This window comes from Acidobacteriota bacterium (assembly GCA_029861955.1).
GTDB lineage: Bacteria > Acidobacteriota > Polarisedimenticolia > Polarisedimenticolales > Polarisedimenticolaceae > JAOTYK01.
In genome coordinates, this window is the sequence record JAOTYK010000001.1 from 173,015 (window position 1) to 230,685 (window position 57,671).

Genomic DNA, 57,671 nt, shown 5'->3' on the forward strand with positions numbered 1-57,671 from the left:
ACCTGTCCAACCGTGGTGAGATCATCGCCGCGGACACGGACGGCTTCCGCGACGGGGCCAACGACGGGCCGTTCGTCGACGAAGAGCACACGAGCAAACTGGACGAAGATGTCATCTGGCGCTTCGACCTGATCGAGGAGCTGGACATGTTTCCCCACAACCTGGCGGCGGGTAGCCCGTTGCTCGTGGGAGACTGGCTGTTCTTTATCACCGGGCAAGGTGTCGACGAGGGGCACATCAATGTGCCGTCGCCGGAAGGCCCCAGCTTCGTTGCCTTCGACAAGAACAGCGGCGAACTGCTCTGGGAGAATGCGCTGCCGGGCACCAACGTCCTTCACGGAACGTGGTCCAACCCGTCCTACGGAAAGATCCAGGGACGCGAGCAGGTCATCTTCCCCGGTGGCGACGGCTGGCTCTATTCGTTCAACCCCAAGGATGGCGAGCTGCTCTGGAAGTTCGACCTGAATCCCAAGGACTCGAAATGGGAACTGGGTGGACGGGGTACGCGGAACAACGTGATCTCGACCGCCGTTATCCATGACGACAAGGTCTTCATCGGCGTCGGACAGGATCCCGAGCACGGTGAGGGGCCGGGTAACCTGTGGGCCATCGATGCGACCGGGTCCGGCGACGTGACATCGACCGCCGTCGTCTGGCGTCGGCACGGCGACGACTTCCACCGCACGATGTCCACTGCGGCGATTCAAGACGGCCTGATGTACATCGCCGACCTCAGCGGGTTCGTCTACTGCCTCGACGTCAAGACCGGGAAAGAGATCTGGACGTACGACGCGTTCGCAGCAATCTGGGGCTCGACGTTCCTGGCGGACGGCAAGGTCTACATCGGCGACGAGGACGGCGATATCGCGGTTCTGAAGGCCGGTCGCAAGATGGAGCTTTTGCACGAGACCAACATGGGGACTGCGGTCTACACGACTCCGGTGGCGAAGGACGGTGTGATCTACGTCGCCAGTCGGACGAAACTGTTCGCGATCGAGGGGGGGATCCCCGCCAAGACCCCGCCGGCAGCCCCGGCGGCCCTCGCCGTCGATGCGCCGCCGGCAAAGAAGTCGGAAGCGAAATGACGAAGGCGTTCACATCGCCGGAGGAAGCCACGGCCGGTCTCGACGCCCACGTGAAAGAGATCGTTCGTTGGCATTTCGATCCGGCGACGGGTTGTCCGTTCTGGCTGAAGAAGGCCAGGGAGTTCGATTTCGATCCATTAAAGGATGTGAACGGGTACGACGATCTAAAGCTGTTCGGTCACTTTCAGGACGAGTGGCTGCGTGGTGGCCCGGTGCGACGCTGGGTTCCGAAGGGTCTGGCAGACAAACCGGCCTACGTCTTCGAGACCGGCGGATCGACGGGTGTTCCCAAGTCCCGGGTCAATATCGAGGACTTCCAACGAGACTACGAGATCTTCGGGGATCGTCTCTCCGACCAGACATTCCCCCGGGGTTCGGACTGGTTGATGCTGGGTCCGACCGGGCCGCGACGTCTTCGCCTGGCGATCGAACATCTTGCGCAGTATCGGGGTGGAATTTCGTTCTTCGTCGACCTCGATCCGCGCTGGGTCAACAAGTTGATCCGTGCCCAGAAATTTCAGGAGATGGAGACCTACAAGAATCACATCGTCGATCAGGCGCTGACGATTCTCAGGGCCCACCCCAACATCAAGTGCCTGTTCACCACGCCGAAACTTCTTGAGGCGTTGTGCGAGAAGATCTCGCTGGCGAACTACGGGATCACCGGCATCTTTTGTGGTGGAACCGAGATGAATGCCCAGTTCAATCGTTTTGCCCGGGAAGAGCTTGTCCCCGGCATCGATTTTATCCCGACGTACGGCAACACGTTGATGGGTCTCGCGGCACCTCGTCCATTTCGGGAGGGGGACGACTACTCGATCACCTACTACCCGCCGTTGCCGAGGGCGACATTCGAGATCGTCGATCCTGATGACACGAGCCGGCGGTTGGAATACAACCAGCGCGGTCGTGTCCTTCTGACGACGCTGACGAAGGAGTTCTTCATGCCTCGGTTCCCCGAGCGGGACGAGGGGTATCGGGCCGAACCGTGCGAGGAGTATCCCTGGGATGGTGTGCGCGATCTCGGCTTGTTGAGCTCTCTGCAGCAGAGCGTGACCGTGGGAGTGTATTGATGCTCCACGTCCCGGTATTGCGAGCCGGTCAGCCGTATCGGAGTCTCGATACGATCGACCTGAAGGACTCGCGTTCGGGCGAGGCCGTGGCTCGTGTCAGTCAGGCCAACCGTGGGTTGATCCATCACGATCTGCTGCAGGCCGCCGACTGGAGACGGGCACTACAGGAGATTCCATCGGCGGAGCTGGTCGCGATCTGCGGACGGGCGGCCGAACTATTCCTCGACGGAACCGTGATGGTCGACCCGATCGATGGCGTCGGGCAGAGCCCCGCGCAGTTCGTCGAGATCCAATCGGCAACCACAGGCCTGCCGCGGTCGCTCTGTCGGGCCAACATGGAGAAGATCCATTTCGTGTTGGCCAACATGGATTGCATCCTCGCGGGTCTGACACGAGGACTGGACCTGGAACTGCTCGATCGCGGTCACGTCGTCCAGGACGGCCGCACGGTCAGCTTCCTCGGCCAGGCCAACACCATGGGGGCGATCTTGCCCAGCAACTCTCCCGGTGTTCACTCGCTCTGGATCCCATCGTTTGCGTTGAAGGTTCCGCTGGTCTTGAAACCCGGTCGCCAGGAGCCCTGGACACCGATGCGAATCACGCAGGCGTTGCTGGCTGCCGGTGCGCCACCCGAGGCGATCAGCTTCTATCCAACGGGGCACGGTGCCGTAACCGACATCCTGATGCGAACCGATCGCTCGATGTTATTCGGCGACGAGTCCACACTTCGACCCTGGCAGGGCGATCCGCGGATCCAATTGCACGGGCCCGGCTGGAGCAAGATCATCTTCGGGGAAGATCAGGCCCAGCACTGGAAGAATCATCTCGACTGGATGGTGGGTTCCATTGCGGCCAATGGGGGACGTTCGTGCGTCAACGCTTCGGGCGTCTGGACACCCGCACATGGAGACTCGCTGGCCGATGCGCTTGCGCAACGACTTGCCGCGATTCCCGCAAGGGCGCTGGACGATCCGCAAGCCGAGCTTGCGGCGTTCACGGACCCCGGCATCGCGAGACGAATCTCGGACTTCATCGATCAACGGCTTGCGATCCCGGGCGCAGAGGACGTCACGGCGCGTTATCGCCGTGGCGGCCGGGTCGCCGAGGTCGGTGGGTCAACCTTTGTACTTCCCACGGTGATTCGATGTAGCGATCCCGACCATCCGTTGGCATCCGCCGAACTCCTGTTTCCGTTCGTCAGCGTCGTGGAGGTGCCGCAAGCCGAGATGGTCACGAAAATCGGCTCGACGTTGGTGGCGTCCGTCGTCTCGGACGACGTGGCGTTTCGTGAAGAGATGCTGGTCGCGCGGAATATCGATCGACTGAACCTGGCCGCGGTTCCGACCAATGTTGTCTCCTGGGATCAGCCCCATGAGGGAAACCTGTTCGAGTTGCTGTACAAGCAGCGGTCGTTCGTGAGTGGATCCTCCGATTCGACGGCAGCTTGACCGTGCTCGCATCCATCGGCCAGGCTGCCGACGGGCGTTGGGATGCCCTCATCGACGGGATCGCCGTCTCGTTCGGCGAAGGTGGCCTGGATCAGCTCGGGACACTCTGCACACGATACGGCGGGAAGCGGTCACTCCTGGTCACGGACCCCGGCGTTCGTGGCGCGGGACACATCCGTGCGGCGACCCGGGCCCTGACCGAAACAGGAGTCGCGGTCGATGTCTTCGATCGGCTTGCAACCAACCCGACTACCGAGCATGTACGCGACGGCGTCGAGGCCGCTAAACGGCACGAGGCCGATTGCCTGATCGCCGTCGGCGGTGGAAGTGCGATGGACTGCGCGAAGGGCATCAACTTCATCATCTCGAACGGTGGCGAGATGCGGGACTACTGGGGCTCGGGCATGGCGACGCAACCGATGCTGCCGTCCATCGGCGTGCCCACGACAGCGGGGACGGGGAGCGATGCGCAATCCTATGCCCTGATCTCTGAGGCCGAGACCGGGATCAAGATGGCCTGTGGTGACCCGAAAGCGGCGTTTCGCTGCGTGATCCTCGACCCGCTCCTGACCGGGTCGGCACCACGCGACGTCATCGCGACTGCCGGCATGGACGCCCTCTCGCACGCGATCGAGAGCTACGTCTGCACGCGACGAAACGAGCGCTCACAGCAATACGCGTTCGATGCCTTCTCGCTTATCGATCCTGCGCTTCTTCGCGTTCTGGAGGATCCCGACGATCGCGTGGCTCGCAGTGCGATGCTCCTGGGAGCGTTCCTGGCCGGAGCGGCGATCGAGCGCTCGATGCTGGGTGCTGCGCATAGCTGCGCCAACCCGCTGACGGCGACCCATGGGATCGTGCACGGCGCGGCCGTCTCTCTGATGATGCCCGCAGTGATGCGATTCAATTCCGCCACCGTCGGTCATCTCTACGATCGTCTTCAGCGATGCGAGCCTTCCGGTGGGGCGTCCCTCGTCGCCCGCGTCGAGGAGCGGCGCCGGTTGGCAGGCCTGCCCGAGACACTCGGCGCATGTGGCGTTAAAGACCCTGACCTCGATTCTTTGGCGCAACAGGCGGCGGCCCAGTGGACCGCCGCGTTCAATCCGGTTCCGGTGGCCGAACCTGAGATGAGGCTGTTTTATGAACAGGTTGCCTGAGACCTTGCTTCGATTGCTGCTCGCATCGCTCCTCTTCGTGAGCGTGGTCGGTGCCTCGGACAGCTCGGCCCCGGCCGATGCCTGGCCCATGTTCCGCGGAAGCAGTCAGTCCACGGGCGTCTCGGCAGGCGAACTACCGGAGAAGATGACACCGCTCTGGGCGTTCACCATCGAGGAGGGGATCGAGTCAACGGCCGCAATCGTCGATGGGATCGTCTACGTCGGTGGGCTGGACGGCGTGCTCTATGCGGTCGGTCTCGATGACGGCAAATTGCGATGGAAATTTCAGGCCGGGTTCGAGATCAAGTCTTCGCCAACGGTCGTCGGCGGCCGGGTCATGTTTGGAGACGGTGACGGTATCTTCCACGCTCTCGATGCCGCAACGGGCAAGGAGCTGTGGAGCTTCGCGACCGAAGCCGAGATCATCTCGTCCGCGAACGTTCACGGCAAGAGTGTCGTCTTCGGGTCTCACGATCAATCCGTCTACAGCCTGGAAGCGGAAACCGGGAAGCTACGCTTCAAGGTCGAGACCGACGGATTTATCTATGGCGCGCCGGCCATCGTCGACGGTCGCATCATCATCGCCGGTTGCGACGGGTTCCTGCGGTTGATCGATGCCGACACCGGCGAGGAGCAGCGGGTCATCGAAGTCGGCGCCTACGTCGGAGCGAGTCCCGCCGTGGCGGACGGTATCGCGTACTTCGGCACCTTCGAGAACCAGGTGCTCGCGGTCGATCTGACTGCCGATGGTCCAGCGTGGCGCTACGAGAACCCCGACCGGCAGTTTCCGTACCTCTCGTCGGCGGTTGTCAGCGAGAAACTGGTCGTGATCGGCGGACGGGACAAGAGCCTCCACGCGATCGATCGAAGCTCCGGCAAGGAGACGTGGAGCCTGGCATCGCGGTCGAAGATCGATTCCTCGCCGGTCCTGGTGGGGAGCGCTGTCTACGTCGGGCTGATGACCGGTGAGCTTGTGGCTCTCAATCTGGCGGACGGCAGTAAGCGCTGGAGTTTCGACAGCGGCTCGCCGTTCGTTGCCTCTCCGGCGATCGCCCAGGGGCGCCTGGTCATCGGAACTGCCGACGGTCAACTCTACGCATTCGGGAAGAAGGAATAGACCCCACCCATGGCAAACCAGGAACCCGCCACATCCGTCGGGAAAGAAGCGAAGACCACCGAAGTCGGAAGTGTCTTCGTTTCGAACTACCCGCCGTATTCATTCTGGTCCGCGGAGGCCGACACGACGATCCAGGATGTCCTCGATCGTGCCCCCGCTCCCGATGCACAGTTGGGGCTGTACATCCATATCCCGTTCTGTCGGAAGCGCTGCAAGTTCTGCTACTTCCGCGTCTTCACCGACAAGAACGCCTCGGAGATCGAGCGATACCTATCGGCCGTTGAACGCGAGGCGGCCATGCTGGCCGATCAGCCGGCGGTTCAGGGGCGCCGCCCGAAGCTGGTCTACTTCGGCGGTGGCACTCCATCCTTCATCAGCAGCAAGCATCTCCGTCAACTCACCGAAGGGCTGAGGCGTCGATTCGACTGGTCGGAGGTCGAAGAGTTCGCCTTCGAATGCGAGCCCGGGACGCTGACCCAGCAGAAACTGGAGACCATCCGGGACGTCGGGGTGACCCGTCTTAGCCTCGGCGTGGAGAATTTCGACGATCGGATCCTTGAGGAGAATGGCCGGGCTCACGTGACGAAGGAGATCTATAAGGTCTTGCCGTGGATCCGGGCCCTCGATTTCCCACAGCTGAATATCGACCTGATCGCAGGGATGGTGGGCGAGACCTGGGAGACGTGGCGTGTCTCCGTCGCCAAGGCGATCGAGATGTCTCCGGACAGCGTCACGGTCTATCAGATGGAGTTGCCTTACAACACCGTCTACTCGAAGACCATCCTTGACGGCGCACCGACACCGATCGCCAACTGGGAGACCAAGCGCGAGTGGCACGACTACGCGTTCGAGCAGTTGGCCGCGGCCGGCTACCAGATCTCCAGCGCCTACACCATGGTCAAGAGCGATCGTTCCGCCGGTTTCCTCTACCGCGACGCGCTGTGGCACGGAGACGACCTGATAAGCCTGGGTGTCTCGTCGTTTGGACATCTGTCGGGGGTTCACTATCAGAATCAGGCCGCCTGGACGCCTTATCTCGATGCCGTCGAGGGGGGGGCGTTACCGATCTCGAGAACCTACGTCACCAATGATGACGAACGCTTCACGCGTGAGTGGATCCTGCAGATGAAGTTGGGCCACCTGGAGACCGCCTACTTCAAGAAGAAGTTCGGCCAGGATCCTCTCGAGCGATTCGCGACACCCCTCCGGGATCTGGAGCAGAAGGGCCTGCTCAAGATCGCAGACGGGGTCGTGACCCTCAGTCGCGAGGGCTTGCTGAAAGTCGACTTGCTTCTTCCAAATTTCTACGACGAGCGTTTTCAGAATGCGCGGTACACCTGATATGCAGAGAGATGTCATCGTCATCGGTGCGGGCCCGGCCGGCAGCACCGCGGCGACGTTAACGGCCAAGCACGGTCACGATGTCATGCTGCTCGAGCGCGATACGTTCCCGCGCTTTCGCATCGGCGAGTCGCTGATGCCCGCCACGTACTGGACCCTCGATCGCCTTGGTATACAGGACAAACTGCACTGCGATATGTTTCAGGAGAAACACAGCGTTCAGTTCTTTAACGGCGCGGGTCGTGGCGCGGCGCCGTTTTACTTCGCAGAATTCGATGATCACCCCAGCTCGCAGACGTGGCAGGTCGAGCGCGCCAAGTTCGACAAGCTACTTCTTGATCACGCAGCCGACTGTGGCGTCGATGTGCATCAGAAAGCCAACGTCAAGGAGATCTTGTTCGATGGCGACACGGTGATCGGTGTTGACGTGGAGTTCGGTGACGGGCGGCGAGAGAAGATTCATTCGAAAGTCGTCGTCGATGCCTCCGGCCAGAGCTCCATGTTGGCGCGGAAGTTCGGTCTCCGTCGATACGATTCCAAGTTGCGTCATGCCGCGGTATTCACTCGCTTCAAGGGCGCTCAACGCGGAGAAGGGCGCGATGAGGGTGCAACGGTCATCCTGCAGACCACCGACAACTACTCGTGGTTCTGGTACATCCCGTTGCCCGACAACATTGTCAGCGTTGGTGTCGTCGGCCCGATTGACCGCCTGGTGAGTAACCGAAAGGGGAGTCCGCAGGAGATCTTCGATGCGGAGCGGGACGCGTGTCCGGGACTGCAGGAGCGAATCGCGAGTGCAACCCAGATGGATGACGTCAAGGTGTTGCGTGACTTCTCCTATGTCTCGAGCCGGATTGCAGGCGACGGCTGGGTTCTGGCGGGGGATGCTTTCGGGTTCCTGGATCCGATCTACTCCACCGGTGTGTTCCTGGCCTTCAAGGGCGCTGAGATGGCGGCAGACTCGATCCACGAATCACTCGAGAGCGGCGATCTGAGTGGGAACTCCCTCGGACGGCACGGCGCTACGTTTCTCGACGGCATGGAGAAGATGCGGAAACTGGTCTATGCCTACTACGACAAGGACTTCCACATCCCGTCGTTCCTCAAGCAGCACCCCGAGTGTCGAGAACCGTTGGTCGACCTTCTGGTCGGCAACGTGTTTCGTCGCCCCACGGATCATCTGTTTGAAGCTCTTGGACGATTCTGTACACTACCCGAGCAGCGCACACTCGACGGGACCCCCTCGTCTACCTGAGGAATTGTCACGATGCGAGCGTTACTGTTCCTTGTCCTGTTCCTACTATTTGTTCTGCGTCACGACCTGTGGTGGTGGGATCGCCCGGATCTCGTTCTGGGCCTACCGATCGGACTCCTGTATCACGCGCTTTTCTGTCTGGCCGTTTCCGTCGTCATGGCGCTTCTGGTGCGTCATGCGTGGCCCGATGTCGACCTCGCGGAACTCGCAGAAGATGAAGCCGGGGAGTCGCCGTGACCGTCGCCGTACTCCTGGGGTACCTGGCCGCGGTTCTCTCGCTCGGGTTGTTGAGTCGACGGCTGTCCCGCGGTACGGGCGAGGACTTCTTCCTGGCCACACGCACCATCGGCCCGTTCATGTTGCTGATGTCCCTGTTCGGCACTCACATGACGGCGTTCTCGTTGTTGGGAGCATCCGGCGAGGCCTACCGGAGCGGCATCGGCGTCTTCTCGTTGATGGCCAGCTCGTCCGCTATCGTCGTCCCCGTCGTGTTCTATTTCGTCGGTGTTCGGTTGTGGTCCGTGGGCAAACGCGGACGATTCACGACACAGGTCGAGTACTTCCGGCGACGCTGGGACTCTCCGGGACTTGGACTCCTGTTGTTCTGCGTTCTTACCGCGCTCCTGATTCCGTACCTGTTGATCGGCGTTCTTGGCGGTGGGCTGGCCATGGAGCAGATCACGGGAGGCAGTATCCCCAAATGGTTGGGGAGTCTTCTGGTCTGTGTCGTGGTGATGGGCTACGTGACCAGTGGAGGCCTGCGTGGCACCGCATGGGCCAACACGTTTCAGACCCTCGTCTTCATGGTGCTCGGTGCCGTCACGTTCATCTACATCACCGGCCAGCTGGGCGGACTCGACGAGGTCATGCGTCGGCTTCAGGCCGAGGCCCCTCGTTTGTTGATCCGTGGCGACGCGATCTCGCCGGTCAAGATGGCGACCTATGCCTTCATCCCGCTCTCGGTGGGGATGTTCCCTCACATTTTCATGCACTGGTTGACGGCTCGACGCGCAAGCTCATTTCGACTCTCGATGGTCGCCTATCCGATCTGTATCGCCATCGTCTGGCTGCCCAGTGTCTTGCTGGGGGTGGCGGGCGCGGTCGATCAACCGGGACTGGTGGGGCCGGCATCCAATTCGATTCTCGTCAAGATGATCGACGGACACGCGCCCGAGCTGCTGGCCGGGCTCCTCGGTGCGGGGGTGTTTGCGGCGATCATGTCGTCGTTGGACTCCCAGGTCCTGTCCCTGGGCACGATGTTCACGCACGACATCGTTCGCTTCTACGGGTTCGGCGAGCGGATGGACGAGCGCAAGCAGGTCCTGTTCGGTCGTCTGTTCGTCAGCGGGCTGCTCGTCGTGGCCTTCGTACTCTCGCAGATCGTCAGCCCCAGCATCTTCAAGCTTGGTGTCTGGTGCTTTACGGGGTTTGCCGGCCTATTCCCGCTTGTCGTCGCCGCAGTCTACTGGCGTCGCTGTACCCGTCAGGGTGCGCTTGCTGCGGTCGTGGTCGTGGCGGCCCTGTGGTCGTTCTTCTTCTACCGTGGTCTGAACGTACCCGGATACACGGTGGGCAATAGTGGTGTCATGCCGGTGGCGGTCATCGTCGTGGCCTGCGCTCTGACGCTCGTCGTGGTTTCGACGATGACGAAGGCACCCGCGGACGACCGCCTCGAGTTGTTCTTTCCGAAACGAGTGGGACCTTGAAGATCGCCTACGTCACCGCCGGTGCCGCCGGCATGTACTGCGGGAGTTGTCTGCATGACAACACCCTGGCAAAGGCCCTGATCGATGCGGGGCAGGATGTCGCGCTCATTCCGACCTATACGCCGATTCGTACCGACGAGGTGGACGTCAGCATCGATCGTGTGTTCTACGGCGCGGTCAACGTCTTCCTGGAGCAGAAGTCGTCGATCTTCCGTCACACACCACGCTTCGTCGACTCGCTTCTGGACGCGAAACCGCTCCTCAACTGGGTTTCCGGTCGGGGGAGTAGCGTCGACGCCAAGGACCTCGGCGACCTCACCCTTTCCGTCTTGCTCGGCGAAGATGGGCGGCAGAGTAAGGAGCTGGCGAAGCTGGTGCAGTTCCTGAAAGAGGACTACCGACCCGATCTGGTCCATCTGACCAACTCGATGTTTCTCGGCTTCGCACGAGAGATCAAGCGGGAGGTCGGTTGTCCGGTCCTCTGTTCCGTTCAGGGCGAGGAGATCTTCCTGGACGAACTTCCCGACCCCCAGCGGTCCGATGTGCGTGCGGCGCTCAGAGAGCGGGCGCAGGATGTGGACGGCTTCGTGGCGACCAGCGACTACTACGTTGATTTCATGAGCGACTACCTGGGTGTGGACCGGAGCATCGTTCATCAGGTCGACCTCGGCATCAATCTCGACGGGTTCGACGCCGTGGATCGGCAGTCGGCAGGCGACCCGTTCGTCATGGGCTTCCTGGCAAGGATCTGCCCGGAAAAGGGCCCCCACCTGGCGATCGAGGCTTTTCGTAGGCTCTGCGACCGCGCGGGTCGATCCAATATCCGCATGAGAATGGCGGGGTATTGTGGCCCACGAGACCACGCCTATCGCGACGCACTTCTCGCCAGTGTCGCCCAGTGGGGGCTGACGGATTCGTTCGAGTATCTGGGCGAGGTCGATCGACCGGGCAAGATCGCTTTCTTGCAGGGGCTCGATGTCATGACCCTACCGACGACGTTTCGTGAGCCCAAGGGGCTGTCGGTGATCGAAGCGCTTGCCGTCGGGACTCCGGTGGTCGTCCCGGAACACGGCACGTTTCCGGAATTGGTACAAGAGACCGATGGTGGGCTGCTCTTCAAGCCCGGAGACACCGAAGGCCTGACGCAGGCGCTGGATACCCTTCGAACCCACCCCGATCATCGTCGCCGATTAGGCGAACATGGACGGCAAGTAGTCCACGCCCGGCGGGACGCATCCACCATGGCGGATAATACGATGAAGGTCTACCGCCGATTCCTCGCAGGCGGTCGCCCGAAGGAGAGTTCTCAGAATGGCTGAATTCGTGATGCAGCGACGGGTCGAGTTCGTCGATACCGACATGGGCGGGATCGTCCACTTTTCACGCTATCCGATCTTCATGGAGACGGCCGAGCATTGCTTCCTGGAATCGTTGGGATGGTCGGTGAACTGTGTGATCGACGGATGCCACATCGGCTGGCCCCGGGTCTCCTTTCAATGCGACTACCTGCGACCGCTGAGATTCGGTCAGACGTTCGAAGTCGTCGTCACCGTTCTTCGCCGTGGATCGAAGTCCGTGACTTACGGGTTCGTCCTTCGAGAAGGCGGGGAGGACCTGGCCAAAGGGTCGATGACCTCGGTCTGCTGTCATTTACTACCGGACCAGTCCGTCCGTTCGTTGGAGATTCCGGAGAAACTTGCGGCTCAACTCGACACGTTCGTGGTCGAGGGGGGCGGATCGTGAAGGGCTTGACGGTCGATCGCCTGGAGAAGTCCTACGGCGAGGGCGACAACCTCGTGCGGGTGCTTGACGGGGTCACGTTCAAGATGGACCGTGGCCAGATGGTGGCGGTCACGGGACCCTCGGGATCCGGCAAGAGTACGCTGCTCCATCTCATCGGTGCCCTCGACCGTCCGACCGCCGGCACGATCGCGCTTGACGGCGTGGATGCGCAGAAGCTCGACGATGCGGCGCTGGCGCAGTTCCGCAATCGCCAGGTCGGCTTCATCTTCCAGGATCATCATCTTCTGCCGCAGTACAACGTTCTGGAGAACGTGCTGATCCCGACGCTGGCCGCCGGCGGCGGTGACGACACGGACACCGATCGAGCGCGCACGTTGTTGGATCGCGTGGGGCTGGCGCATCGGTTGACCCACCGACCCGCGGAGCTTTCGGGTGGCGAGCGACAACGTGTCGCGGTGGCCCGGGCGCTCATCCAGTCTCCGACGCTGTTGCTCTGTGACGAGCCGACGGGAAGCCTCGATCGGCAGACCGCCGTCTCGGTCGCCGACCTGCTCTTCGAACTCCACGGTCAGGAGAACACGATCCTCATCGTCGTGACCCACTCCGACGAGCTCGCGGGCCGATTCCCACGCAAACTTCAGCTGAGTGACGGCAAGTGTTTAGAGCTCTAGGCCACTACTGGCGACTCCACCTGGCGGTCGTGATGGGCGTCGCCGTCGCGACGATGGTCTTGAGCGGGGCACTGCTGGTCGGGGACTCGGTGCGTGGCAGCCTGCGCGACATGATTCTGGAGCGACTGGGCAACGTTCATCACGTGCTGCTGTCCACGCGCATGTTCCGCGCAGACACGGCCGGCGACCTCGGTGGTTCCACGGCCTCGGCATCGATGATCCTGATGCCCGGTAGCGCCAATCACGGCGAGCGTGGAACGAGGGCATCGAACGTTACCATCCTCGGGGTCGATCCTGCCTTCGCTCAGATGTTCGAGAACGGCTCGTTGGAATTCGACCGCGGTGACGGTCAGATATTTCCGTCGGTGGTTCTCAATCGTTCCCTCGCTCGCGAACTACAGGCCGAAGTGGGCGAAGCCGTGCTGCTGCGTTTCGAGCAAGTCACGGAGGTTCGACGCGACACGTTGATGGGGGAGCGGGATGCGGGCGACCTCATCGGGACCCTGCGTGGGACGGTGCGTCAGATCGTGCCCGACGACGGGCTGGGAGGGTTCGGGGTCGTCGCCAGCCAGAAGGTCCCGGCCAACGCGTTCGTCGAGCTTGAGGTCCTCCAGAGAGCCCTGGATGTCGGCGACGGGATCAACACTCTGGCCATCGGCGCTCTGTCGTCCGACGATCCCGCAGATCAGGTCGGCCGGCTGTTGACCCTGGACGACCTCGGCGTTCGTCTCGTCATCGATTCCGAGGGCCAGAGGCCGCAGATCCGAGCCGAGAGTCGGGACTTCGTGTTCAGGGATGACGTAGAACGACTCATCGCGGGTGTTGCCGGGGAAGAGCTGACTCGTGTACAGAGCTATCTGGCCAACAGCATGCGCTTCGCGGACCGAGAAGTTCCGTATTCGATGGTGGTCGCGCTGGACACGACCCGCGACCCGTCGGGATCGACGCTCGAGACGACACGTGGACCGGTGACCGATATCGGGGACGACGAGGTTCTGCTGGGCCGCTGGGCTGCAGACGACCTCGGTGTCGCGGTCGGCGATACGATCGAGATGGACTACTTCGTCGTCGGACCACGGGAGGAGCTTGAGACCGAGACGTCCAGATTCACGGTCGCGGCCATCGTCGAGGCCACGGGACTGGCCAACAAACGCAGTTTGACCCCCGACTATCCCGGCGTCCAGGATGCCGACGACATGGCGGCGTGGGATCCACCGTTTCCCGTCGAACTGAACCGGATTCGTCCGCAGGACGAGGCGTACTGGGACCGTCATGGAGCCACGCCAAAGGCGTTCGTCTCCGCCGCGACGGGACGTCGGCTGTGGGGGACTCACCACGGGACGACCACCGCGATGTTGATCGGTATCCCCGACGGCGTCGAGCCGGCTTCCAGGGTCGCGTCACTTTCGAACGACCTACGCGCGGCCCTCGATCCCTACGGACAGGGGTTCCGATTCAGCGATACCCGAGCGGACGGACTGGACGCCGCACGGGGGGCCACCGATTTCGGGCAGCTGTTCCTGGCGTTCAGTCTGTTCCTCATCGTGTCGGCGGCGCTGCTGATCGGGTTGCTGTTCGGCCTTGGGGTGGAACAGCGATCCCGCGAGGTGGGGCTGCGTGCCGCCGTCGGTTTCACCAACACCGATATCCGAAAGATGTTCCTGCGGGAAGGGGCCGCCCTTGCCGGCGTCGGGATCGTCATCGGCTCGGGACTCGCCGTTGGCTACGCCGGCCTGTTGATGGTCGCCCTGAGGACGCTGTGGATCGGTGCGGTCGGCAGTTCGCGACTGTTCCTTCACGTCCAGCCGCTAAGCCTCCTGATCGGCGGAGCGATCGCAATCATCGTCTCACTCTTCACGGTCTGGCGGACCCTCGCGCGTCTCAAGAAGGCCAGTCCGTCTCGTCTTCTCGGAGGCGGGACTCCGTCGCCGGCCTCGCCGAAGCGTCGCCGAGTCGCACGCGCGGCGACATGGATCCTGCTGCTGGCCGGTCTGGCGCTTATCGCCGTGGGGTTCGTCGGTGGCAACACCGAGTCGGCTGGACTGTCGTTCGGTGCCGCCGCTCTTCTGCTGGTGGCGGGGATCATGGGGTTCAACCTGTGGTGCCGATCCGACCCCCGCGGGACTCGGGGTCTGCGTCGTGGCAATGTGCTGGCGGCGATGGCGGCACGCAACAGTCGTTGGAACCCGGGTCGTAGTGTCCTCAGCGTCGCCCTGATCGCGTCGGCGTGTTTCGTCATCGTGACGGTTGCCGCCAGTCGACACCACTTCGGAAACGAACTGGAAGACAGAGATTCGGCCAGTGGCGGATTCTCGCTTGTGGCAGAGAGCGACGTGCCGATCTTCGAGGAGATCGGTGATCTGGACGTCACCGCATTTCGGAGCCTGCCCGGCGACGACGCCAGCTGTCTGAACCTCTATCGACCGGGCAAGCCGCAGGTGCTCGGCGTTCCGGCATCGATGATCGAACGGGGCGGGTTTACGTTTCAGAAGCAGATCCAGGTCGAAGGAGACCTGGAGAATCCCTGGACGCTCCTAGAGCAGGATCTCGGCGAGGACGTGATCCCGGCCATCGTCGACATCAACTCGGCAATGTGGATCCTCAAGCTCGGTCTTGGCGACGAACTGGAATTGGAGGACCAGCGTGGCGGAACGATCCGACTCCGGCTCGTGGGCATGCTGCAGAAGTCGATCCTCCAGAGCCAGGTGTTGATCTCCGAGGAGGCCTTCCGACGTCACTTCCCCGACCAGGTCGGGTTCCGCTTCTTCCTCATCGAGACACCCTTCGACGAGGCGACCGCCGTGGCTGCATCGCTGGAGCAGGAGCTGGGAGACTTCGGCTTCGACGCAAAGACGAGCGTCGAGACCATGGAGCAGTTCCAGGCGGTGGAGCACACGTATCTTTCGACGTTCCAACTCCTCGGGGCTCTCGGATTGCTTCTCGGAACCATCGGTCTGGCGGTCGTCTTGCTGCGAAACCTCGTCGAGCGTCGATCCGAGCTTGCGACGATGCGGGCCTGTGGCTACCGACGATCCCGGCTGGCACGGCTGGTGACCCTCGAAACGGCGTTCCTTCTTGTGACCGGGATCGTCATCGGTGCCGGTTCGGCCATGCTGGCGCTTTCGCCACGGTTGGCCCATCTGCGGGCGCCGTGGGATGAGGTGGCGATTACGCTGGCGGTTGTCTGCGTGGTCGGACTGACGGCGGCCCTTCTTGCGGCACGGAGCGTGATGAGGATGCCCCTGATCGAGTCGCTCCGTAGCGATCGCTGAGCTTGTATCGCAGGGGGCACAGCCCTATCGTATAGAGGCAATGTGCGGCATCTGCGGTTCACGATCTCTCACCCGAGACCCAAACGGTTACACCGTTGACGCCATGCTGTCGCAAATGGCCCACCGTGGCCCCGACGGCGAGGGGCGACTGAACGACGGCCCCCTTCACGCCGGCATGCGACGCCTGTCCGTCATCGACCTGGAGGGTGGAAGCCAGCCGATCGCAAACGAGGACGGAAGCGTCCAGGTCCTGTTCAACGGCGAGATCTACAACTACCGCCAGCTACGAGTCGAACTCGAGCAAGCGGGACACCAGTTCCGGACCGACTCCGACACCGAGGTCCTGGTCCATCTGTGGGAAGAGTCCGGTCCGGAGATGTTGGACCGACTCAACGGCATGTTCGCGATCTGTCTCCAGGACCGCCGTAACGGTCAGACTTTTCTCGCCCGGGACCGAGTCGGCATCAAACCGCTGTACTACACGGTTCAGGACCAGACCCTGTTCTTCGCGTCGGAACTTGCCGTGCTTCGCGCACAAAAAGAGCTTCAGTTCGATCTGGAGCGTGAGGCGCTGGTCGAGTGGTTTCATCTGCAGTACGTCGGTGGCGAACGGACGATCTATCGACAGGCCCGCAAACTGTTGCCGGGGCATCGACTGGATGTCGTCGACGGTGAGGTCAACGTCACCCGTTGGTATCGACCTCGGCCCTGCGAGCCGTTGACCGACGAGCGACAGGCCGCCGACGAACTGGCAAACCTGCTGCGATCGTCCGTCGACTATCGGCTCATCGCCGATGTGCCGGTGGGCGTCTTCCTCTCCGGTGGGTTGGACTCGGCGATCATCGCGGATCTCGCCGCCACATCCCACGAGGGTCCACTGAAGTCGTTCTCGGTGGGGTTCGAAGACGCCGGCGACCTGGACGAGACGGCGAGCGCCCGCGAGACGGCCGCGAGAGTCGGTACGGTTCATCGGCAATGGGTCCTTTCAGCGGACGATGTGGCGCGTCGGCTGGAACAACGCATCGAGCATCAGGCGGAGCCGCTGGCCGATCCGGCGTTGATCCCCACACACTTCCTGGCCGAACAGGCCAGCAAGGAGGTGACCGTCGTCCTGACCGGCGAGGGTGCCGACGAACTGTTCGCGGGTTACAAGCGTTACGGATATCAGAAGCTGCTGGGTGTGCTTGGGCGCATCGTCGGTGTGCCGACGATGCTTCGTCCCGCAGCCGGTCTTGCTGGTCGACGCGGTCGACAGGCGATGGATGCGCTGGCCGGAAAGACCGCAGAGGAACGACACCTCCGCTGGGTCTCCACCGTCGGTCCCGAGGGGTCTTCCGAACTATTTACAGGCGAGCATGTCGCTCGCTGGCGCGACCGGGCGCTCGGGATGTTCCGACCCTACCTGGCGGACCCGGAGCGAAGCGAACTTGAGGGGCAGCTACGGGCAGACCAGCACGAGTGGCTTCCCCACAACCTGCTGGCCAAGGTCGACCTGGCAACCATGGCCTGTTCGCTGGAGGCGCGCGTGCCGTTTCTCGACCATCGGATCGTCGAGTTTGCCGGTCGGCTCCCGAGCGACATGAAGCTGCGGAAGGGGGTCGGGAAGTGGATTCTCCGTCAGGCCTTCGCCGATCGTCTCCCCGAGGATCTTCTGGGTGGCAAGAAGCGAGGTTTCGACCTGCCGCTGGGTCCCTGGTTGCGTGGCCCGCTGCGATCCCGTCTGGAGAGCCTGGATCACAACGATGGACTCCTTGACCTCGTGGGCCTCAAGCGCGACGGCGTGCGGCAGATGGTGAAGCGCCACGTCGACGAGGAAGGGGACTACGGTCTACCGCTCTTCATGTTGATCTCGTTGTCGATCTTCCTGGAGACGTTCGCATGAGTCGTCATGCCGTGGCCCATGTCATCACCCGGCTCGAGCTGGGTGGCGCGCAGCAGAACACGCTCTATTGCACGGCCCATCATGATCGTCGTCGTTTCGATGTTTCGCTTCTGGCGGGAGCCGGAGGGATCCTCGATGACGAGGCGACGCGGATCGACGACGCCACCGTCCGGTTGATGGAGACCCTCCGTCACCCGATCGCGCCGCTGGACGATCTTCGGGCCGTCAGGGAATTGACCCGTTTCTTCCGGGACAACCAGATCGAACTGGTGCACACCCACTCCTCGAAGGCCGGGATCCTCGGGCGTCTGGCCGCGCGACGGGCCGGAGTCAAGGCGATCGTTCATACGGTCCACGGCTGGAGTTTCAACGACACCCAGTCCCTGGCCAGGCGGCAGTTGTACGTCCAACTGGAACGGATCGCCGCGCGCTGGACCGACCGCATGGTCGTCGTCTCCGCGCAGAATCGTGAGGACGGTCTGCTGCGCGGGATCGGTCGCCCGGAACAGTACCGGGTGATCCACAGCGGGATCGATATCGAGCAGTTCCGTCGTCCGCAGGTCTCCCGGCAGGAGACCCGTCGGGCGTTGGGCTACGACGACGAGACGATCGTCGTCGGGACCATCGCCTGTCTCAAGCCCCAGAAGGCCCCGCTGGACTTCGTCGCGGCCGCCGCCCGCGCCCACGCGACGGACTCCCGGTTACGCTTCGTGATCGCCGGCGACGGCGAGCTCCGACCCCGGGTGGAAGCGGCCATCGCGCGGCATCGGCTTCAGGATGTCGTGCAACTCCTGGGTTGGCGCGACGACGTGGTCGAACTGTTGCATGGCCTGGACCTGTTCGTCCTGACGTCGTTGTTCGAGGGACTCCCGCGCGCCGTGCTACAGGCGATGGCGGCAGGCGTCCCCGTGGTCGCCACCGCCGTCGACGGCACGCCGGAAGTCGTTGACGATGGGAAGACGGGGCTGCTGGTCCCGAAGGCAGAGCCCGTTGCCGCGGCCGATGCGATCCTGCGATTGGCGGGAGACCCGACGTTGGCATCCTCGCTGGTCCAGGGCGCCACCGAGGGGCTGGGTCGGAAGTTCGAGATCGGTCAGATGGTGAGAGACCTGGACGATCTCTACGGAGAGTTGCTTTCGACCTCTCCCGTATCCTCTGCGACCAGCAGCCGTCGATCGACCTCCGGTCCGTCGAGGGTCGTGACGGAACCCGAGGTCCAGTAGACCGACAGCCGCTCGATCGCGTCGTGTTCCCCAAGACCGAAGTGAGCCACCGGTCGTCGGGAACTCAGGTACGACGCATCCCGTCGGATCCAACGCACCCTGGGGTGAGCCTCGCCGGCAAGCTGAACCTCGACCCGAGAGCCGATCCCGTCTCTCGGGGAGCGGCTTCCCCGCACCGCCACCTGTAGCCAGTGTCCACGAGCCAGGTCGTTGCGGATCAGCGTCGGGACGTCGTTGTGTTGGGTCACCAGCAGATCGAGGTCGCCGTCGCCGTCGATGTCGTCGGGCAACACGCAGCGACTGGAGGCGACGCGGGCCAGCGCGGAACCGTCGTCCGGTCCAAGCCTCACGTAACCGCCCTGACCGTCGTTGCGAAACAGCCCGTCGGCCTGGCGGAACGTCGTTCCCAGGGAGACCGTATCGACCTGGGGATAGACATGACCGTGGGCCACGTAGAGATCCTCCCAGCCGTCGTGATCCAGATCCTCGAACAGCATCCCCCAACCCAGGTTTTCGAACGAGGCGGTGCCAAGTCCCGAGGGGAAGCTGGCATCGAGGTACCAGCCGTCACCGCTCGACCGGTAGAGGGTGTGATGATCGTGAGAGAAGTTGCTGACCGCCAGATCCAGGTCGCCGTCGTGGTCCTCGTCGGCGCTGGCGACACCCATCCCGGCCTGCTCCATGCCCTGTTCGTTGTAAGCCAGGCCGGCCAGAACCGATTGATCGCTGAACTTCCCGTGACCGTCGTTGACGAACAGGCTGTTCTGGACCGAGTCGTTGGCGACGTAGAGGTCGTCGTCGCCATCGTTGTCGGCGTCGAAGAAGTGCGCTGCGAGACCGTACCAGGCGTCGTCCGCGATACCGGCTTCCCGGCCGATCTCGACGAACGTGCGACGCCCTTCCTCATCGACATCCTGTCGGTAGAGTCGGTCCGGCGAGGCCTGCAGGTTTCGCGGCCCACAGAACACCTCGAGGTTCTTCCAGACGCAGGGGTCTCGATCGCCGGACAGCCGTTCGCCGCGACCGGGGTAGCGCTCGAAGCCGAACTCGACGTAACGGGTCACGAAGAGATCCAGGTCGCCGTCGCGATCGATATCGCTCCACGTCGCCGAGCTGCCGAAGCCCTCGTCGCCCAGCCCGACCTCGGCGCTGACGTCGCTGAAACTCCCATCGCCGTTGTTCCGGTAGAGCCGGTCGGCGCCCCAGTTGGTCAGGTAGATATCGGGGTCGCCGTCGTTGTCGAAGTCGGCGGTGGCCACTCCAAAGGTCCAGCGACGATCGCCGAGCCCCGCCTGGTCGGTCACATCGACGAAGCGGAGGTCGCCATCGTTCCGTAACAGCCGGTCCGGTGGTCCGGCGGTCGGCTGTTCCCGGGTCGCACCCTGGGCCAGGTAGAGATCCGAGTCCCCATCGCCGTCGTAGTCCAGCCACGCAGCACCCGTCCCCAACGAATCGATGATGAAGTCGATGTTGTCGGAGCCGGCGATCTGAACGACGTCCAGGCCCTGGGTGTCGTCGGCGATCACCATGCCGCTCGGCGACGGCTGGGGGACGGAACAACCGGCCACGGTCAGGAGGCCGAGCAGTAGCGACGATCCGATCCTCATGGCGCCGGGTCTCTGGCGATCGGCTCCCGGTTTCTGGATTTTTCTCTTAGTTCGTGGTGCAGTTCCAGCTGCTGCCGCGCCTCGTCCATCCGCCCGAGCTGCCGGTAGGCGGTCCCCAGGTAGTAGCGGGCCTCCGCATGGGCGGGGTAGGCCCTCAGCACCTGTTCCATGTACTGGGCCGTCTTCCCGTAGTCCCCTTGCCGGGAACGCAGGGTGCCGAGGAAGAACATACAGTCGAGTTGTGTCCTGCGATCCCGATCGCGTTTTGGCGTCACGACCAGGCACGAGCGGAACCGCTCTTCCGCCGCTTCCAGTCGGTTCAGTTGTCGCAGCACCCAACCGTCGTGGTAGAGCGCGTTGAGATAGTCGGGCTCCAACGCCAACGCCTTCGTGTACCAGGTCGATGCCTCTTCGAACCGGTTCTGCCGGAAATAGACGTTGCCGATGTTGTTCATCGCCTTGGCGTGGTCGGGTCGCAATTCAAGGACCCGGTGGTAGGCCTCGAGAGCCTCGTCCCACTGCTTGTCGGCAGAGTGGGCCCGCCCGAGATCCAGCCAGTGGTCGGGGTCCTCCTGGGCCACAAGTGGACCGGAAACCAGCAACAACCATAGGACCATGCCCCTCAATCGCGACCTCCTCATGAAGTCTATAATGCCTTTCATGTTCTCAGGACGCCCCCGGGCCCATCTGGGCATCGTTCTTCTGCTGGGGACCTGTCTGTTCGGCTGCTCCGCGGACCCGACCCCGTCTCTGGGTCCCGTCGTCTTTCCGGCCGAGGAGGGGACTCCCGACAACTCGGCGATGGTCGAGCTGCTGGAGGCGGTCGCCGTCCAGGGGGACATCGACAATCCGTTCCTGGGGCAGATGGCTGCCCCGCGTCTGCGGGAGCTGCTGGCCACCGCTCCTACCGAGGGCTATGTGACGGAGCGCCGGCAGGTTCGTCGGCAGCTGGCCCGTCACGAACTGCGTCTGGGGAACGAACTGGAGGCCATCGAGCACCTGCAGAAGGCGCTGGAGCTGGCCCGTGGGACCGATGATGAGCTGGAGATACGCTTCGAGTTCGGCGTCGCCTGGATGCGTCGCGCCGAGAGTCTCAACTGTCGGCAACATCACACAAGCGAGAGCTGCATCTTCCCCATCAAGGGCGGCGGGCTCCACGTGGACCCGGCGGCGTCTCGTCATGCGGCCGACGCCTTTCGCGGTGTCATCGCACTCAGTCAGCCCGGCGATTGGTTTCACACCAAGGCTCGCTGGCTGCTCGCCATCGCCGCCATGACCCTGAACGAGTATCCGGAGAGCATGAGTCCCGAGTTGCGGATCCCGGCGGAGGCATTGGAGTCGGACGCTTCGTTCCCACGGTTCGAGGAGATCGCGCGCTCGCTAGGGGTGGATACGGTCGATCTGGCCGGCGGCAACCTCGTCGATGACTTCACGGGGGATGGATTTCTGGATCTGGTGACCTCGACCTCCGACACCTACGGTGGCATGCACTTCTGGGTCAACGACGGCAACGGTGCGTTCGTCGGGGCGACGGAGGCGGCGGGTTTGACGGGCCTGCTTGGCGGGCTGAACATGACCCACGCCGATTACGACAACGACGGCGACCTCGATATCTTTGTGTTGCGTGGCGGCTGGTGGCGTGAGCCCGGTGCCCACCCCAACTCGTTGTTACGGAACGAGGGCGACGGTCGGTTCCTGGATGTGACCCAACGGGCCGGCCTGCTGGACGTGAGTTATCCCACCCAGACGGCGGCCTGGGGTGATTTCGACCTGGACGGCGACCTGGATCTCTACGTCGGTAACGAGACCAACCAGCGGTACAGCGCGCCGTCTCAGCTGTTTCGCAACGAGGGCGACGGGACGTTTATCGATGTGGCCGCCGCGGCGGGCGTGACCAACGACCGTTACGCCAAGTCGGTCAGCTGGGGCGACTACAACAACGATCGGGCGCCCGATCTGTACGTCTCGAACATCTCCGGCGCCAATCGTCTTTATCGCAACCTTGGCGATGGGACGTTTGAAGATGTCGCCGTCGAGCTCGGCGTCGACAAGCCGATCTCCAGTTTCCCGGCCTGGTTCTTTGACGTCAACAACGACGGCAACCTGGATCTGTTCGTGTCGGCCTACGGCGGCAAGCGTGACGGACCGGAGATGGGGTTCGTTGCGGCGGAGTACATGGGGCTTCAGCATCGCGGCGAGAAACAACGGTTGTTCCTGGGTGACGGCGGAACGTTTAGCGATGTGACCGAGGCCTACGGGCTGTATCGGACGACGTTGCCGATGGGCCACAACTTCGGCGATCTGGATAACGACGGTTGGCTGGATTTCTACCTGGGTACCGGTTACCCGTACTACGAGGGACTGACCCCCAACGTGATGTATCGCAACGTGGGTGGCGTTCGGTTCGACGATGTGACCTTCGCCGGTGGCTTCGGCAACCTGCAGAAGGGGCATGGGGTCTCGTTCGTCGATTTCGATCACGACGGCGATCAGGATGTGTTTGAGCAGATGGGTGGGGCCTATCCGGGGGATGCCTACGGCAATGCCGTCTACGAGAACCCCGGTTTCGGGAACAACTGGGTCAAGATTGAACTGCGTGGCGTGCAATCTAATCGGCATGGGTTAGGGGCTCGACTCAGAGTCGTGGTGCAGGACGCCGGCGTGGAGCGATCGATCTATCGAACCGTCGGGACCGGCGCGACGTTTGGTGGGAATCCGACGCGGCAGGAGATCGGGGTCGGGGCTGCGGAGGCGATCGAGCGACTAGAAGTGTTCTGGCCGGTGACGGGGGAGACGCAAACGTTTCTGGATCTTCCGGTGAACGCGCTCGTTCGACTGTCCGAGACGAAGGACGGGATGACCGTGATTCCGTTAGCCGGATCGGATCAACACGGGTTGAAGTCGAGGCGTTGATGGACGCCGAGGCCTAATCGTTAACGCTCCTGCCCATCGCATTGTGCTTCTTAAAACGCGGAATCGTGCGCGAAGCCAAGAGTTATGGGCGGTCCTTGACGCAGCGGGGATACCTGCGGAGGTTCGCAGCCGACCGGGGGAATTCGTTCTTCTCGTGGAGGAGTGCAACCTCGATCGAGCGATTAGCGAATTGGATGAATACCGTCTGGAATCCGTTTCGACCCGAGAGGAGTCGATCGAGCCGCCGTTGTCCGGTGGTTGGATCGGAGTCCTTGCCTACACGATGTTGCTCGTCGTCGTGGCGTTCTTGGCACAGCGGAACGCCCTCGGCGTAGATTGGTTTGAACGGGGTCGAACAGAGGCGGGGTCGATGCTTGCCGGTGAGGGCTGGCGAGCTGTGACGGCTCTGACGCTTCACATCGATGGGTCGCACTTACTCGGGAATCTGCTGTTCGGATCGATTCTGGGGCTGCTTGCCACGCAGGCTCTGGGCGTGGGTGTAACCTGGCTGGCAATCGTGGTCGGCGGGATTCTCGGTAACGTCGCAAACGCGTTCTTGCAGCCTGCGACTCATTCGTCGATCGGCGCTTCAACTGCGGTCTTCGCCGCTCTCGGTCTACTCGTTGCTCTCGCCCTCGTTCATTCCCGGCACCGCAGAGTAGGTGCGTGGAAGTTGGGGCCGCTCGTCGCCGGTGCGCTGTTGCTGGCGTGGACCGGCATCGGTGGGGAGCGAACCGATGTTCTGGCGCACGTGACGGGGCTGATATCAGGACTCATGATCGGGGTGGCGTGCGGTTTCGTGCCTCGGAACCAGCTAGAGCGTCCCCTGGTGCAATCGGTTGCGCTGGGTCTGACCGCCGGACTCATTGTAGTTGCCTGGGGGCTGGCGCTGGGCTGACGACCCGGCGGGTGTTAGTCGCAGCCGATCCCGATTCGGGGCGTTCCGTCGGAGCGAGCGCCGAGGGAATCGCCGCAGACATTCTGCGCGCGCACCAGGTAGTAACGGATCTCGCCGGTGGGCAGCGCGATGCTGTCGCTGGCCGAGAGATCCGCGCCATCGTCGCTCTCGATGCAAGTTGCCGACAGGTCGAAGTCAGTCGCTCCCGCCGACGACAGCAGGTCGTAGACCAGACCGCTGCTCCCGGGGAACATCGGTGCGGCCCACTGCAGGTTCGTGACGCCGGCCAGTACCGCGTCGGGCTCAAGACGCAGATCGCGGGCGCCGTCTGTGGTCGCCCAGGCCGAGGCATCGGCAGGGGCGCAGTCCCGTGGGTCGCAGTAGCCGTCGGTGTCGGTGTCGTCGGCGATGATCAACGGGTTCCCCGTCAGCGGCGCCGTGACCGATCCGCAGTTATAGAGGCTACCGCCGTTGACGATATTGCCGCCGGGTATGCTGGTGGAGTCCCGGATCATTCCCGCATTGTTAATCACACCGCTGTTATTCCAGGCAGAGCAGATGGCGATGTCGTTGAAGTTGTTGACGGTCCCCGAATTGAACATCGGTAATTGGGTGTCGCTGTCACAGGTGCCCAGAGCCCCGTGGTTGTTGAAGACGCCACGGTTGTCAAACGTCCAGGCGACTCCGCCGATCCATCCCGTGCCGATGTGGTCCAGACGACCGTGATTGATGAGGGTCGATTGCGCGTCGTTCCAGAGGCCCGCGCTTCCCTGGATAACGAAACGCCCGCTGACCTCGTTGATCATGTCGTAGACGTTGGTCCAGCTTCCGGCATTGAGAATCGTGCCGAAGTTATGGAAGCCTCCGTACACATCGTTGCCGAACTGACCCGTGCTGGACAGTTCGATGACACCGTCGGCTGCATTCGCGAACGTGTTGAATGCGTGGAAGGCTCCGTTGATCTCAATCCGTCCGTGGTTTTCCTCGAGGGAACCGATCGCACCCCAGATGACGAACTGCGTACCGGCGTCGATGGTGATCATCCCCTCGTTAAGGAACGTCCCATCCACATTCACGGTGCCATCGGTCTGGAGGCTGCCGCCGTGATTCTCGAAATGGTTCAGCTGTAGTCCGGCGTCGATGGTTTGAAACACGTCTCCGGAATTCAGAACCAGACTGTCGATCAGGCAGCGTGAGAAGGTCGGGTCCCAGACGCCGACCAACGGGCAGTCGCCGCCATCGGCGAGATTGCCGTCGATCTGAATCGTGACCGGCGATCCGGCACCGGCGACAGCGAAGCTTGCCAAGAGGATGAGAACCCAGCCCAGGCGGGGGATTCGATTCATGATGCTGCTCCGTGCGATGGCGCTGCCTCCGTTGTACGCCGATCCGGGGGCCGGGGCAAGGCCTGTAGAAAAGCTTGCTCTAGAAGCACGCGCATGGGTCCCTGGCATGCCGGGCACTCGAGCACATCTGACGTGATCCACGAAACATGATCCAGTGTTCGGGGATCGTGTCATGTGCACGACGGTCAATGCATGCGGGGACACGCCACTTCGTTGACGTCTTCTCGGTGAGACATCCGTCGAGCGGATCGGTGAGGTTCCGTCCGATCTGCATCATCCACGGCTCAGCTGGACCGGGCGTGATTCCAGCGATGTCGACGCGACGTGTCGCGAGCTCGATCACGAAGAACACATAGAAGGTGACGAGTCCTCGTGGTCCCCAGACCTCGACGGTAAAGAAGTCGGCAGAGGCAAGCACGTTCCAGTGGGCCTTGAGAAATTGACTCCACGTCGTCCGTTTGCCGCGCTCCGGAGCGGGATCGATTCCGTTCTCTTTAAAGATGTTACTGATCGTGGTGCGTCCGACCCGATGACCAACGTTCTGGAGTGCGCCTTGAATGCGCGTGTACCCCCAGCGAGGATTCTCGTTGGCCATGCGGACGACCAGGTCGGCGATGATCTCCATGACCCGGGGCCGCCCGGGAGATCGGCGCGTATGGGTCCACTTCTGGGCGACAAGCTGCCGGTGCCAGCGAAGGATGGTGTCGGGAGTGACGAGCGACGCGACCTCGGTAAGCGCCCGTCGTCCGATTGCTTTGCCGCGCACCGCAAGGCGTCGCCGTTGATTGTCGGTCAATCGAAGTCGCCTACGACCGAGTTGTTGCTTGTTGACGCGGTTCTCTTCGCGGAGATAGTCGATGACCGCATCCTGTTGGCGTGTGATCCAACCGGCCATGGCGGCCACGAGGATCTGCCATGGATGGAGCGCCGTTGCCATCAGCGGATCGTAGCCAAATCGAGGACCGATCAACAGCTATCGACGTGACGGTGAGTGGGCTAGAATTCCAAGGATTCAGGTTCGGCTGAGTATTTGGATACTACGCCGTTGTCGGCGAAGGCAACGATCCCCCCAAAGTCGGTCCGTTAGCAATGTCCAGTTGCTAGGTTCCGCGAGACTCCCATCTCGGGTACTCACGGAGAGCCAAAGAGCAAACCAGCGTCACGATCCGGCCAGAGAACTCACCGCCAGCTGTGTACCGCTACACGCACCTAATTTTATGGCAGTGGGATGACCCTGAGATCGTCCCACAATTTCTCGCCGTTGTGGAATGACCAGACCCCCACCGTGCCGGAGGTCAATCTCGAGCCTGAGGCATCAACACAATCCGCCTGCCAAGCCGCCGGCTCAGTATCCAACTCTGGCCAGATCTTCGCACGAATCTCAGTTTGGCTGCCGACATCCTGCACCTGTACCTTGAATTTGTACCACTGATTCGGCGCTGGGATGACCCCTGTATCCACGTCTCCTGTCACGCTGGTCCCTAACGGACTAATCGTAAACGAATTCGAGAAGTATCGGCGCAACCGGTAATAGGCGGCGTTGCCCCCGAATTGACTAAAGAATGTGATGCCTATGCCACCCTGCGCTGACGTAATTCGCATTCGGCCTGTGTACTCGTAGCCCGTCGGATTCGGTAATATTCCCGTATAGTGCGAATGTATGTTGGTCTCGGTCGAGGTGGTGCGAAATGCTTTATTCGCCCCGCCCTGATCAACCACATCATAGCCATCAGCTACTGACAGGCTGTTGCCACTGGCGGTATCTTGCCAGTCCGCTGGATCGTCGCCTGAATTATAGCTCTCGAAATTCTCCACGTACTCGGCGGCCGGATCGAAGAATGTCGCGGTGAGGTTCCTATCAGCAGTCATTACGACAATAAGAGGATTATCGGAGCTCCCGATGTCGCCAGACCAGCCACTAAACTGCCAGCCCGCGGTCGGCGTAGCCGACAATTCGACTACATCGTTAAGCGTGTATTGGAGCAGATCCGGGTCTTTTACGACCGACCCAGATCCGACGATCGACACATCGAGTTCGAAATCCGTAGGCGGCGGCCCTAGCGGCTCAATCGTAATGTCGTCGAAGGACTTGCTGCCATCATGGAACGACCAGACGCCGACGGCCCCCGACGTGAATCGACCGGGGCTATTATCAAAGGCATCTACCTGCCAACCGGTCGGCATCGTGCCACCATCGGGCCACACCTTGGCTTGAATGTTGGTCTGTGATCCCGCGTCTTCGACCTCCACGATGAAGCGATACCATTGATTTGCCAGCGGAACGACGCCGGTGTCGACAACGCCTCCAGAAATTACCGTGCCCACCGGGCTAATGTGGAACGTATTGGAGAAATACCGACGCAATCGATAGTAGCCCACGGCACTTGGAAACTGACTAAAGAACGTGATGCCGATACCGCCATCACTATCCGACATTCTCATCCGCCCCGAATATCTATACCCCTCTGGTGGTGGAGCGAGGCTCGTTAAATGGGAATGGATATTCGTAGCAGTGGAATTAGTATTGAGATACTCATTGCCTCCATCACTGCCAACTGCAAAAAGGCCAGCGCTTTCTGCCAGCGAGTTCCCAGCGCCCGTATCAAACCACCCAATTGGATTCTGCCCCGCCGCATACGATTCGAAATCCTCAACTACACCGTTGAACTCCACAAATGTCGCGGCCAAATTAAGATCGCCCGAAACGACAATATCGAGTGGATTGTCTAAACTCGTTATGTCATCCGTCCAGCCGTCAAATACCCATCCTGGATCCGCCGTTGCAGTTGCGGTCACCATGGTACCTAAATCATACAGGGCCATATCAGGAATCAAGGCAACCGAACCCTGACCGAAGACCGTCAAGCTGATCGGATGTTGCGTGGTCAACTCGAAATTCGCCGTGACATTGACCGATGGTGGGTTGGCAATCACCGTAAGGGGGTCATCAGTGGAAGCCAGATCTCCCGACCAACTCGTGAAGCGCCACCCGGGGTCGGCGAATGCATCCAATTGAACGCTCGCCCCTTCTACATACAGTGGCAGATCCGGAGATTTCTGCACCGCCCCGTTCCCGGATACGGAGATGTTGACTGGGACGCTGGGTGCAGTTGCTTGCAGGCTGTGAACAGCCAACTCGTCAAAATGCTTTGCGCCGCTGGTGAAAGACCACACTCCAATGGTACCGCTGGTAAAGCGTCCGGAGCTAGCGTCGACAGCGTCAATTTGCCAACCAGTGGGCTCCGGGTCACCGTCGGGCCACACGTTCGCCCGAATTTCAGTTTGAGTGCCCGTGTCTTCGACACGAATCAGGAATCGATACCAGACATTCGGGGAGGGTATGACATTCGTGGTCTTGGTTCCGCTGGTTATTGTGGCGCCGCCATCAGCAGTGAGGTGGAACGGCTCTGACAAGAAGCGCCGGAGTCTGTAGTACGACATTGAATTAGGGTACTGACTGTGAAACGTGACGCCGACACCACCATTTGAACTGGTGATTCTCATCCTCCCCGTGTATTGATAGTCGCTACCAAAATCCGTGGAAAGATGAGAGTGAATATTAGTCGCCGTTGAATTCGTCGCAAAATATGTCCCGTCGGCGTCGACTTCCGTAGCAAACAGAGAATCGTCTAACTGCAAACTGCTATTTGCGGCCGTATCTGACCACGCGGTCGGGTTTTCATCTGCGCCAAAGCCATTGAAGTCTTCTGTATAGAGGCCCGGTTTGAAACTAAAGTTTCCAATGATCGTCGAATCAACCAGGGGCGTGAACGTTAGCGGATTATTTGCACCGCCGGCGTCTCCGCTCCAGCCGGTGAAATTCCATCCAGTGTAGGGCGCTGCCACAACCTCGATTGACTCGCCACACTCGATCCCGGTGGTCAGTTGAGCATCCGCCAGAGCGCGGCCAACATCCAGAGCTTCTGTAGAGCCGCCGGTAAACGCATATATATAGCCCGTGAAAACTGGCGTAGGATTTAAGAACGGATAGTTTTGATACTCGATGCCGCGCCTTGATGACGGGCTCAGCAACAACTTGATGACGTGGGTATCTTGAACCGGCATAACTCGACCCAAGCCGCGTCCATTATTGGGATTATACACCGCAGTTATGAAGTGCCCGTTATAGTTCAAAGGCCCGCCATCGGCCGGATCGTTTATACCATCCGGTGCGTATCGACTGTAAAATACGCCGGGAGACTCATTATGCGTAATGTAGCCGCGCGGCGCCTGGTCACCACCATGAGCGATGTGGGTTCCATTTGTTACCCCGCCAGGCTCCAACAAGTCAGCGATATTGATAGCGTATTGAAAATCAATAAAATCGACTTGCAGATGCATCGCATTGGGAAAGATGGAGATGTCTCGGATAATCTTTTTCGATGAGTCTACTGCCTGCGCGCCCGAATTCCACCGTTGCCAGGTCATTCTTACCGTCTTGCGATCTTCTCCGTCGTATATCAGCATGGCACTTAAGATGCGCTCTATGCCCGCACCGGCGCCGAGATATTGGAACGTGCCTGACGGATTCAGTTGGTCTTGCGCGACGCTTTTGATAATCCAGGATTTGATTGGGAATTCTCGCTTCCCACTCGCTTGGGTGGTCCCCCGATATTCAACCTTTATCTCGCTATTTTCCAATCGTACAAAGCTCAGGTCGCTTGCAATATTTATGTTCAGTTGCGCATCATTAGCGTCCTGATTAATCAATACGCTGCCGCCGCCATTGGGAGTGGTGGTAACAAGGCACTCCTGAGCCGAGACCGTGCTGATCTGCCCGATTAGAAAAATTGCAGTAAGCGCCGCAGCCAGCCTGACCAATAGGATATTCACGTGTCTTTGCCTCGTTGCCTTGCTGTATTTTCCCGTAACCCGGTATGACAGCTGATGAAGAGTTTATTCCTTGCGGCGGGCTTAAACATTTGAGAAAGCCCGTTAGTGTTCATTCAGGATCATGTGGCTGGGTACCATGTTCAGTTCCCTTGATCCTGAAAGGTTATCTCAGCTAAGTGTAGTAGCGAATATACGAAAAGCTCGATTATTTGGCAGCAAGAGATATTCCTGAAATTCCTCTCGGCTTTAGAATCGCCAGCAATCGTGAGTTTAGGCCCATTTCGCGCCAGTCTCCCTACCCGAAATAATACGCGCTATAGCTGATGAAATGGTTTGAGTAACTCGTTCCTTCTTGGCGGCGTCGATGTGACGCCAAAGGAGGACCGATGACCGCGCATAGACAGGACGAGGTACGAGAGGAAGGCGCTTCGGAGACGGCTCGAGGGCCGGCTCCGACGCGCGGCAGTTTCACCCCCCCCAGCAAGTGATTGTCAGCGGAAAGTTCGCTGGCCGCAAATCGTTTACACACAGCACTAAATGGTAAAGTGTTGGTAACACAGGCTCCAGGAAGAGACTGGTCGATTCCAGTTGTTACAGGACTAAACCGGATATGAATCTGATTTTCCAACAGTTGAGAAATATAACGGAGAATGCGGCTTGTTCTTCTTAGACGCAGAGCCCGCGCAGACCGTGACCGTAGATCACGCCGGTGATCCACATCGGCGTGTCGGTGGAGGTGTGGGTGCTGAACACCGACGCCGCCGGAAGTGGCATTTGGGTCTCGGCTATCGTGGAATACCCGGAAAAGGCCGTAATTTAGCAATCTTGACGGCCGATTTTGCGCCGGTGGTCTCAGATTGACTCCCGGTATTTGGCTCGTATATCAATAGTGATTCACATTGATCGAAAATTGCCATACATGTCCATCGTGACGGTTCCGAGCGGGTCGGACCTCACGTTCGTACCTTGCAGCAGGAAGACTCGATGAAGCGCATCCCTCTCGTCCTCTCGTGTCTCGTCATGACGCTCGCGATTGCCCCCGCAATGGCCCAGGTCGGTCTACCGAACGACGTGGGCAAGTGCGTTAGCAACGACGCGGTCTGCAACGACGACTCGGACTGTCCGAACGCCGACACCTGCGACTTATTCGGCATCTCGGAGATGCCGCTTCCGCTTCGCTCGCCCTCCGCTCCCGTCATCATCGCCGTGCTCGATTCCGGATTCGATTGCGACCACCCGGGACTCCCCGCGGGCATCTGTTGGTCCGACCCGGGTGAGACGTGTGGCAACGGTGTCGACGACGATCTCGACTCCTACATCGACGAGGGTTGCGACGGCAACGGCGGTTGGGACTTTCTCGACGACGATAACGATCCGGACGAAGGCGACGCCTGCAACGGACACTCGCAGGTCGCGGCCGGCATCCTGGCGGCAGAGTCCAACGATTTCAGCGAGATTGCCGGCCTGATGCGCAACGGCGACGTCAAGTTGATGAACCTGCGCACCACGAACTGCGGCAACACCGGTACGCTGGCCGGACTCGCGGAAGCGATCGACTTCGCCCAGGCCAACGGTGCCGACCTGATTACGGGCTCCCTGTTGGTCTCCGCCGGATGGTCGGAAGATACCTGCTTCGACAACTTCAACGACGATGCCGAGTACGGGGACGACTCGCCGTGCCAGACTCTCTGCAACAGCATTGCATCGTTCGACGGCCTCTACGTCGGTGCCGCCGGAAACCTCATCAACGACTCCTCCAGCAGTCTCAACGTCACGCCTCGCTTCCCGCCGGAGTGCAATCACGACCGCAGCGGGGAAAAACCGGCGGACAACATGATCATCGTCGGGGGCTACCGCAACGACGGTGCCACGTTCAGTGACGATGTCAACTTGTCTAACTGGGGCAACGAGGTCGTCAACATCGCAAGCCGTTCCGAGGATGTTTGCGGCCTGTTCCGGTCGGCACCCGGCGGTAACCTGTTCGACCCGAACGGCTGGAGTTGCGGCGCGGACGGAACCAGTTGGGCCACGCCTTACGTGACCGCGACGGCCGCACATCTACTGCTCGAAGCGCGTGCCAACGCCACGCCGTTGACCACGGCGCAACTGCGTACCGCGACGTTGGCGCTCTCGTCCGCCGGTGGCTGGTCCACTGCTTGCGGCGGCGGTGCCTGTGTTGAAGGCGACCGCCGGCTGACCACGTTCCTGAGTGCGGATCCCGATTTTGCGGGACTGCAGCCGGTCTGCGGCGACAACACCCTGGACTTCGGCGAGACCTGCGACGACGGCAATCTGACGCCGGGTGACGGCTGCGACGCGATGTGCGCCATCGAGCCGCTCGCGCCACGTGCGTTCAGCGACGATTTCGATCGAGGCGCACTGGGTCCGGGTTGGTCTGTGGATTCGGGGATCTACACGATCGTCAACGACGTCCTGGTCCAGACAGTTACGCAGACCTTCACGAATTCCGTGCTGCGTTGGGTCGACGACACGGCGGTCGATGTCGATCAGTACGGAAAAATCCGGATGAACGACGTCAACGACAAGGGTTGGGGCTTCGCGTTCCGGATGAACGGCTCGCCGGGCCTGCACTACCAGGTCCATTCGGTCGTCAACTCCCCCGAATGGCGCTGGGAGACCTACAACCCGGGTTACGTGGTACGCAATGGAAGTTGTACCGGAGACACCGGGGCAGGTGACGGCGACTGGATCGGCGCGACGATCGAGGGCACCGGCGCATCGACGGTCGTGAGCGTCTGGCGCTGGGACGACGATCCCGATGCGGGCGGGCCGGTCGATATCGACGGAAACTGGGGTGCCCCGGACTGTACGATGGCGGTCGCCCCGGCGATAGCCGTGGATACGGGAAACCACGTTGGACTGCGCACCTACACCAGCAACTCGACGATCGGCTCGTCGGTCGACAACTGGTTCTCCGGGGATGTACCGCCTCTGGCAATCTGCGGCAACGGCATCGTCGAGGCGCCTGAAGCCTGCGACGACGGCATGCAAACCGACATGTGTGACGCGGACTGTACCTTGCCGACCTGCGGCGACGGAACGCTGAACACCCTGGCGGGAGAAGCCTGCGAAGTCGATGGCGACTGTCTTGCGGGCGAAATCTGCGACGGCGGCTGCGCGTGCATCCCGGCGCCGGTCTGTGGCAACGGGCTGATAGAGGCCCCGGAGACCTGCGACGACACCAACGCCACGCCCGGCGACGGCTGCGACGAGAATTGCATCCTCGAGGTCTGCGGCAACGGAGTGCTGCAGACGGGTGAAGAGTGTGACGACGGCAACTTGATGCCGGGCGACGGCTGTGACGCAATGTGCGTCATGGAACCGGAGATGCGTCGCGACTTCATGGACGACTTCAACCGTGCCACGTTGGGCCCGGACTGGTCGGCGGACTCCGGTAGCTACACCATCGTTTCCAATGCACTTGCCGAGAACGGGACGCAGACATTCAACAACGCGGTTGTTCGCTGGGATGCGGATTCCACATTGACCGTGAATCAGTACGGCAAGCTTCAGTTGACGGCACCCGAAAGCAAGGGCTGGGGTTTCGCTTTCAGACTCAACGCCACCCCGGGCTTGCACTACCAGGTGCACCTCGTCGGTGGATCCGACGAATGGCGCTGGGAGACCTACAACCCCGATTTCGTCATTCGTAACAGTGATTGTTCCGGCGACCAGGCCGCCGGCGACGGTGAATGGATCGGTGCCACCATCGAGGGAGCCGGCGTGCTTACGGTCATCAACGTTTGGCGCTGGGACAGCGACCCCGATGCAGGCGGCAGTGTGAACGTTAGTGGGAACTGGGGCGCGCCGGATTGCAGCATGAGTGGTGCGCCGCTCAGTGCCGTCGATACGGGGACCAGCATCGGTCTGCGCACTTATACCCGTTCATCGACGGCGCTATCGCGCGTCGACAGCTGGTCAGGTGGAGATCTTGCGCCGGCCTCGGTTTGTGGTGATGGCGTTGTCGAGGGAGTCGAAGCCTGTGACGACTTCGGAACCCAGACGGGCACCTGTGAGGCCGACTGCACGCTTCCGACCTGCGGCGATAACATCCTCAATACCCTTGCCGGTGAGGCCTGTGAGGTCGACGGCGATTGTCTCGCGAGCGAGGTCTGCGATGGTGGCTGTGCGTGCATCCCTGCACCGGTCTGCGGGAACGGGCTGGTCGACGCCGGCGAAGAGTGCGACGACACGAATACCGTCCCGGGCGACGGCTGCGATGAAAACTGCATCCTCGAAGTCTGCGGCAACGGCGTCGTTCAGATGGGTGAGGAGTGCGACGACGGCAACATGACACCGGGTGACGGCTGTGACGCCTCGTGTGTCATCGAGCCGTTCTCGCCAAAGGACTTCAGCGACTCGTTTGATCGAGCTACGCTCGGCTCCAACTGGATGGCGGACTTCGGTAGTTTCGCGATCATCGGCAACGAATTGGTCGATACGGCGATGTCGTTCTTCACCAACTCCGTACTGCGTTGGGGCAACGGCACGACGACGGACATCGATCAGTACGGCAAACTACAGCTCGTCAACCCTGTCGGAAAGGGTTGGGGCTTCTCCTTCCGGCTCAACGGCACACCGGGGCTGCACTACCAGGTTCATCTGGTTCTCGCCGAAAATGAGTGGCGTTGGGAGACCTACGACCCCGGCTATGTCAGTCGCAGCGACTCCTGTCTGGGGGATGAGACTGCGAGCAACGGCGACTGGATGGGAGCGACCGTCGAGGGCAGCGGTGCGTCGACTCTCGTTCGTGTCTGGCGCTGGAACCTGGACCCCGACATGGGTGGACCCGTGGACATCTCCAACAACTGGGGAGCCCCCGACTGCATCATGGCGGCGAATCCGACCGACGCGGTGGATGGTGGCAACAGTCTCGGCCTGCGAACGTACAACCGAAACTCGACCGCTGACTCGTTCGTCGACAACTGGGCCGGCGGCGACTGTGCCGGCGCATGCGGAGCCACGATCGCCGGAGATCCGCGTGTACTCGAGATCTTCAACGGCACCGGCGCCGGCATTTCGGGTTCTTTCATCGATCCGGACGGTCTCGCGTTTGACTCGGCGGGGAATGTCTTCGCTGCCGCGTGCGGGCTCGGACCCGATTCGGAGGGTGTGTTCATGCGGACGCCGGAGGGCGTGATCACCGAGGTGATCTCCGATCTCGGCGACAACATGGGCAACCCGCTCAGCTGCCCGGTGGGCATGCTGATGAGCCCCAGCGACACCCTTTCTACCGTCGGGTTCCTTAGCGACAACGCTTTCAGTCGCACGTCGGCAGGCGTGATCAACGAGATTATCGATTCGACCGGCGATGGCATGGGCAACGTGCTGGACGGTACGCTGGGGATCGCCATCGACTCCAACGGTTCGATCTACGTGACTGGACACTACTCGGACAACGTGTTCCGTGTTGAGACCGGCGGGACGGTGACCGAGATTATCGACAGCACCGGCGACGGACTCGGTAACGTATTGGACGCTCCGTTCGGCGTTGCGGTCGACTCGGCCGACAACGTCTACGTCACCGGCTTCGGAAGCGACAACATCTTCCAGATTGCGCCCGGCGGCGTGATTACGGAGATCCTGGATTCCACCGGCGGCGGTGTCGCCTCTCTGCTTGCACCTCACGCACTCGCGGTGGGTCCCGACGACTCGCTGTACATCGCCGGCAACTCCAGTGACAACGTTCTCCGTCGCTTCCCGAACGGGACCGTCCGCGTGATCCTCGACAGTTCCGGTGCGGGCCCCGGCCAACCGTTGGACAATCCGACGGGCATCGACGTCGCTTCGAACGGCAAGGTCTACGTCGCCGCGTTCAATTCCGAGAACGTCTTCGAGATCACGCCGGGTGGCGGCGTGACGGAATTGATCGACTCCAACGGCGACGGGATCACCCAGTTCAACGAGGCTTCGGACTTCTGTGTGCTGGTCAATTCGGCGACGTCGACGTTGTATGTCGCAAACACCGGTCCGGAGACGGTTTATCGCGTGCTGCTGACCTGCGGCGACGGAGTCGTGGAGCCGGGGCTCGAAACCTGCGACGACGCCGGCGCGTCGGCCACCTGCGACGACGACTGTACGCTACCGCTTTGCGGCGACGGCAACGTCAATGCCGCGTTCGGAGAGCAGTGCGAAGTCGACGTGGACTGTGGCGGTGGGATGACGTGTAGCGGGTGTACCTGCTCGTAGTTGCGGACAGGTTCCCGTGAGTTGCTGGAGGCAAACGACGAGTCCGGCAAGTTGTTGTCGGATCGTGATCGACCGGATCTACTTGTCACGGATTCCGGGCCAATATTGTCGGCGCCCGGCGGTTTCTGGTGTCCGCCGCCGAGGACATCATCCTCAACAAACTCGAATGGTATTGACCCGCCACCGATGATCGTACCAGTCTCTAAGTTACAGCAAGCCCCGTTTCCCGATGAAGGAGCGAAGCGAGTTCAACGGGAAACGGTCGCGCCGCCTCGGGTGCCGGCGGTCGGTATCCCAGCGAGCTATGCGGCCTGATCGTGTTGTACTCCCGTCGCCAGTTCCCGATGATCACCTGCGCCTCCCGCAGCGTGTAGAAGATCTCTCCGTTGAGGCATTCGTCGCGTAGTTTGCCGTTGAAAGATTCCACGTAGCCGTTCTCCCAGGGCGATCCCGGTGTGATGAAGAGCGTGTCGACCTCGACGCGCTCGAGCCAACGACGGATCTTGATCGCTGCGAATTCGGGACCGTTGTCCGAGCGAATGTACTCCGGTGCACCGTGCTCGACAAACAGATCCGCCAGCACCTGGAGGACGTCGATCGATCTCATCCGTCTTGCGACGACGATCGCCAGGCATTCTCGCGTGTACTCGTCTACCACCGTCAGCATCTTCAGCGGACGGCCGTCGTGGGTCCGGTCGGCGACGAAGTCGTAGGCCCAGACGTGATTGCGATGCTCCGGGCGACGCCTGATGCATGAGCCGTCGTTGAGCCACAGTCGGCTCCGTTTCGGCTGTTTCTTCGGCACCTTCAGCCCTTCTCGCCGCCACAGCCGCTCGATCCGCTTGTGATTGACCTGCCAGCCGCACCAGCGCAGTAGGCCGGTGACGCGACGGTAGCCGTAGCGGCCGTATCGCGTGGCCAGCTCGGTCATGTGAGTCACCAGGCGATCCTCATACGCCGACGGCTGCTCACGATGCCGCTGAGTCGACCTGGGCTGCCCCAGGACTCGACATGCCCGACGCTCCGACACTTCGAGCACGCTTCGTACGTGCTCGACGGCCTTCCTGCGACGCGTCGGGCTCAGAAGTTTCCCTTCGATACCTCTTTGAGGATCGAATTGTCCAGAGATAGGTCGGCGACCAATTTCTTCAATCGACCGTTCTCTTGCTCCAACAGCTTTAGGCGCTTCGCTTGATCGACGCGCAGGCCTCCGTACTCCTTGCGCCAGCGATAGTAGGTCTGGCCAGTAATACCGAGCTTCTTGCAGACCTGAGCTGTTGTCTGGCCCTTGGCCAATTCGACTTCGGCCTCGCGAAGCTTCGGGATGATCTGCTCCGCCGTGTAGCGCTTCCGTGCCATGCCAATTCCCCTTTCTCCGTCCACAATAAGCTACAAAGTGTAACCCTCACTGTGGATCGGGCGATTGGGGCTAGGTCAATCCGGCACCGGCGACAGCGAAATTTGCCATGAGGATGAGAAGCCAGCCAAGACAGGGGATTCGATTCACGATGCTGCTCCGTGCGACAGCGGTGCCTCCGTTGTACGCCGATCCGGGGGGCGGGGCAAGGGCTGCAGGGATTCCAGCTCTTAGGCTCCCGGTTTGACCAGCATCGATTTTGCCAGGCTTGCGTGCAAATGGCCTATACCCCGGGCGAGGTGCATGAGCGCCAGCAACATCGACGCGCCTCCCAACCAGAACAGAGGGAAACTCCAGAACGGTAGGTAGTAGTGTTTGTCGAAAACCTGAATGATCGGATAGTCGACAAATAGCTGTACGAAGGGTGCCACGATGAACGAAAGGGTCAAGCTCAGAGCCACGGTTGCGATCGTGAAGTAGATGATTCCCAGCGGCAGACACAGCAGCATATAGAAAATGGTCAACCAGGTTCTCTGGTCCGTAAGCCAGAACTTGAGACGGTCCCACAACCTGCCCTGAGGCATGACCACTTGTGGGCGCCGAGGCATCCGTTCCCCCAGCAGTGTCTCGATAATTCGGCACTCGACCAATGCCACTGCCCGAACGGTCGAGATGAAAAACAGGAAGAACACGACGCCGAAGATCAAGACCGCAAGCCCGGCGGAAAGCGATAGTCCAGTCACGGCCCAGGTGAAGTAGATAACCCCCAGTGGCAGCGAGAAGAACATGTAGAAGAGTGCGCCGTAAGAGCGCGGATCGGCGAACACCCCGAAGATGCGTCCGGTCAGACTGCGTGCAGGAGGGGATTCAGGAGGGGCCAGCGCCGCAGCAACCCGGGCCTCGGTCGTCCGGTAGTTGTCGACGACCTCAGAAGGTTGTCCGAAACGATTGATTAATCGACTGACCAATTCACTTTCGTCTTCGGCGTTACCGCCGTCGGCCGCCAGCGTCGCACGTTCCCCCGCAAGGAACTCCTGCGCGTCGTAGATTGCGTCCTGTGCCATGGCCGGGTCGCTTCCTGCGAAGGCGGAGGACAGTCGCTCGAAATACTGGCCAACGGTCGAGATTTGTTCAGACATCTTCCCTCTCCTCGTCTTGACTACCGTTGCCAGCGACTCCGGACAGCACGCGCTCGACAAAGTCGCGAGTGTTTCCCCAGACGTTGATCCAGATTGCGAGCATGTTGTGACCCTCGACCGTCACGGAGTAGTAACGGCGTGGCGGAGCCGAGGTCGATGGTTCCACGTTGCTCCGAAGAAGGCCGTTGGCTTCCATGGCTCGGAGCACCGGGTACAGCGCCCCCTGCTTCATCGGCAACTGCCCCTCGGCCTGCGCTTCCAGCAACTTGGCGATCTGGTAGCCATAGAGCGGCTCGGTCGAGGCGTCCATCAGACTAAGAACCACCAGGGAGACCGTTCCCGAGTTCAGCTCTTTCTGGAACTTCCTGACAATCGCATTTTCTTCCACGATCACCACTCCCGGTTAGGGGTGCCCGACAGAGCTACCCAATTTCGAAATGAAGTATACTACTAACTTAGTAATAGTCAATAGAAAAACTACTTCTCATTTAGTAGCAATATTTTGGTTGATCTATCGGGGCTTCTCTCGCGCTATTGCCGAAATGAGGCGTGTGGACGGATCTGGGGTGAATGGCTTGTTCTACCCCGAGACCGGGTGCCGCGTGATTGTGCCTGGATCAACAAGATGATCGCGGGAGCTATGTAAGTTTGGCCTTATTGTAACGCTGGCAAGTGTCTAGAACCCCCGGGACGATTCGCAGTGGGATTTTGAATGAACATTCGTTGTCCAAGTTGCAGCGATCACTCAACCCTGACTCCAGACCTAGTCGTATGTCGCCAGTGCGGAAGACAATTTCGGGACGCTTCAGGCATGTTTGATTTTGTCGATTCCGCTGATCGAGCTGAAGAAAAAGGTTTCTACGATCAAGCTTATGTAGGACGACGACAGGAGAGCTGCGCAAAACAGACAGTCGAGAGCGTGTTGCCAATTTGGGATCTGCCGGACCGCCCGGAAAATAGAATTGTGCTTGAACAACTCGGCGATTTGTCCGGTAAGAAAGTACTGTTGCTCGGCAATGGTGAGTCGCTAAAGGAGTTGCTGTTTCTGACGATGGATCCAGCGCACCTCGTTTATTCGGATCTTTCTACTCATGCATTGATGAATATATGTGATCGCTTCGAATTGGATCAGTTTCAGAATCAGCTCACCTTCGCCGCGATCGACGCTCACGACATACCCTTCTCAAGCAACACATTTGACGTGATCTACGGGTTCGCAATGGTTCATCATCTACCGGATCTGGACCGATTCCTGGTTTCAGTCAATCGAGCCCTCAAACCAGGTGGTTACACCGTGTTTATGGACGATGCCTATGCGCCGATCTGGCACTACTCGAAACAGACTTGGTTGAAGCCACTTATGAAATTGAGCCATAAGAAGACCGGGATTTCCCCCGAAGACTACCGATTTTCAATGTCGGGTGGCTTTAGGGAAGTCGACTTGGGAAAAAAAATACGGCGAGCCGGGGGCGAGCCCTGGTTCGTTCGCGCGGCATTCTTTAACTACCTGTTTTATCGAGGCGCCGAAAAGTTGTTGCCGCAGCGGTTGAACAGAATGCTCAGAAAAGAGACGATCTCGAAAGCGGTACGTGTCTTGGATAGGTGGTTATGCAAACTACCTCTGCTAAGAAGAAACCAGATTCGTCTGATTTGGGGATTCACGAAGCGTCCCTAACGCTGAATCGCCCCGGCAATCGCCATATCTCTACGAGACTGCAAGAACACCACCACCCGCATGTTCTCCCGATCCCAATCTGACTGCATCTCGATCGTGTGCACCACCGTCGCCATCCCATCCTCACTCCGCACCAACCCGATCCGCTGAATCCTCCGCGCCACGCCGTCGTTCATCAACACCCGCCCGGCATTCTCACCCCGCGAGACTTCGACCTCGATCCCATCCTCGATAAGCGCCAACATCACGTCGTAACGCACGTTGTGCTTGGTCTTCGGCAGATAAGAGATCTCGACCGTCAGCTCCAACCCATCAAGGGTTAGATCCAACTTCGCACGCGGACGCTTCGCCGCCTCGCGAATGGCCTGGATCGCTTGCACGCGGTCATGCCCGACGAACGCGACTTTCCCATCCACGATCATCTGTGGCGTGTAGGCGTTGAACCGGCTGGCCGCACGCCCATAGGCACGCTGACGCTCGCTAAAACGGGAGTCGGAAAACGGATCGACCCAGCCCAGGCTGTTCCAGTAGTCGACATGTTCGCTGATGCCGATGACGTCGATGTCGTCCAACAGATCACCGGCGACCAGCTGACTCAACAGCTTGTCCGCCGGCGGGCAACTGGAGCAACCCTGACTGGTGAACAGCTCCACCACGACGACGGGTCGATCGGCCGACTCCCCAAACGCAGAAGAGACCACCAGAACCAACAGCCACAAAACAGATCGACCGTTCACCAGGACTCCAGACGCACCAGGGCGCTCGTAGTCGTGAACGACTCTTAATCCCGATCTATTCCGGAACCGATCAGCTACGAATCTTGATCGACTCGATCTTGATGTCCGGCGACGGCTTGTCGCCGTGACCGGTGGGGCTCTTGGCGATCTTCATGACCACATCCATCCCGTCGCTGATCTCACCGAACACGGTGTGCTTGCCGTCGAGCCACGGTGTGGCCACCTCGGTCAGGAAGAACTGGGAGCCGTTGGTGCCGGGTCCCGCGTTGGCCATCGAGAGGATGCCGGGTTTGTCGTGCTTGAGATCGGGAACAATCTCGTCGGCGAAGTTGTAGCCCGGGCCGCCGGTTCCGTTTCCGAGCGGGTCGCCGCCCTGGATCATGAACTCGGAGATGACGCGGTGGAAGATCGTGCCGTCGTAGAGCGGCTTCTTCACCTTCTCGCCGTTGGGCGCGGTCCACTCGACGTCGCCGCGGGCCAGGCCGACGAAGTTGCCGACGGTCTGGGGGCACTGGCTGGCAAACAGCTTGGCCGTAAATTTTCCGTGGGTGGTGGTGAAGTCGGCGAAGACTTCTTTTTTGTCGTCAAACGTCGGGATATCAGCGGGTAACGGACTCACCTCAGACTCCTCTAATAGGTTTCGGTCGTCGTTTTCTCCCGTTCATGCTGGCTGTTGTTTCGATCGCTGTCAAGCTGCCGAAGGTGGCGTTTCAGGGAGGCGATATCCCGCTCGATCTTCGCGACGGTCGGGTCGTCGCCGCTCTCTCGGGCGTCAACCAGCGCCCCCTGGAGATGCTTCAGTTCCGACTCCAGGGCCATGGATTGTTCCCTGATTTCCAGGGATCTCTGGAGTCGTTGTGCGTCGTGGCGGAGCTTCATCTGCTCGATCTCCGCCTGTTGTTCCATCTCTCGGATCCGAAGGGCATCCAGGGACTGGCGCTCCAGGTCCAGCTCCGATTCGCGGAGTTCCCGTTCCAGTTGCCGGGCCCGCTCCTGATCTTCGTTGATGTGGGCCTGTTCCAGTTCCAGGGATAACTGCCGGACGTGATCGGACATCTGGCCGCGACGTTGCTCGTGCTCCAGTTCCATCTTCTGGATCCGTACACGATTATCCGCCTCGTGCTGGAGCATGGCGATCTCGCGAGCCAGCATTTCCGCGTGCTCGGCCTCGCCCTCTTCCGTCAGGCGATGCTGATCGGAGCGGAGTCGATCCAACTCGTAACGGATCTCGGACTCGTGGTACTGGGCCCGGATTTGCTCCTGCTTCTGTTGGAGTTCTCGCACCTGTCGTTCCAGCGCCAGCTGCTGTTGGTGGAGTTCCTTCAGCTGGATCATCTGGTCCTTACGGACCTTCTCGTCGTCGTCGCCAAGATCGGCCCACGTGGGTAACACCAGAAGGAGTGACGCGAGCACCAATACAGGAAGCAGCCAGTGGACACGTTGGGAACGATCGGCGGGTTTGAGGATCATCGTCAGTCTCTCCTTGATCTGTCCCGTCCCGCTGGCGCCGGTGGCCAACGAGGGAAGACGGGCAGGTGGGGTGTTGAGAAATTGCAGCGTCTTGATCAGGGCGTCGGCATACGGACGTCGAGTCTGCGGGAGGCGGGCCAGGACCCAGGCATCGCAGGCCTGTTCCTCCGCCTGTCGTAGCTGTCGACGGAACAGCGCGGTCAACGGGTTCCACCAACAAAGCACGACGATCAGGATCTCCAGGGGGCGGCCCCAGGGATCTCGACGTGCGTAATGGGCCAGCTCGTGCAACAGGATCGCGTCACACTCGTCGTCGCTGAGGCTGGCAAGCAGCATCTGCGGTAGATAGAGACGGACCCCGGCGGGGCTCCACCAGAGGAAGGGCGAGACGACGGCGTCCAGGACGAAGACCGGCGGTGTTCGCTTGAGGCCGACCCGTCGGCCGAGCCGGGTGACGCGCTCTTGCAATGCGGATGAGGCGGGTCGTGCCTTTCGCAGCATGTGGACGCAGCCGACGATCCGAACGGCGAAGTAGGCCGCCACCAGCGCCGAGGTCGCAAGCCAGAATTGCATCAGTCGTTGGGTCCAGGAGAAGGGGGCCGGTGCCGGCGAAGCCTCGATCGTCGGAGCTCGATCCAGCGGGGTGGCGATCATCGCAACCTGTTCGACCACCGGCTCTGTCGTCCAGCGGGGGAGGGTCGGCAGTTCCCACAGCGGCGGCGCGATCAACTTGACCAGCACCAACCACCAGAGAAGATGCATCGCCGCCGGTCGGATCTGCAGACGACGTCCCGACCACAACAGCAGGCCCATCACCCCGGCGATCACGCCGTTGAACAGAGCGATCCACAACAGTGTGTTCATGGAACCTCCTCCTCGGCCCGGGACAACTCCTCGACGAGTTGTTGGAGGGACGCCAGCTCGTCCGACGAGAGACGGCGGTCCGTGACCAGTTGAGTGAGGAGGGGGGAGATGGAGCCATCGCAGAGCTGCTCGGCGGTCTCTCGAAGACGTTGTCCGATCAACGCCCGTCGATCGACGATGGCCTCGAAGCGATGGGTCCGACCGCTCTTCTCGCGACGGACGAACGCCTTGCCTTCCAGTCGTTCCAGCAGCTTCTGAATCGTCGCGTAGTGGCTGACACCGCCACCGGGGTAGAGCCGATCGGTCAGCTGGCGGATGGTCGAGACGCCGTCAGACCAGAGACTCTTGAGGATCGCCAGTTCGGCGTCGGTGGCCCGTGGATGATGGCTCATCAAACACTCCCATATCAGACAAGGTGTCTGAGAGTGTAAGACGAGCTGTCTGAGTTGTCAACTACGAGCAGGTCGGGATGGTGATCTGCTGACCGACCCGGATCACGTAGCGCGGAGCCCGGATCCGATTCACATCGGCTAACTCCCTCAGCGAAACGCACTTATGGCGGGACGCGATCTTGCCGAGCGTATCCCCACGACGGATCGTGTAGGGGATCATCTCGGGTGACTCGGGGTAGTTGGCCTCGTACAGAGTGCCGGCCCGGGCCATCAGTTCGTCGTTGCCGGTGCAGCGCTCTTCATAGACCGGGATCAGGCCTGCCGGCAGGGCGATCGAGCTACCGGCCTCCTTGCGTTTCGAGGGTTCCCAGCGAGGGTTGAGGTTTCGCAGGGTGCGGAACCAGCCGTCGGACTGTCCGACCTGGCCGAGGCAGATCGTCAACTCGCCCATGGAGATCGGTGACGGGAGTTCGAAGGCGACCCGTCGCACGTCCATATCGGGGAACTCCAGGCCGTACTCGTCGGGGTGCAGGAACAGCCAGGCGGCGGCCAGGATCCTCGGCACGTAGTCTCGAGTCTCTCTTGGAAGCGAGTAATAGACACGGCTGTCCCACAGGCTTGCACCGGCATGCCGTCGATGGAGGCGCAGCATGCGCGTCTCGCCACCGTTGTAGGCGGCCAGGGCCTTCTCCAGGTCGTCATCCAGCTCGTCGAATCGGTCATTGAGATAGGCCACATTGGCCCGGGTCGCCAATTTGGGGTCCAGGCGGGTGTCAAATTTCCCATCACTCTTTAGACCGTACTTGAGGCCCGTATAGCGAGTGAACTGCAGGGGGCCCGCAGCACCGGCGCGAGAATAGGAGTGAACCTTGCCACCGGTCTCTGTGGCGATCATGGCAAACAGCAGCGCCTCCGGTAGGCCCGCAGCTTCATAGACCGGTGCCATCTCTTCCTGGAGAAAACGATAGTTGAAATACGAGTCCATCAGCAGCGGACGCATCCAGGTCAACCAGTCATCCAGAGCGGCCCTGACCGGCGTGTTCAGCTCGATCAGGTCTCGCAGGTCGGTGCCCTTCAACAGAGAGACCGACGATTCCAGCTGGGGTATGGCGACGAGGAACGGGGACTCGGTGCCGGGCTCTTCCAGCATCTCTTCCTGGGCCGCAGCCTCTTCGAGGGTGTCGATATGGTACGACTGCTGTTTGATGGCCTGGGTCTGTTCCGCAAGCAGGTCGTCAAATGTCGCAATGAAGCGCAGAAGGTCGCAGCCTTCCATCGCCGCACAATCGGACGCCGCGCTCTGGAGCAAACGGGTGCCTTCAAACAGCGACTGCTCTCCGCTGATCTCGTCGCCCTCGGCGAGATAGCCGATGCCGACGCGATAGGCGGTGCGGCCCTGGTCCAGACGGAGGTAGATCGGTGACGGGTCCGGGAGTTCGACGACCGGCTCGACGGCACGCTCGACGACAGGCTCCGAGGCGGGCGCGGCCTGCGGGGTCAGCTCGACCTGGCTAGTCGGGGCGCAGCCCGCCAGCAGGGTCAGGAGGAGGATGGCGGCACCCACGGTCGACGGAATCAAGCCTCGTTTCGCGGAAAATCCCATGAACCGTCAACCCCCTTCACCATTTAAACGCCCCGACCGTTCCAATATGAGCCGCGAGGGTGGGGGACGCAAACGCCGGGGAGAATCAGTTCTGAGACGACGCCGCAGCCTCCAACTCCAGGACGAGCTGGGGAAGGTATTCGAGCGATTCCGGGCGACCCGGGGCCAGGGCGATCGCCTCGCGGATCCGTTCCGCCGCCAGCGCCGGCCGGCCGGTCGCCTGATAGGCCAGGCCCAACTCGACATGGATATCCGGGTCCCGGGGAGTCAACGCGCTGGCCGCTTCCAGCTCAACGATCGCTTCCTCTCCACGCCCCAGCCGACGCAGCAGGCCACCCAGGTTGTAACGGGCCTCGACTCGATCGGGTTCCTCATCGATACAGCCTCGGAACACGGAGATCGCCTCATCGGTTTCGGCCCCCTGCACCAGCATCGAGCCGAACTGCAGCCGCTCCTGCCAGGTCGCCGCGTCGTGTTCGATCTGTTGGCGTCGTGTCGCGATGGCACCGAAGAGATCCTGACGTCCCGCCTGATAGTCGAAGAGGTTGCGATAGAGCTGGGAGCGATCCGGGTGCTGCTGAATGGTGCGACGGATCGTCGCCAGCGCCTGATCGTCCCGTCCCTGAAGCAGGTAGCCCCATGCCACACCCAGCTCCACCTCGACGGTGGGCAGCAGTCCGTAGGTCTGAGCCAGTCGGAAGTGGCGGAAAGATCTGGCGGCGGCTCGGTCGTGGGACGCGGTGTAGACACGACCGGCGGCAACACCCGACAACACATCGGCGCGAGTCGCCTCGGTCTGGTTGAGATGGTAACGACCCCACGCACGATGCCACTGGGCGAAGCCGCTGTGGGCCGTGAAGGCCAGCCACAGGATCCCGACGACCAGCAGGACGACGCCCGCGGCACCCAGCTTGCCGCCGGACTTCAGCGTGAGGTTCTGCAGCCGACTCTGTTTTCCGAAGAGGGTCTGCCAGACCCGTAGCGCAAGAAACGCCGTCATTACCCCGAGCGCCACCGACATCAACAGCGGCGGCCCATCGTAGAGGCCGCGATAGGCGAGGATTGAGCCCAACGCGATGGCCGCGAGGATCCCCTCCGCCTTCCACGAGAGGGGATAGCGTCGGGGCCCCGTGTCGGTGGGGGAGCGCCGGAACCATGCCGGGCGCGTAAAGCCGAACGACAACGCGCCCTTCGGACAGACGCTGACGCAGTCGGTGCACTTCATGCAGCCGGGGTCGACCACCGTGCCGAAACGCCGGACCTCATCGTGAACCAGGACGTTGGACGTGCAGGTCGCCGTGCAATGCCCGCACTGCTCGCAGTCGTCGTTGACCACGATCCGTCCGGGAGAGAGTCCATCCATCAGCCCGAAGAAGCCCCCGTAGGGACAGGCGTAGGTGCAGAAGCCCTTGGCACCCAGTAGGTAGACCACCAGGAACCCGCAGGTTAGAAATGTCAGGACGATGAACAGCGGGCCGGGGAACGTATCCCAGAAGCCCGAGGTCGTCAGTTGGTTCGTGAAGCCGGGGAACGCAGGCGCATCGGTCATCAGCCAACGCTTGGCCGTCGGCCAGACGAACATGTAGAGCGCCAGCCCCAGCGGGAACCAGACCATCAGTCGAGATCGGAAGGGGCGCGGTTTGACCCCCAGCCGCTTCATCATCCAGCCGCAGAGATCCTGCAGCGCAACAAGATGACATCCCCATCCGCAGAAGAACCGTCCGAACACGGCGGTCAACAGCAGTGCCACCACGAAGAACAGGAAGCCCGCGTTCAGCTCGCCCAGCTCCAGCGTATACATCGATTCCGAGGGCTCGACCGGAGAGATGGTCTCGCCACGGCTCATGAAGTGGGCGATGTGAGCTGCGGCGATCAGGTGGACCAGGATCAGGACGGCGGCACGCCACCGACCCCGCCGGGACTTCCGGATGGCCTTCGCAACAGGAAGGGCCGGATGACCCGGCCCTTCCTTCTTCTTACGCTTTTTCGATGACACGTTCGTGGTGTCTTACGGACAGCTCGACACCGAGCGGCCACTGCCCTGAGAATCGGAGCCCGTCGGACCCTCACCGATCGGACAGTCGTTGACCGCTCGTACCAGGTAGTTGAACAGCGCGCCGATATTCGGGTTCAACGTGTCCAGATAACTCGTGTCCGTCGGATCCGGCATCGTCACACAGGTCGCCGCAGAGAAACTGCCGGAGTCGGCACGGAGCAGGTCGTAGGTGACCTGCGTTGCGCCTTCGGCCAATGGCGGGACCCAGGCGAGGGTCGTTCCCAGAACGATATCCTGGGTTGCCGACAGCATCTCGACTTCGCTGGGCGTCCCCCAGATGCTGTTGTCGTTATCGTCGCAATCGCATTCCGCCACACCGTCGCTGTCGCCATCGACGCCGTCGGCGCACAGCGCGTCCACACAGCAGTCGGCGTCGGCGCAGTCGAGGTCTCCGTCGCAGTCCTGGTCGAGGCCGTCACCACAGACGACCTCTACCGTCGGTGGCAGGCCACAATCCACAGCGCAGTTACAGGAGTTCTCGGTCACGTCACAGGTGTCGTCACCACAGCAGAACTGGACCGCGGTCGATCCACAGGTGTTGCCGTTACCGGTACAACGACCGTCGTTGCAACCGATGGGCGTGTCGCCGTCGCCGTCGCCGCAGCAGTAGCGATTGCCGGGGTTGCCACTCTGGACGCCGTTACAGTCGCTGGCACAGGAGACGCAATCTTCGCCGATGCCCGGTTCGCAGATGTTGTCGCCACAGAATCCGACAATCGGACCGTCGATGATGCAATCGTTGGCGCAGTTCGCGCAGGTCTCGGCCGGATCGCAGATCCCGTCGTCATTACACGGATTGGGTGCCCAGGTCGAGGCGTTGAACTCACTGCCGACGCCCGGTAAGAAGGTGCCGATGGAGATCGGCTTGAAGCTGGGCGCCGCGTCGATCTCGAATGAGAAGCTGTAGGCCGTCCCCCAGCGGATCGCGTTGGCGTTGGGGTTGACGGCGAACATGTCGGTGGACCAGATCACACGACCGCCGACCTCGTCGTGGACACCCACCCAGTCCGTCAAGTCGTACGGCTCACCGCTGTGAGAGTCCACATCGTGGAACTGGATATTGGTGACCGTTCTTCCAGCCGGGACGTCGACCCAGAACGACTGGACCGCACGGTTGGACGACTGGTTGTAGACCATGTAGATGTACTCATGTCGGCCGCCACCGACGTCGACGGTCGTTGCGGCGGCCGTGACGCGGCCATCGTCGGTGATGTTGAAATCGGTCGCCTTGACGCCCGTCGTGTAGTCGGCCCAGCCTTGCACAACGCCTTGCTCGCGGACGGTTTCTTTACCGGAAACGAAGCCGATGTTGTAGACGCCGTTGGAGCCGCTGACCGAGATCTCTCGGTAGGAGGTGTTGTTGTTGCCCTTTCCGGCGGCCGCGTCGTCGGGGGTGATGTACTGCCCCTCGACGAAGTAGATCGCGCCGGGGTTCATGGACGGATCCAGGTCGTCGTTGTGGACCTGGAGTCGCTTGAAGAGGACGTCGCCGGTGGTGCCGATGGTGGCCGAAGGGTAGGGGTAGTCCCCAGTGTGGGGATTGACCTCGGAGCGTGGCCCCAGGTTACTCTGCTGCCCGTTGAGGCCTGCGGTGTAGGGATCGGAGCAGCCGACACCCAGATGGGTTCCGTTGGTGCTCTGACAGCCGCCCTCGCAAAGATCCTCGGAGAGGGCGAAGAAGCCGTGCTTCAGCCAGCTCTGGCCGATCTGCTCCATCCGACCATCCTTGAGTCGGTACATGTTCTGCCCGATGACCGGGTGGCGGTTCTCGTTGGAGATCCAGTCCAGCCAGCACGTGCCGATGTTGCACGACGTGGTGCCGACGGAGAACGCCGTGATCCCGCCGCTGGTGCCGTAACGTTGAAGACCCTGAAGGTCGCCGACGATCACATCGGGAAACTCGCCCGGGTCGCACACGTTGGGTGTCTGCGCCATGAGGGGAAGCGTGATCCCCAGCAGGCAAATCGACAGGACGGCAAACTTCGAGACAAAGGACGAGACGTTGGATTTCATGCGCTGCTCCCTGGGAGGTAGATCTGCTCCGATCGAAAATTTCCGGAGGAAAATCGATCTGCCCCTCATCCGGATGACCTTCTGAGCCCGGGCAACTATATACGCCGGGTCCAAAACCGACACAACCGGTCAAAACCCAGAAAAAGGAAAGAAGGCCACTTATCTGGCACGGGCCGCACCGACGGGGCGATTCCCCCGTTGCAGGGGCTCGTGGGGAGGGGGTATATGTAGGCCGGAAGTCTTGCTGCTGGAGGGGTCATGAAGGGCATGTCGAGGGTTCTTTGGGTCGTGATCGTCGGGTTTCTGGCGAGTCCGCTGTGGGCTTCATCCGGTGGTATCGGCGGGTTCTCGGGGAATCCGGTCAACGCCGCCTCCGGCGACAACTGCAACCAGTGCCACTCCGGTGGCATCGCCCCGACGGTCGTGATCGGCGGGCCGACGTCCGTCATGCCGGGGTCGACGACGCGCTACATCCTGCAGATTTCCGGAGGCCAGGGCGGCCTGCTGGGGGCCGGCGGAGGACTCGATGTCTCGACCAACGACGGGACCCTCATCGCGTCGGATCCCGGGACCTACATCACCAACTTCCTTGGGGTGGACGATATCACTCACTCGGGTACGCGAGGTGTCGTCGGCGGCGTGGTCACGTTCAGCTTCGATTGGCAGGCACCTGTGGCGCCGGGCACGTACACGATTTACGGCAGCGGCAACTCGGTCGACGGTGCGCAGGGCAACAACGGTGATTTAGCGACATCGACCACAATCGATATCACCGTCCTGGGTGCCGCCAACGCACCGGGCGAGAGCTCCGGCCCCGCCCTGGCCCAGCTGCAGGTCGTCGACTACGACAAGGGCACCGGCGAGCTGGACCTGTCCTTCGACTCGGCCTGTGGCACCGACGACAACAATCTCTATTTCGGACCCCTCAGCCAGGTTTCGACGGCCGGTTACAGCGGGTCCACTTGCGATATCGGCACCGGGGGTTCGTTCAGTACGTTCAATCCCGGCGCCGGGTCGTTCTTCTTCTTCGTCGTCGGCGGCAACGGATCCGATGACGGATCGTACGGCAAGGACAGCACCTTGACGGAGCGTGTTCCCTACGTGGGCAACGTCTGTGGCAACGTGCAGAGTCTGGATCCCGCCTGTGTGGACCCCTAGTTCAGCGTCTGGTAGACGAGCCCGGTAAAGACGTCGGGTTTCATGAAGCCGTTGCCCCAGATCTCGTCGAAGGGCGCGGTGGGGTTGGCGGCCACCGTCTCCTCCCGGCTCTTGCCGGCCTGGATCTCCTTCAGGATCGCCGTGCGGGTTCCCTCGAGCATCGCCAGGTACTCTCGCAGCTCCTTGGGCGTAGAGAGGGTGCCGTGACCGGGGATGATGCGGGTGTCCGCATCGGAGCGTTCCAGCACGGTCTTCACGGCGGCGATGACGCCGTCGATGGTGCCGCCGCTACCGGCGTCGATGAACGGGTAGCCCCCGTTAAAATAGACATCGCCCATGTGGATGACGTTGATCCCCTTGAAGAAGATCATCGAGTCGCCGTCGGTGTGCGCTGCAGGCACGTGGAGTGTCTCGATCTCCAGGCCGTTCATGTGAAAGGTGATGCGGTCGGGGAAGGTGATCACCGGTAGGGCTGCCGTCGGCGAGGGCGGTGTCGTGAGGTCGAAGACCTCCATGACCTGTTCGACACTCATTCTCTGTCGTACGTTGTCGTGGGCCAGGATCGTGACGCCGCCGGACCCGAGGTTCTCGTTGCCACCGGTGTGATCGCCATGCCAATGGGTATTGACGATGAAGCGCAGGGGAGTCTTGCTGACCGACTCGACGGCGCTACGGATCTTGTCCGAGAGCGGGGCGTACTGATCGTCGATCAGAAACGCGCCGTCGTCACCGACGGCCAGACCGAGGTTGCCGCCGCGTCCGGTCAGCATGTAGACGCCGTCGACGACCTTCTCGACACCGATCGTGACTTCCTCGGCATCCTGGGCGATGGCGCACGAGGCCAGCACCAGGCACGCCAACAGCCAGCCGAGGCGGTTTAAGGGTCTCATGGCGTCTCTCCTTCGTCTTCGTTCTCGTCGTCATCGTCGTCGGTGGGGTATCCGTAGGGCACGTCGTGGGGCGGAAGCTCCTCACCGGCATCGCGGACGAAGTGGGTCATCCAACGGATCACCCGACGACAGTAGTCATCCTGGGAGGCGGCCCGACGGTTGCCGTGAGGTTCGCCGGGATAGCGGACGTAGCGAACCGGCGCGTTGTCCAGCATCTTCAGCGCCCGGTAGAGTTGCAGACTCTGGGACGGATGGACCCGGGTGTCGCCGGTGCCGCCGGCGATCAGCAGCGGCGTGCGGGACTTTTCGGCATGGAACAAGGGACTGCGGTCCAGACTGAACTCCCACCTGGTCCACGGTTCGTAGAGGGTGTGGGACCACTGATCCTCGATCGGAATGTCGGTCGTGAATCCTTTACTGGACTTGTTGCTGATGCCGACGAACATGACGCCACCGCGAATCCGCTCGCTGTAGCGGGTGGACAGCCAGCCGGTAGCGTAGCCGCCATAGGATCCCCCGGTGACGCCGACCCGTTCCGGATCGACAATCCCTGCCGCAGCCAGGTGGTCGATGGCGTCGATCAGGTCGTCGAACTCCTTGCCGGCGGCATCCCCATGACCCCACTTCGAGAACTCGACGCCACGGCCGGTGCTCCCGCGATAATTGGGATAGAGCACCGCGAAGCCCTCGGCGGCGGCAAGTTGGCCCGGTCTCGAGTAGTTGGTCACCCAGCCGTTTCGGTCCTGACTCTCGGGGCCGCCATGGACCATCAGGATCAACGGTGCCGGTTGTTGGGCATTCAGTGGCCGTATCAGCACGCCTTCCAGTTTCAGGCCATCACGGGCCTCGAATCGATAGACCTCCTGTGGCGCAAGCTCGACCTCCTGCAGCCAGGGGTTACTGTCCGTCAGTTTTCGCGGGGTCTGCTCATCACCGGCCAGCGCATAGATCTCACCCGGATGGGTCGGCTTCTGGCCGACAAACGCCATCGAGGAGCCGTCGGCGGTCGATGCCATCGCGGTGATGACCGGGAAGGGAGCGGCGATGCCGGCGGACTCGAAACGAGTGGAGACGGTGCCGTCCAGCTCGACCTTCCCGAGACGCGTCTCGGCACCGACATCGGCGATGAACCACAGGGCCGAAGATCCGACCCACTCGATGGTACGAACATGGCCGTCAAAGGTCGGCATCAGGTCTCGCATCTCGCCGTCGGTGGTCCCGGCGACCATCAGGCGTCCCGGGGAGGGATCGTTGCGATCTGTTCCCGATACCATCGCGACGTGTGAGCCATCGGGACTGAGTCGGTACGGCCCCAGCTTGCCGGGGTTCGGTACGACCCGCTTCACCGTGCGTTCCGTGGCGTCGATGATCGTGACGCGTCGCATGACCAGACGATCGTCGACCAGCGGTCGCGGGGCGACGGTGGCCGCCAGGGTCGCGGTGTCGGCCCCCCATCGCACGTCGAAGGCGGATCCTTCCAACGGAATCCGGGTCGGCTCGACCTTCTCCTTCTCTTCGGCTGCGGGGTCGGTGGCCCGGGAGTCGTCAGACGGCCACGACGCGAGATACAGGTTGCGATGTCGCCACTCTTCTTCGAAGACGTCTCGGTCGTAGCCCTTCTTCTTGGCCTTCTCTCTTGCCTTGGGCACCTTGGGCGTTGCGACGAAGGCGATCTGCGAACCGTCGGGAGAGAGCGCATAGGAATCGATGCCCGACTCGAACTCGAACCGTCGTCTGGCCTCGCCGCCGTCGATGGGAAGACTCCAGACCCCACTGTGTTTGTCGTCGCCCCGTTTAGTGACGAAGGTGATCTCGGTTCCATCCGGTGTGAACGCGACCTGGCCGACGGCGTGGTGATCCTGGATGAAGGTCCGCGGTCGCGAACCGTCGGCCGACACCACGCGCAGTTCGGTCCACGCGGGTCCGTCGTCATCGACACCCGGACGTCGCGGGACGGAGACCGTGTAGGCGATCAACGTGCCGTCGGGAGAGAGCGCGACGCTGCGGGCACGCTGGACCGCGGCCAGTCGATCGAAGTCCAGCGGGCCGTCCGCGAGAGCGACGGGTGAGTTGGACAGCGCGAAGATCAGGATCGAAACGGCGGGAAGCAGGGCTCGTCGAAACATGTTACCTCCGGATGACACACGCCATCCTAGCGGAATGGCGGAGATCCTTCGCCCCAATCCGCAGAATCCATTTAAAGTTCGGCGAAGGGCTGGTATGGTGAGCGCCCGATGGGTAGCAAGAAGAAAGAGAAGAAGAAAAAGGCGGCGGCGATCCACGATCGCCACCTGCTCTATACCGCGTCCGTCCAGTCGGTGGATGCGGACATCGAATTCTTCGAGAGAGTCTACAAGTCGAAGAATCGCAAGCGGTTTACGGACCTCAGAGAGGACTTCTGCGGGACGGCCGTTCTCGCCTGCGAATGGGTCCGCCAGAAAGCCACCCACCGGGCCTGGGGGGTGGATCTCGATCGCCCGACGCTGGATTGGGCTCGCAAGCACTACCTGCCGGTCCTTGGCGAGGCTGTCGATCGGCTGCATCTCATGGAGGCGGACGTCCTCAAGGGCGAGGCCCCCAAGGTGGACGTGATCGCCGCTCTGAACTTCTCGTATTGCATCTTCAAGACCCGTGAGCAGCTGAGAGCCTATTTCGCCGCCGCAAGACGAGGCCTGCGATCGGACGGCGTGCTCATCCTGGATGTGTTCGGTGGGACCGAGGCGCTGATCGAGGACAAGGAGGATCGAAAGATCACGTCGTGTCGTTCCTTCGACGGTCGGAAGATTCCTGCGTTTACTTACGGCTGGGAGCAGGCTTCGTTCAATCCCATCGACCACGAGATCCGCTGTCACATCCATTTCAAGCTGCCGGACGGCAAGAAGATCAAGCGCGCATTCACGTACGACTGGCGTCTATGGATGCTGCCCGAGATGCGTGAGTTGCTTGACGAGGCCGGGTTCCGTTCCAGCGACGTCTACCTCGAAGGGTGGGATGACGAGGCAGACGATACCGACGGGATCTTCCGCAAGCGGAAACGATTCGAGAACCAGGACGGCTGGGTCGCCTACCTCGTCGCGCACCCCTAAAAAAATGGGCCGCGCTTTCGCGCGGCCCTAGATCTAATCGATTCTGGGGGTCGTATTCAGTCGCCGTGGGCGAGGATGCTGTCACTCCACAGCAGGGTATCGCTCCAGAGGAGCGTGTCGTCCCACAGGGCGGTGTCGCTCCAGAGCAGCGTATCGCTCCACAACAGGGTATCGCTCCAGAGGAGCGTGTCGTCCCACAGGGCGGTGTCGGACCAGAGCAGCGTGTCGCCGTTGATCGAGGCGTCGTCCCACAGGGCGGTGTCACTCCAGAGCAGCGTGTCATCCCACAGGGCCGTGTCGGCCTGGAACGCGTGATCGTCCCAGAGTGCCGTGTCGGACCACAGCAGCGTGTCGGACCACAGCAGCGTATCGCTCCAGAGCAGCGTATCGGACCAGAGAAGCGTGTCCGTCCAGAGGAGCGTGTCGTCCCACAGGGCGGTGTCGCTCCAGAGAAGCGTATCGCTCCAGAGCAGCGTATCGGACCACAGCAGCGTATCGCTCCAGAGCAGCGTGTCGGACCAGAGCAGCGTGTTGTTTCCCACGGCGGTCTGACCGGTGGAACCCTTCACTCCGGGACCCTTCGTCTTGTTGAGCACGCGTCGGATCACTGACAGGGCCGGAGTTCCGACCAGCATCAGTCCCTCGTCGCGACGGATAACCTGCGGCGAGGCGGAGTTGAAGCGAACGGAGGGCCACGGACCCGTGAATGCAATCGCCCGCACCAGGTCCAGGTAGCCTGCGCCGACGGTGAACGTGTCCTCAGTGTCGACCCGTTCTGCCGAGTGCATCAGGATTCCCTTGATCTGATCCGGAGTCAGGTTCGGGTTGAGTTGGAGTAGGACTGCTACGGAACCCGAAGCCGCCCCGGTCGCCATGCTGGTGCCGGACAGTTCGATGCGGTCGGTGCCGACCACGTTGTCCGGGAGTTCCATCGCCAGAGTCGCGCCGGGCGCGAGGGTGGAGACGATGCGGTTACCCGGAGCGACCAGATCCGGCTTGAGTATGTTGTCGCCGTACGACGGTCCGCGACTGCTGTAGGTCGCGGCGAGGTCGTCCGTACGCACCGGAGTGTTGAGGTCGTTCATCGCGCCGATCGTGATGATGTACGGATCGTTCCCGGGGGAGTTGATGGTCATGTAGCCGTCGCGTCCGCGGTTACCTGCAGAGGCGATGACGACCAGGCCGGAGGCCCAGGCTTTCTCGACGGCACGGGTCAGCGGGTCGGTGCGATAGGACTCGGCGACGTTGTGGCCGAGGGACATATTAAGGACTCGGATCCCGTAGGCCTCGCGGTTCTTGATGGCCCAGTCGATGGCACGGATGACGGAGCTTGCGTAACCGTCGCCCGCGTCGTCGAGGACGCGTAGGGAGACGAAGTCCACGCCCGGGGCGACGCCCTGGACCGCGCCGTTCTCGCCGGAGCCACCGATGATGCCGGCGATGTGGGTGCCGTGTCCGAGACCGTCCTCCACCGCGCCGTCGCCGGTGAAGTCGAGGCTGGCCAGGATGCGATCGGCCGAGACATCGGCAGACGGCGTGAGACCGGAGTCCAGTAGCGCGACGGTGATGCCCTGGCCGTTGAAGCCGAGGTGCTCGACCACACGGTCGGCACCGATGGCGTCGATGGCAACATCCATATGAGCTTTCAGCGGGCGATCAGGAGAGATGCTCTCGATACGCGGGTCGGCGGCCATCTCACGGATGGTGGCGGCGTCCAGAGCACCGGTCAGGCCGTGGGCGCCTTCCAGCTTCTGTAGCTGACCGCGACCCCGTCCGCGAAGATCGGCGATATCCCGGTCTGCCACGTCGGAGCGGTAAGTGATGATGACTCGGCGCTCGCCGTTGGATCGATCGAGATCGACGGCGAGATCACGGGCGATCTTCTCGGAAGCGTGGTCTGCCGCGAAGGCGACCGAAACGCCCAGAAGCGCGATCATCAGAATGTTCAGGGCCGAAATGGCTTTTTTCATGGTGTTTCCCCCGAGTCGTCTTTCTTGTTTCTTGTGACTCTTTCCACTCATGGCCCCCTTTATTGCAAGGGTCGGACCAGGTTGGATTGCAATCGTCTGCTGCTTCGTAAAGTGTTGGAAACAATAGAGATAGTCCATTGGTTCGTGTGGCTGAGATGGAGCGCGACCGTCGCAAGGAATCGTCTCACAATGAGACTGGGAGACGGTCTCATCGAGGTTAACTGTTGTGTCAGGGCGACTTAGATAGCCGGTGAGACAGTCCGTCTCAACAGTCTCAGGATGAGACGTTTTTCACTGAGACCGGGAAGGCTTATGATGCCGCCCCATGGCGAAACCCAAGACCCTCACCCTGATCGACGGCACGGCCCAGATCTTCCGGGCCTACTTCGCGATCCGCGGGCTGACAGGCCCCAACGGCCAGCCCACCAACGCGCTGTACGGCTTCACCACCATGCTGCGAAAGATGTTGAAGGACGGGAAC

General features: G+C 61.6%; 40 protein-coding genes (2 of these 40 running past the window's edge). 22 read left to right on the plus strand and 18 right to left on the minus strand.

The window, feature by feature from the left end; genetic code table 11:
• The 15 genes in view from OES25_00715 to OES25_00785 are tightly spaced (at most 40 nt apart) and all read left to right on the plus strand, a layout consistent with a single transcriptional unit that may run on beyond the window.
• On the plus strand, positions 1–1,085 hold the 3' portion of the coding sequence (locus OES25_00715; protein MDH3626160.1) for a PQQ-binding-like beta-propeller repeat protein. The gene continues 427 nt to the left of window position 1, outside the view; only the last 1,085 of its 1,512 coding nucleotides appear in the window; its start codon lies off the left edge, out of view; its stop codon occupies positions 1,083–1,085.
• Positions 1,082–2,158 (plus strand): hypothetical protein, encoded by a 1,077-nt coding sequence (locus OES25_00720; protein MDH3626161.1) that lies wholly within the window; start codon positions 1,082–1,084, stop codon positions 2,156–2,158. The genes OES25_00715 and OES25_00720 overlap by 4 nt, the downstream gene beginning before the upstream one ends.
• Positions 2,158–3,606 carry an aldehyde dehydrogenase family protein gene (locus tag OES25_00725; protein ID MDH3626162.1) on the plus strand — a complete coding sequence of 483 codons (1,449 nt, stop codon included), beginning with the start codon at positions 2,158–2,160 and terminating at the stop codon, positions 3,604–3,606. The genes OES25_00720 and OES25_00725 overlap by 1 nt, the downstream gene beginning before the upstream one ends.
• Positions 3,607–3,608: 2 nt before the next feature.
• Positions 3,609–4,763 (plus strand): iron-containing alcohol dehydrogenase, encoded by a 1,155-nt coding sequence (locus OES25_00730; protein MDH3626163.1) that lies wholly within the window; start codon positions 3,609–3,611, stop codon positions 4,761–4,763.
• The gene (locus OES25_00735) at positions 4,747–5,880 is read left to right on the plus strand and encodes a PQQ-binding-like beta-propeller repeat protein (GenBank protein MDH3626164.1); all 1,134 of its coding nucleotides are present in this window, start codon (positions 4,747–4,749) and stop codon (positions 5,878–5,880) included. The genes OES25_00730 and OES25_00735 overlap by 17 nt, the downstream gene beginning before the upstream one ends.
• 9 nt (positions 5,881–5,889) lie before the next feature.
• Entirely contained in the window at positions 5,890–7,221 is a 1,332-nt protein-coding gene (locus tag OES25_00740) for a coproporphyrinogen III oxidase family protein (protein MDH3626165.1), read from the plus strand.
• Positions 7,205–8,476 (plus strand): tryptophan 7-halogenase, encoded by a 1,272-nt coding sequence (locus tag OES25_00745; GenBank protein ID MDH3626166.1) that lies wholly within the window; start codon positions 7,205–7,207, stop codon positions 8,474–8,476. The genes OES25_00740 and OES25_00745 overlap by 17 nt, the downstream gene beginning before the upstream one ends.
• A 12-nt stretch (positions 8,477–8,488) precedes the next feature.
• Positions 8,489–8,713, plus strand: coding sequence for a hypothetical protein (locus tag OES25_00750; protein ID MDH3626167.1), 225 nt, complete (start codon positions 8,489–8,491; stop codon positions 8,711–8,713).
• Entirely contained in the window at positions 8,710–10,182 is a 1,473-nt protein-coding gene (locus OES25_00755; protein ID MDH3626168.1) for a sodium:solute symporter family protein, read from the plus strand. The genes OES25_00750 and OES25_00755 overlap by 4 nt, the downstream gene beginning before the upstream one ends.
• Positions 10,179–11,501, plus strand: a complete 1,323-nt coding sequence (locus tag OES25_00760; GenBank protein ID MDH3626169.1) for a glycosyltransferase family 4 protein — start codon at positions 10,179–10,181, stop codon at positions 11,499–11,501. Before OES25_00755 ends, OES25_00760 begins: the two co-directional genes overlap by 4 nt.
• The gene (locus OES25_00765) at positions 11,494–11,925 is read left to right on the plus strand and encodes an acyl-CoA thioesterase (protein ID MDH3626170.1); all 432 of its coding nucleotides are present in this window, start codon (positions 11,494–11,496) and stop codon (positions 11,923–11,925) included. Before OES25_00760 ends, OES25_00765 begins: the two co-directional genes overlap by 8 nt.
• A complete protein-coding gene (locus OES25_00770; protein ID MDH3626171.1) occupies positions 11,922–12,596 on the plus strand; it encodes an ABC transporter ATP-binding protein in 675 nt (224 codons plus the stop codon). The genes OES25_00765 and OES25_00770 overlap by 4 nt, the downstream gene beginning before the upstream one ends.
• Positions 12,581–15,868: an ABC transporter permease gene (locus OES25_00775; GenBank protein ID MDH3626172.1), complete on the plus strand. Its 3,288-nt coding sequence runs from the start codon at positions 12,581–12,583 to the stop codon at positions 15,866–15,868. The genes OES25_00770 and OES25_00775 overlap by 16 nt, the downstream gene beginning before the upstream one ends.
• A gap of 40 nt (positions 15,869–15,908) precedes the next feature.
• Complete coding sequence (asnB, locus tag OES25_00780; protein MDH3626173.1) at positions 15,909–17,750, plus strand: asparagine synthase (glutamine-hydrolyzing); 1,842 nt, start codon at positions 15,909–15,911, stop codon at positions 17,748–17,750.
• The gene (locus OES25_00785; GenBank protein MDH3626174.1) at positions 17,747–18,973 is read left to right on the plus strand and encodes a glycosyltransferase family 4 protein; all 1,227 of its coding nucleotides are present in this window, start codon (positions 17,747–17,749) and stop codon (positions 18,971–18,973) included. The genes asnB and OES25_00785 overlap by 4 nt, the downstream gene beginning before the upstream one ends.
• On the opposite strand, the gene OES25_00790 is transcribed toward OES25_00785, so the two are convergent.
• Positions 18,871–20,580, minus strand: coding sequence for a CRTAC1 family protein (locus OES25_00790; GenBank protein ID MDH3626175.1), 1,710 nt, complete (start codon positions 20,578–20,580; stop codon positions 18,871–18,873). The genes OES25_00785 and OES25_00790 overlap by 103 nt on opposite strands.
• Positions 20,577–21,197, minus strand: coding sequence for a tetratricopeptide repeat protein (locus OES25_00795; protein ID MDH3626176.1), 621 nt, complete (start codon positions 21,195–21,197; stop codon positions 20,577–20,579). Before OES25_00795 ends, OES25_00790 begins: the two co-directional genes overlap by 4 nt.
• Positions 21,198–21,240: 43 nt before the next feature.
• Between OES25_00795 and OES25_00800 the strand changes: the two genes are divergently transcribed.
• Together OES25_00800 and OES25_00805 are read left to right on the plus strand one after the other, a co-directional pair.
• Positions 21,241–23,493: an FG-GAP-like repeat-containing protein gene (locus OES25_00800; protein MDH3626177.1), complete on the plus strand. Its 2,253-nt coding sequence runs from the start codon at positions 21,241–21,243 to the stop codon at positions 23,491–23,493.
• 154 nt (positions 23,494–23,647) lie between these two features.
• A complete protein-coding gene (locus OES25_00805; GenBank protein MDH3626178.1) occupies positions 23,648–24,391 on the plus strand; it encodes a rhomboid family intramembrane serine protease in 744 nt (247 codons plus the stop codon).
• 14 nt (positions 24,392–24,405) lie between these two features.
• On the opposite strand, the gene OES25_00810 is transcribed toward OES25_00805, so the two are convergent.
• The 3 genes from OES25_00810 to OES25_00820 all read right to left on the minus strand — a co-directional run bounded on the left by OES25_00810 (position 24,406) and on the right by OES25_00820 (position 30,570).
• On the minus strand, positions 24,406–25,737 hold the full coding sequence (locus OES25_00810; GenBank protein MDH3626179.1) for a hypothetical protein: 1,332 nt from the start codon (positions 25,735–25,737) through the stop codon (positions 24,406–24,408).
• A gap of 79 nt (positions 25,738–25,816) precedes the next feature.
• Positions 25,817–26,674, minus strand: a complete 858-nt coding sequence (locus tag OES25_00815) for a hypothetical protein (protein ID MDH3626180.1) — start codon at positions 26,672–26,674, stop codon at positions 25,817–25,819.
• Positions 26,675–26,952: 278 nt separating this feature from the next.
• Positions 26,953–30,570, minus strand: a complete 3,618-nt coding sequence (locus OES25_00820) for a hypothetical protein (GenBank protein ID MDH3626181.1) — start codon at positions 30,568–30,570, stop codon at positions 26,953–26,955.
• Positions 30,571–31,554: 984 nt separating this feature from the next.
• On the opposite strand from OES25_00820, the gene OES25_00825 reads away from it, so the two are divergent.
• Entirely contained in the window at positions 31,555–36,780 is a 5,226-nt protein-coding gene (locus OES25_00825) for a S8 family serine peptidase (GenBank protein ID MDH3626182.1), read from the plus strand.
• A 202-nt stretch (positions 36,781–36,982) separates the two neighbouring features.
• Here the strand turns inward: OES25_00825 and OES25_00830 are convergent.
• The 3 genes from OES25_00830 to OES25_00840 all read right to left on the minus strand — a co-directional run bounded on the left by OES25_00830 (position 36,983) and on the right by OES25_00840 (position 39,667).
• Positions 36,983–38,139 (minus strand): IS3 family transposase gene (locus OES25_00830; GenBank protein MDH3626183.1). Its coding sequence is split into 2 segments (ribosomal slippage): positions 36,983–37,875 and positions 37,875–38,139, totalling 1,158 coding nucleotides; the frame shifts between segments, so codons are not numbered across the junction.
• Between the two features lie 228 nt (positions 38,140–38,367).
• A complete protein-coding gene (locus OES25_00835; protein MDH3626184.1) occupies positions 38,368–39,276 on the minus strand; it encodes a sensor domain-containing protein in 909 nt (302 codons plus the stop codon).
• Positions 39,269–39,667: a PadR family transcriptional regulator gene (locus OES25_00840; GenBank protein MDH3626185.1), complete on the minus strand. Its 399-nt coding sequence runs from the start codon at positions 39,665–39,667 to the stop codon at positions 39,269–39,271. Before OES25_00840 ends, OES25_00835 begins: the two co-directional genes overlap by 8 nt.
• Before the next feature lie 420 nt (positions 39,668–40,087).
• Here OES25_00840 and OES25_00845 point away from each other — a divergent pair, with 420 nt between their 5' ends.
• Positions 40,088–40,951 (plus strand): class I SAM-dependent methyltransferase, encoded by an 864-nt coding sequence (locus OES25_00845; GenBank protein ID MDH3626186.1) that lies wholly within the window; start codon positions 40,088–40,090, stop codon positions 40,949–40,951.
• Here OES25_00845 and OES25_00850 read toward each other — a convergent pair.
• The 7 genes from OES25_00850 to OES25_00880 form a co-directional block, all read right to left on the minus strand.
• Positions 40,948–41,688, minus strand: coding sequence for a DUF1223 domain-containing protein (locus tag OES25_00850; GenBank protein MDH3626187.1), 741 nt, complete (start codon positions 41,686–41,688; stop codon positions 40,948–40,950). The two genes, OES25_00845 and OES25_00850, sit on opposite strands and share 4 nt — an antisense overlap.
• A 70-nt stretch (positions 41,689–41,758) precedes the next feature.
• Entirely contained in the window at positions 41,759–42,307 is a 549-nt protein-coding gene (locus OES25_00855) for a peptidylprolyl isomerase (GenBank protein MDH3626188.1), read from the minus strand.
• 11 nt (positions 42,308–42,318) lie between these two features.
• On the minus strand, positions 42,319–44,022 hold the full coding sequence (locus tag OES25_00860; GenBank protein MDH3626189.1) for a hypothetical protein: 1,704 nt from the start codon (positions 44,020–44,022) through the stop codon (positions 42,319–42,321).
• Complete coding sequence (locus tag OES25_00865) at positions 44,019–44,414, minus strand: BlaI/MecI/CopY family transcriptional regulator (GenBank protein MDH3626190.1); 396 nt, start codon at positions 44,412–44,414, stop codon at positions 44,019–44,021. Before OES25_00865 ends, OES25_00860 begins: the two co-directional genes overlap by 4 nt.
• 61 nt (positions 44,415–44,475) lie before the next feature.
• Positions 44,476–46,017, minus strand: coding sequence for a transglycosylase SLT domain-containing protein (locus OES25_00870; protein MDH3626191.1), 1,542 nt, complete (start codon positions 46,015–46,017; stop codon positions 44,476–44,478).
• An 85-nt stretch (positions 46,018–46,102) separates the two neighbouring features.
• Positions 46,103–48,013, minus strand: a complete 1,911-nt coding sequence (locus tag OES25_00875; protein ID MDH3626192.1) for a tetratricopeptide repeat protein — start codon at positions 48,011–48,013, stop codon at positions 46,103–46,105.
• Between the two features lie 12 nt (positions 48,014–48,025).
• Positions 48,026–50,086 (minus strand): hypothetical protein, encoded by a 2,061-nt coding sequence (locus OES25_00880; protein ID MDH3626193.1) that lies wholly within the window; start codon positions 50,084–50,086, stop codon positions 48,026–48,028.
• A 258-nt stretch (positions 50,087–50,344) separates the two neighbouring features.
• On the opposite strand from OES25_00880, the gene OES25_00885 reads away from it, so the two are divergent.
• The gene (locus tag OES25_00885) at positions 50,345–51,244 is read left to right on the plus strand and encodes a hypothetical protein (protein MDH3626194.1); all 900 of its coding nucleotides are present in this window, start codon (positions 50,345–50,347) and stop codon (positions 51,242–51,244) included.
• Here the strand turns inward: OES25_00885 and OES25_00890 are convergent.
• Together OES25_00890 and OES25_00895 are read right to left on the minus strand one after the other, a co-directional pair.
• On the minus strand, positions 51,241–52,134 hold the full coding sequence (locus OES25_00890) for an MBL fold metallo-hydrolase (GenBank protein ID MDH3626195.1): 894 nt from the start codon (positions 52,132–52,134) through the stop codon (positions 51,241–51,243). The two genes, OES25_00885 and OES25_00890, sit on opposite strands and share 4 nt — an antisense overlap.
• Complete coding sequence (locus OES25_00895) at positions 52,131–54,260, minus strand: S9 family peptidase (GenBank protein ID MDH3626196.1); 2,130 nt, start codon at positions 54,258–54,260, stop codon at positions 52,131–52,133. The genes OES25_00890 and OES25_00895 overlap by 4 nt, the downstream gene beginning before the upstream one ends.
• Positions 54,261–54,368: 108 nt before the next feature.
• Between OES25_00895 and OES25_00900 the strand changes: the two genes are divergently transcribed.
• Positions 54,369–55,220, plus strand: coding sequence for a class I SAM-dependent methyltransferase (locus tag OES25_00900; GenBank protein MDH3626197.1), 852 nt, complete (start codon positions 54,369–54,371; stop codon positions 55,218–55,220).
• Between the two features lie 56 nt (positions 55,221–55,276).
• On the opposite strand, the gene OES25_00905 is transcribed toward OES25_00900, so the two are convergent.
• Positions 55,277–57,190 carry a S8 family serine peptidase gene (locus tag OES25_00905; GenBank protein MDH3626198.1) on the minus strand — a complete coding sequence of 638 codons (1,914 nt, stop codon included), beginning with the start codon at positions 57,188–57,190 and terminating at the stop codon, positions 55,277–55,279.
• A 325-nt stretch (positions 57,191–57,515) separates the two neighbouring features.
• On the opposite strand from OES25_00905, the gene polA reads away from it, so the two are divergent.
• Positions 57,516–57,671: the start of a DNA polymerase I gene (gene polA / locus OES25_00910; protein ID MDH3626199.1), read on the plus strand. The gene runs 2,880 nt beyond the window's last position; 156 of the gene's 3,036 nt are visible here — the first part of the coding sequence; its start codon is at positions 57,516–57,518; the stop codon falls past the right edge of the window.

Coding starts and splice junctions, on each gene's coding strand:
- OES25_00765 (MDH3626170.1), top strand. CDS start 11,494: ATGGCTGAATTCGTGATGCAGCGACGGGTCGAGTTCGTCGATACCGAC.
- OES25_00810 (MDH3626179.1), bottom strand. CDS start 25,737: ATGAATCGAATCCCCCGCCTGGGCTGGGTTCTCATCCTCTTGGCAAGC.
- OES25_00845 (MDH3626186.1), top strand. CDS start 40,088: ATGTTTGATTTTGTCGATTCCGCTGATCGAGCTGAAGAAAAAGGTTTC.
- OES25_00835 (MDH3626184.1), bottom strand. CDS start 39,276: ATGTCTGAACAAATCTCGACCGTTGGCCAGTATTTCGAGCGACTGTCC.
- OES25_00735 (MDH3626164.1), top strand. CDS start 4,747: ATGAACAGGTTGCCTGAGACCTTGCTTCGATTGCTGCTCGCATCGCTC.
- OES25_00870 (MDH3626191.1), bottom strand. CDS start 46,017: ATGGGATTTTCCGCGAAACGAGGCTTGATTCCGTCGACCGTGGGTGCC.
- OES25_00795 (MDH3626176.1), bottom strand. CDS start 21,197: ATGGTCCTATGGTTGTTGCTGGTTTCCGGTCCACTTGTGGCCCAGGAG.
- OES25_00900 (MDH3626197.1), top strand. CDS start 54,369: ATGGGTAGCAAGAAGAAAGAGAAGAAGAAAAAGGCGGCGGCGATCCAC.
- OES25_00740 (MDH3626165.1), top strand. CDS start 5,890: ATGGCAAACCAGGAACCCGCCACATCCGTCGGGAAAGAAGCGAAGACC.
- OES25_00800 (MDH3626177.1), top strand. CDS start 21,241: ATGTTCTCAGGACGCCCCCGGGCCCATCTGGGCATCGTTCTTCTGCTG.
- OES25_00905 (MDH3626198.1), bottom strand. CDS start 57,190: ATGAAAAAAGCCATTTCGGCCCTGAACATTCTGATGATCGCGCTTCTG.
- OES25_00865 (MDH3626190.1), bottom strand. CDS start 44,414: ATGAGCCATCATCCACGGGCCACCGACGCCGAACTGGCGATCCTCAAG.
- OES25_00880 (MDH3626193.1), bottom strand. CDS start 50,086: ATGAAATCCAACGTCTCGTCCTTTGTCTCGAAGTTTGCCGTCCTGTCG.
- OES25_00790 (MDH3626175.1), bottom strand. CDS start 20,580: ATGAGGATCGGATCGTCGCTACTGCTCGGCCTCCTGACCGTGGCCGGT.
- OES25_00720 (MDH3626161.1), top strand. CDS start 1,082: ATGACGAAGGCGTTCACATCGCCGGAGGAAGCCACGGCCGGTCTCGAC.
- OES25_00825 (MDH3626182.1), top strand. CDS start 31,555: ATGAAGCGCATCCCTCTCGTCCTCTCGTGTCTCGTCATGACGCTCGCG.
- OES25_00815 (MDH3626180.1), bottom strand. CDS start 26,674: ATGGCAACGGCGCTCCATCCATGGCAGATCCTCGTGGCCGCCATGGCC.
- OES25_00745 (MDH3626166.1), top strand. CDS start 7,205: ATGCGCGGTACACCTGATATGCAGAGAGATGTCATCGTCATCGGTGCG.
- OES25_00860 (MDH3626189.1), bottom strand. CDS start 44,022: ATGAACACACTGTTGTGGATCGCTCTGTTCAACGGCGTGATCGCCGGG.
- OES25_00890 (MDH3626195.1), bottom strand. CDS start 52,134: ATGAGACCCTTAAACCGCCTCGGCTGGCTGTTGGCGTGCCTGGTGCTG.
- OES25_00895 (MDH3626196.1), bottom strand. CDS start 54,260: ATGTTTCGACGAGCCCTGCTTCCCGCCGTTTCGATCCTGATCTTCGCG.
- asnB (MDH3626173.1), top strand. CDS start 15,909: ATGTGCGGCATCTGCGGTTCACGATCTCTCACCCGAGACCCAAACGGT.
- OES25_00785 (MDH3626174.1), top strand. CDS start 17,747: ATGAGTCGTCATGCCGTGGCCCATGTCATCACCCGGCTCGAGCTGGGT.
- OES25_00725 (MDH3626162.1), top strand. CDS start 2,158: ATGCTCCACGTCCCGGTATTGCGAGCCGGTCAGCCGTATCGGAGTCTC.
- OES25_00885 (MDH3626194.1), top strand. CDS start 50,345: ATGAAGGGCATGTCGAGGGTTCTTTGGGTCGTGATCGTCGGGTTTCTG.
- OES25_00750 (MDH3626167.1), top strand. CDS start 8,489: ATGCGAGCGTTACTGTTCCTTGTCCTGTTCCTACTATTTGTTCTGCGT.